The organism is uncultured Sphingomonas sp., from assembly GCF_964237155.1.
Classification (GTDB): Bacteria; Pseudomonadota; Alphaproteobacteria; order Sphingomonadales; family Sphingomonadaceae; genus Sphingomonas.
Genome location: NZ_CAXSHH010000023.1, coordinates 1 through 41,114, shown reverse-complemented (window position 1 = coordinate 41,114; position 41,114 = coordinate 1). Strand labels below are relative to the sequence as shown.

General features: G+C 68.2%; 38 protein-coding genes. 27 read left to right on the top strand and 11 right to left on the bottom strand.

Features of this window, described 5'->3' with window-relative positions; all coding sequences use genetic code 11:
- Positions 1–46 precede the first annotated feature (46 nt).
- From bioB to ACFE71_RS07385, 6 genes are all read left to right on the top strand, one after another.
- Positions 47–1,159, top strand: coding sequence for a biotin synthase BioB (bioB, locus tag ACFE71_RS07410; RefSeq protein WP_375428169.1), 1,113 nt, complete (start codon positions 47–49; stop codon positions 1,157–1,159).
- Positions 1,160–1,381: 222 nt separating this feature from the next.
- Positions 1,382–3,400 (top strand): biotin carboxylase N-terminal domain-containing protein, encoded by a 2,019-nt coding sequence (locus ACFE71_RS07405; protein WP_375428168.1) that lies wholly within the window; start codon positions 1,382–1,384, stop codon positions 3,398–3,400.
- Positions 3,401–3,457: 57 nt separating this feature from the next.
- Complete coding sequence (locus ACFE71_RS07400; protein ID WP_375428167.1) at positions 3,458–4,912, top strand: efflux transporter outer membrane subunit; 1,455 nt, start codon at positions 3,458–3,460, stop codon at positions 4,910–4,912.
- The gene (locus ACFE71_RS07395) at positions 4,912–6,306 is read left to right on the top strand and encodes an efflux RND transporter periplasmic adaptor subunit (RefSeq protein ID WP_375428166.1); all 1,395 of its coding nucleotides are present in this window, start codon (positions 4,912–4,914) and stop codon (positions 6,304–6,306) included. Before ACFE71_RS07400 ends, ACFE71_RS07395 begins: the two co-directional genes overlap by 1 nt.
- A gap of 13 nt (positions 6,307–6,319) precedes the next feature.
- Positions 6,320–7,027 (top strand): ABC transporter ATP-binding protein, encoded by a 708-nt coding sequence (locus tag ACFE71_RS07390; protein ID WP_375428171.1) that lies wholly within the window; start codon positions 6,320–6,322, stop codon positions 7,025–7,027.
- 113 nt (positions 7,028–7,140) lie between these two features.
- Positions 7,141–8,349: an ABC transporter permease gene (locus tag ACFE71_RS07385; RefSeq protein WP_375428165.1), complete on the top strand. Its 1,209-nt coding sequence runs from the start codon at positions 7,141–7,143 to the stop codon at positions 8,347–8,349.
- Here the strand turns inward: ACFE71_RS07385 and ACFE71_RS07380 are convergent.
- Both ACFE71_RS07380 and ACFE71_RS07375 read right to left on the bottom strand, forming a co-directional pair.
- Positions 8,318–8,941: an NTP transferase domain-containing protein gene (locus ACFE71_RS07380; RefSeq protein ID WP_375428164.1), complete on the bottom strand. Its 624-nt coding sequence runs from the start codon at positions 8,939–8,941 to the stop codon at positions 8,318–8,320. The genes ACFE71_RS07385 and ACFE71_RS07380 overlap by 32 nt on opposite strands.
- Positions 8,938–9,867, bottom strand: a complete 930-nt coding sequence (locus tag ACFE71_RS07375; RefSeq protein ID WP_375428163.1) for an XdhC family protein — start codon at positions 9,865–9,867, stop codon at positions 8,938–8,940. The genes ACFE71_RS07380 and ACFE71_RS07375 overlap by 4 nt, the downstream gene beginning before the upstream one ends.
- 65 nt (positions 9,868–9,932) lie before the next feature.
- On the opposite strand from ACFE71_RS07375, the gene ACFE71_RS07370 reads away from it, so the two are divergent.
- Together ACFE71_RS07370 and ACFE71_RS07365 are read left to right on the top strand one after the other, a co-directional pair.
- Positions 9,933–11,000 (top strand): glycerophosphodiester phosphodiesterase, encoded by a 1,068-nt coding sequence (locus tag ACFE71_RS07370; RefSeq protein WP_375428162.1) that lies wholly within the window; start codon positions 9,933–9,935, stop codon positions 10,998–11,000.
- Positions 11,001–11,276, top strand: coding sequence for a hypothetical protein (locus tag ACFE71_RS07365; protein ID WP_375428161.1), 276 nt, complete (start codon positions 11,001–11,003; stop codon positions 11,274–11,276).
- 108 nt (positions 11,277–11,384) lie between these two features.
- Here ACFE71_RS07365 and ACFE71_RS07360 read toward each other — a convergent pair whose 3' ends face one another.
- Positions 11,385–12,068 (bottom strand): TIGR02117 family protein, encoded by a 684-nt coding sequence (locus tag ACFE71_RS07360; protein WP_375428160.1) that lies wholly within the window; start codon positions 12,066–12,068, stop codon positions 11,385–11,387.
- Positions 12,069–12,090: 22 nt separating this feature from the next.
- Between ACFE71_RS07360 and phhA the strand changes: the two genes are divergently transcribed.
- Positions 12,091–12,960, top strand: coding sequence for a phenylalanine 4-monooxygenase (phhA, locus tag ACFE71_RS07355; RefSeq protein ID WP_375428159.1), 870 nt, complete (start codon positions 12,091–12,093; stop codon positions 12,958–12,960).
- Here the strand turns inward: phhA and ACFE71_RS07350 are convergent.
- From ACFE71_RS07350 to ACFE71_RS07335, 4 genes are read right to left on the bottom strand one after another with little or no spacing between them, the layout of a single operon-like run.
- A complete protein-coding gene (locus ACFE71_RS07350; RefSeq protein ID WP_375428158.1) occupies positions 12,957–13,823 on the bottom strand; it encodes a 50S ribosomal protein L11 methyltransferase in 867 nt (288 codons plus the stop codon). The genes phhA and ACFE71_RS07350 overlap by 4 nt on opposite strands.
- Complete coding sequence (locus tag ACFE71_RS07345; protein WP_375428157.1) at positions 13,813–14,502, bottom strand: SDR family NAD(P)-dependent oxidoreductase; 690 nt, start codon at positions 14,500–14,502, stop codon at positions 13,813–13,815. The genes ACFE71_RS07350 and ACFE71_RS07345 overlap by 11 nt, the downstream gene beginning before the upstream one ends.
- 37 nt (positions 14,503–14,539) lie before the next feature.
- Positions 14,540–15,904: a methyl-accepting chemotaxis protein gene (locus ACFE71_RS07340; protein ID WP_375428156.1), complete on the bottom strand. Its 1,365-nt coding sequence runs from the start codon at positions 15,902–15,904 to the stop codon at positions 14,540–14,542.
- Entirely contained in the window at positions 15,901–17,292 is a 1,392-nt protein-coding gene (locus tag ACFE71_RS07335; RefSeq protein WP_375428155.1) for a methyl-accepting chemotaxis protein, read from the bottom strand. The genes ACFE71_RS07340 and ACFE71_RS07335 overlap by 4 nt, the downstream gene beginning before the upstream one ends.
- A gap of 110 nt (positions 17,293–17,402) precedes the next feature.
- Here ACFE71_RS07335 and sdhC point away from each other — a divergent pair, with 110 nt between their 5' ends.
- From sdhC to ACFE71_RS07315, 4 genes are all read left to right on the top strand, one after another.
- Positions 17,403–17,813 (top strand): succinate dehydrogenase, cytochrome b556 subunit, encoded by a 411-nt coding sequence (gene sdhC / locus ACFE71_RS07330; RefSeq protein WP_375428154.1) that lies wholly within the window; start codon positions 17,403–17,405, stop codon positions 17,811–17,813.
- Positions 17,813–18,196 carry a succinate dehydrogenase, hydrophobic membrane anchor protein gene (gene sdhD / locus ACFE71_RS07325; RefSeq protein ID WP_375428153.1) on the top strand — a complete coding sequence of 128 codons (384 nt, stop codon included), beginning with the start codon at positions 17,813–17,815 and terminating at the stop codon, positions 18,194–18,196. The genes sdhC and sdhD overlap by 1 nt, the downstream gene beginning before the upstream one ends.
- Complete coding sequence (gene sdhA, locus ACFE71_RS07320) at positions 18,196–19,998, top strand: succinate dehydrogenase flavoprotein subunit (protein WP_375428152.1); 1,803 nt, start codon at positions 18,196–18,198, stop codon at positions 19,996–19,998. Before sdhD ends, sdhA begins: the two co-directional genes overlap by 1 nt.
- Before the next feature lie 381 nt (positions 19,999–20,379).
- Positions 20,380–20,559, top strand: a complete 180-nt coding sequence (locus ACFE71_RS07315) for a hypothetical protein (protein WP_375428170.1) — start codon at positions 20,380–20,382, stop codon at positions 20,557–20,559.
- Positions 20,560–20,769: 210 nt separating this feature from the next.
- Here the strand turns inward: ACFE71_RS07315 and ACFE71_RS07310 are convergent, their stop codons facing one another.
- Positions 20,770–21,774, bottom strand: coding sequence for an SDR family oxidoreductase (locus tag ACFE71_RS07310; RefSeq protein ID WP_375428151.1), 1,005 nt, complete (start codon positions 21,772–21,774; stop codon positions 20,770–20,772).
- A gap of 102 nt (positions 21,775–21,876) precedes the next feature.
- On the opposite strand from ACFE71_RS07310, the gene ACFE71_RS07305 reads away from it, so the two are divergent.
- Positions 21,877–22,839 carry a C13 family peptidase gene (locus tag ACFE71_RS07305; protein WP_375428150.1) on the top strand — a complete coding sequence of 321 codons (963 nt, stop codon included), beginning with the start codon at positions 21,877–21,879 and terminating at the stop codon, positions 22,837–22,839.
- A 31-nt stretch (positions 22,840–22,870) separates the two neighbouring features.
- On the opposite strand, the gene ACFE71_RS07300 is transcribed toward ACFE71_RS07305, so the two are convergent.
- Positions 22,871–23,623, bottom strand: a complete 753-nt coding sequence (locus ACFE71_RS07300) for an SDR family NAD(P)-dependent oxidoreductase (RefSeq protein ID WP_375428149.1) — start codon at positions 23,621–23,623, stop codon at positions 22,871–22,873.
- A gap of 305 nt (positions 23,624–23,928) precedes the next feature.
- On the opposite strand from ACFE71_RS07300, the gene ACFE71_RS07295 reads away from it, so the two are divergent.
- The 12 genes from ACFE71_RS07295 (at position 23,929) to ACFE71_RS07240 (ending at position 36,840) form a co-directional block, all read left to right on the top strand.
- Positions 23,929–24,708 carry a succinate dehydrogenase iron-sulfur subunit gene (locus ACFE71_RS07295; RefSeq protein WP_375428148.1) on the top strand — a complete coding sequence of 260 codons (780 nt, stop codon included), beginning with the start codon at positions 23,929–23,931 and terminating at the stop codon, positions 24,706–24,708.
- Positions 24,709–24,749: 41 nt separating this feature from the next.
- A complete protein-coding gene (gene zapE, locus ACFE71_RS07290; protein WP_375428147.1) occupies positions 24,750–25,853 on the top strand; it encodes a cell division protein ZapE in 1,104 nt (367 codons plus the stop codon).
- 129 nt (positions 25,854–25,982) lie between these two features.
- Positions 25,983–26,948 carry a malate dehydrogenase gene (gene mdh / locus ACFE71_RS07285; RefSeq protein WP_375428146.1) on the top strand — a complete coding sequence of 322 codons (966 nt, stop codon included), beginning with the start codon at positions 25,983–25,985 and terminating at the stop codon, positions 26,946–26,948.
- A 1-nt stretch (position 26,949) separates the two neighbouring features.
- Positions 26,950–27,480 (top strand): DUF29 domain-containing protein, encoded by a 531-nt coding sequence (locus ACFE71_RS07280; protein WP_375428145.1) that lies wholly within the window; start codon positions 26,950–26,952, stop codon positions 27,478–27,480.
- Between the two features lie 21 nt (positions 27,481–27,501).
- Complete coding sequence (gene sucD / locus ACFE71_RS07275; protein WP_375428144.1) at positions 27,502–28,386, top strand: succinate--CoA ligase subunit alpha; 885 nt, start codon at positions 27,502–27,504, stop codon at positions 28,384–28,386.
- 51 nt (positions 28,387–28,437) lie between these two features.
- Complete coding sequence (locus tag ACFE71_RS07270; RefSeq protein WP_375428143.1) at positions 28,438–31,419, top strand: 2-oxoglutarate dehydrogenase E1 component; 2,982 nt, start codon at positions 28,438–28,440, stop codon at positions 31,417–31,419.
- A 12-nt stretch (positions 31,420–31,431) separates the two neighbouring features.
- Positions 31,432–32,682: a 2-oxoglutarate dehydrogenase complex dihydrolipoyllysine-residue succinyltransferase gene (odhB, locus tag ACFE71_RS07265; protein ID WP_375428142.1), complete on the top strand. Its 1,251-nt coding sequence runs from the start codon at positions 31,432–31,434 to the stop codon at positions 32,680–32,682.
- Positions 32,683–32,753: 71 nt separating this feature from the next.
- Positions 32,754–33,014, top strand: coding sequence for a hypothetical protein (locus ACFE71_RS07260; RefSeq protein ID WP_375428141.1), 261 nt, complete (start codon positions 32,754–32,756; stop codon positions 33,012–33,014).
- A gap of 9 nt (positions 33,015–33,023) precedes the next feature.
- Positions 33,024–34,418, top strand: coding sequence for a dihydrolipoyl dehydrogenase (gene lpdA, locus ACFE71_RS07255; protein ID WP_375428140.1), 1,395 nt, complete (start codon positions 33,024–33,026; stop codon positions 34,416–34,418).
- A 166-nt stretch (positions 34,419–34,584) separates the two neighbouring features.
- On the top strand, positions 34,585–35,688 hold the full coding sequence (locus ACFE71_RS07250; protein WP_375428139.1) for a hypothetical protein: 1,104 nt from the start codon (positions 34,585–34,587) through the stop codon (positions 35,686–35,688).
- Between the two features lie 181 nt (positions 35,689–35,869).
- Positions 35,870–36,544 (top strand): PepSY domain-containing protein, encoded by a 675-nt coding sequence (locus tag ACFE71_RS07245; protein WP_375428138.1) that lies wholly within the window; start codon positions 35,870–35,872, stop codon positions 36,542–36,544.
- A complete protein-coding gene (locus ACFE71_RS07240) occupies positions 36,541–36,840 on the top strand; it encodes a GCN5-related N-acetyltransferase (RefSeq protein ID WP_375428137.1) in 300 nt (99 codons plus the stop codon). The genes ACFE71_RS07245 and ACFE71_RS07240 overlap by 4 nt, the downstream gene beginning before the upstream one ends.
- Here the strand turns inward: ACFE71_RS07240 and ACFE71_RS07235 are convergent.
- Positions 36,832–37,191 carry a TonB family protein gene (locus ACFE71_RS07235; protein ID WP_375428136.1) on the bottom strand — a complete coding sequence of 120 codons (360 nt, stop codon included), beginning with the start codon at positions 37,189–37,191 and terminating at the stop codon, positions 36,832–36,834. The two genes, ACFE71_RS07240 and ACFE71_RS07235, sit on opposite strands and share 9 nt — an antisense overlap.
- A gap of 112 nt (positions 37,192–37,303) precedes the next feature.
- Positions 37,304–37,636: a PilZ domain-containing protein gene (locus ACFE71_RS07230; protein ID WP_375428135.1), complete on the bottom strand. Its 333-nt coding sequence runs from the start codon at positions 37,634–37,636 to the stop codon at positions 37,304–37,306.
- 331 nt (positions 37,637–37,967) lie between these two features.
- On the opposite strand from ACFE71_RS07230, the gene uvrA reads away from it, so the two are divergent.
- Complete coding sequence (uvrA, locus tag ACFE71_RS07225; protein WP_375428134.1) at positions 37,968–40,901, top strand: excinuclease ABC subunit UvrA; 2,934 nt, start codon at positions 37,968–37,970, stop codon at positions 40,899–40,901.
- Positions 40,902–41,114: the final 213 nt, after the last annotated feature.

Here is a 41,114-nt window from a genome sequence, read left to right as displayed (position 1 = left end):
TCCGGTTGCTCGGGCACAATATGGGACCCGTGGAGGAAACGGCGGAATGAACATGATCACGGACCTGCTCCCCTCCCGCCTGCGGGAGGGGCTGGGGGAGGGCCCTTCCGGGCAAGCGCCGGCTCTCGCCGAGACGGCCCTCCCCCGACCCCTCCCGCGAGCGGGAGGGGAGAGTCGCACCGACTGGACGCGCGCGGAGGTCGCCGATTTGTTCGACCTGCCCTTCACCGAGCTCCTGTTCCGCGCCGCGACCGTCCACCGCGCGCATCACGCGCCGGACGAGGTGCAGTTATGCACGCTGCTATCGATCAAGACGGGCGGGTGTCCGGAGGATTGCGGGTATTGCTCGCAGTCCGCCTATGCCGACACCGATGTGGGCGCGAGCAAGCTGATGGACGTGGACGCCGTCCTCGCCAGCGCGGCGGAGGCCAAGGCGGCGGGGTCGCAGCGTTTCTGCATGGGCGCGGCGTGGCGCAACCCCAAAGACCGCGACATGGACGCGGTGGTCGCGATGGTGGCGGGCGTGCGCGCGATGGGGCTGGAGACGTGCATGACGCTGGGCATGCTGACCCCGATTCAGGCCGATCGCTTGGCCGAGGCGGGGCTCGATTATTACAACCACAACATCGACACCTCGCCGGAGCACTACGGTTCGGTCATCACCACAAGAACCTTCGCGGACCGACTGGAAACGCTGAAAAATGTTCGCCGCGCGGGGATCAGCGTGTGCTGCGGCGGGATCGTTGGCATAGGTGAGGATCGTCAGGATCGCGTCGGTTTCATCCACGCGCTCGCCACCTTGCCGCGTCATCCCGAAAGCGTGCCGGTCAACGCGCTGGTGCCCGTCCCCGGCACGCCGCTGGGCGACATGCTCGCGGGCACGCCGATGGCGAAGATCGACGATATCGAGTTCGTCCGCACCGTCGCGGTCGCGCGGGTGACGATGCCGCTGAGCATGGTCCGGCTGTCGGCAGGGCGCGAGTCGATGTCGGACGCGACCCAGGCGCTGTGCTTCCTGGCGGGCGCGAACTCGATCTTCACGGGCGACAAGCTGCTGACCGCGGGCAATGCGGGCGGCGGCGCGGACGCGGCGTTGTTCGCGAAGCTGGGGCTCACCCCGATGGCGGGCGGGGAGCCGATGCGGGCGATGGGGGAGTGAACTGGGCTCGAGTGTATCTGACGCTTTGGATCATTCTGTTTGGCATCATTCCAGCAGCGGTGGTCGCCTACTTCGCTCTGCTTCTAAACACCCCTTGTAGATTCAACGATGCACCGTTCTGTACGAACTCGGTCTGGCGAGAATGGGTGCTGGTTGTAGCGATCGTGAGTAGCACTTGCTTAGCACTCTGGGCGCTGCATCGGCAAAAGCGGTAGGGACAAGATGTTCAAGAAAATCCTGGTCGCTAATCGCGGCGAGATTGCCTGTCGGGTAATGCGGACGGCCAAGCGGATGGGGATCGCGACGGTGGCGGTCTATTCGGACGCCGACGCGCGCGGCCCCCACGTGCTGATGGCCGACGAGAGCGTGCGGCTGGGGCCGGCGGCGGCGTCGGAGAGCTATCTGCGGCCTGAGCTGATCCTGCTCGCGGCCAGGGAGACGGGGGCGGACTGCATCCATCCGGGCTACGGCTTCCTGTCGGAGCGCGAGAGCTTCGCGCGCGCCTGCGCCGAGGCGGGGATCGCGTTCGTCGGGCCGCCGCCCAACGCGATCGCGGCGATGGGGGACAAGATCGAGTCCAAGAAGCTCGCGCGGGCCGCGGGCGTCAACGTCGTGCCGGGGTTCCTGGGCGAGATCGACGACACCGACCACGCGGTGCGGATCGCGGGCGAGATCGGCTATCCGGTGATGATGAAGGCGTCGGCGGGCGGCGGCGGCAAGGGAATGCGGCTCGCCTGGAGCGAGCAGGACGTGCGCGAGGGGTTCGAGGCGACCAAGCGCGAGGGGCTGGCGAGCTTCGGCGACGACCGCGTGTTCATCGAGAAGTTCATCGAGAGCCCGCGGCATATCGAGATCCAGCTGCTGGGGGATCAACACGGCAATATCGTCTACTTGAACGAGCGCGAATGCTCGATCCAGCGGCGGCACCAGAAGGTGGTCGAGGAGGCGCCGTCGCCCTTCGTCACGCCCGAGATGCGCCGCGCGATGGGCGAGCAGGCGGTCGCGCTGGCGCGGGCGGTAGGATACTACAGCGCGGGCACGGTGGAGCTGATCGTGTCGGGCGCGGATACGACCGGACAGGGCTTCTACTTTCTCGAGATGAACACGCGGCTCCAGGTCGAGCATCCGGTGACGGAGGCGGTGACCGGGCTCGACCTGGTCGAGCAAATGATCCGGGTGGCGGCGGGGGAGCCGCTGGGGTTCGGGCAGGACGATGTGCGGCTGAACGGCTGGGCGGTCGAGAACCGGGTCTATGCGGAAGACCCGTATCGCGGGTTCCTGCCGAGCACCGGGCGGCTGGTGCGCTACAATCCGCCCGCTTCTTCTACTCCCCTCCCGCTCGCGGGAGGGGAGCAAAAGAGGTCCTACGTCCGCGTCGACGACGGCGTGGTCGAGGGGGGCGAGGTGTCGATGTTCTACGACCCGATGATCGCCAAGCTGATCACCTGGGCCCCGACGCGTGAGCAGGCGATCGACGCGCAGGTCCAGGCGCTCGACGCGTTCGAGATCGAGGGGCCGGGCAACAATCTCGATTTCCTGTCGGCGCTGATGCAGCATCCCCGCTTTCGATCGGGCCAGATCACGACGGGGTTCATCGCGGAGGAGTATCCCGACGGCTTCACCGGCGCGCCCGCGAGCGCCGCGCTGGTGCGGACGCTGGCGGCGGTCGCCGCGTTCGCCGCGACCGCCCATGCCGACCGCGCGCGGCGGGTGGACGGGCAGCTTGGGCGGCGGCTGCGCCCGCCCGCCGATTGGGTGGTGCGGATCGCGGGCGTCGACCATGCGGTGACGGTGTCGACCGACGGGCTGACGGTCGATGGCGACGCGCTCGATCTGGGCGTCGAATACACGCCGGGTGACCGGATAATCGAGGTCGAGCGCGACGACGAGACGCTCACCGTCCGCATCGCGCCGACGCGCGCCGGGTTCCGGCTGACCACGCGCGGGCGCTCGCATGTCGCGCGCGTGTTGCCTGCCCATGTCGCGCCCTATGCCAAGCACCTGCTCGAAAAGGTCCCGCCCGACCTGTCGCGGTACCTGCTCGCGCCGATGCCGGGGCTGCTCGTGCGGATCGACGTGGTCGTGGGCGACCGGGTGGAGGCGGGGCAGCCGCTGGCCGTCGTCGAGGCGATGAAGATGGAGAACATCCTGCGCGCCGGCAAAGCGGGCCGGGTCAAGACGGTCGAGGCGACGGCGGGCGAAAGCCTGGCCGTCGATGCCGTGATCCTGGAGCTGGAATAAAGCCCCACGCGTAAATCGCTGGACGCGCTCTCCCGCGTTCCCCATCTGCGGCGGCACATGCAGCGTATCCGCGTCGTCCTCCCGCTTCTCCTCCTGTCCGCCTGCACGGTCGGCCCCAACTATCGCCCGCGCGGGCCGGCCGAGCTGGGGGTGCCGGACGCCTACTCCGTACCCGCGTCGGCGGAGCGCGAGGATCTGACGCGCTGGTGGACTCGGTTCGACGATCCGGTGCTCGGGCGGTTGGTCGAGCAGGCGTCGATAGCCAACCTGGACATCGCGCAGGCGGTCGGGCGGCTGCGGCAGGCGCGCGAGGGGTTGCTCCAGTCACGCGCGGGGCTGCTCCCGACGCTGACCGGGTCGGCGGGGTACAACCGCTCGTTCAACCTGATCGGCGGGGGGACGGCGGTGACGTTGCCCGACGGGACGATCACGACCATCACGCGATCGGCGGGGGGCAACTTCTCCGTCGGGCTCGATGCGCGGTACCAGGTCGGGCTGTTTGGCGAAGTGCGCCGCACCGTCGAGTCGACGCGCGCGCAGTACGCGGCGGCGGGCTTCGATCAGGCGGCGGTACTGCTGACGGTGCAGAGCGAGGTGGCGCAGAATTACGTGATCGCGCGCGGGCTGCAGGCGCAGATCGCCAATGCGCGGTCCAGCCTGGCGCTCCAGGACGACAATCTGGAGATCGCCGGGTTCCGGGTGCAGGCGGGGCTCGCCACCTCGCTCGATGTCGAGCAGGCGCGCCAGCAACGCGCGCAGACCGCCGCGACGATCCCGCAGTTCGAGCAGCAGTTGAACGGCGCGCTGTCGCGGCTGGGCGTGCTGACGGGGCAGGCGCCCGGCGCGCTCAAGCCCGAGCTCGCCGCGCCGCGCCCGATCCCGACGGGGCCGCGCATCGTCGGGGCGGGGGTGCCGGCCGACACGCTCCGGCGGCGGCCCGACGTGCGCGCGGCCGAGCGCCAGCTCGCCGCCGCCACCGCCGAGATCGGGGTGGCGCAGGCGGCGCTTTATCCCGCGCTGGCGCTGTCGGGGAATGTCAACACCAACGCGGCCGGGCTGGGCGGGTTGGGCGATGCGATCACCGGCGCGCTGTTCGCGGGGGTGACGCAGGCGATCTTCAACGGCGGGCGGCTCCGCAGCCAGGTCCGCGGCGCGCGCGCGGGCGCGGACATAGCCTTCGCCGCCTACCGGGGCACGGTGCTGACCGCGTTGGAGGATGTGGAGAACGCGCTGGCCGCGCTCGCCTCGGCGCAGGCGCGCGAGCGGGAGTTCGGCGTCGCGCTCGACGCGGCGAATAACTTCGCGATCCTGAGCCGCAGCCAGTACCGGGCGGGCTTGAGCGATTTCACGACGCTGGCGCAGGCGGAGGCGGCGTTGTTCAACGCGCGGAACGGCGCGACGCAGGCGCGCGCGGACGCGGCGACGGCGACCGTGCAGCTCTTCTCGGCGCTGGGCGGCGGTTGGGATCCGGAGGTGACGCCGGTCGCGCCCGAACGGACAGGAGCCCGTTGATGCCTGATGAGAAGATCGACGATTTCCTGGGCGTGAAGCCCGCGCCCCGGTGGCGGCGCTGGGTAAAATGGGCGCTGATCGCGACCGGGTTCGCGCTCATCGCGTTGACGTTGGTGCGCTGCTTCGGCGGCGACGACGAGATCGAATACGCGACCGCGCCCGTTCGGCGCGGCGACCTGACGGTCAGCGTGTCGGCGACGGGCAAGCTCGCCCCGACTAACCAGGTCACCGTAGGCTCGCAGCTGTCCGGGCTGGTCACGCGCGTCGTCGCCGACGTCAACGACCGGGTGAGCGAGGGCCAGCCGCTGGCGCTGATCGATCCGGAACAGCTCGACGCGCAGATCCGGCAGGGCGAGGCCGCGCTCGCCGCCAACGTCGCGGGGGTGAACCAGGCGAGGGCGACGGTGGGCGAGGCGCAGGCGCAGCTCGCGCGGCTGGAGGAGGTCCGGCGGTTGTCGGGCGGGCGCGTGCCATCGGCCGCCGAGCTCCAGACGGGCCGCGCCAACGCGCAGCGCGCGGTGGCGTCGCTCGGCGTCGCGCAGGCGAACGTGACGGCGGCGAACGCACAGCTGGCGCAGAGCCGGACGCAGCGGGCGCGGGCGATCATCCGCTCGCCGGTCGCGGGCGTGGTGCTCGCGCGCGCGGTCGATCCCGGCCAGACGGTGGCGGCGTCGTTCAACACGCCCACCCTGTTCGTGATCGCGGAGGACTTGACCGCGATGAAGCTGGAGGTCGCGATCGACGAGGCCGACGTCGGCGCGGTGCAGGTCGGGCAGCGCGCCAGCTTCGTGGTCGACGCGTTCCCGGGGCGGACCTTTCCGGCGGCCATCACGCGAGTGGACCTGGGGTCGAACCTGACCGTCAGCAGCGCGGCGTCGTCGACCGCGACAACAGCCGCGACGGGGCAGGTGGTGAGCTACGCGGCCGACCTGTCGGTCGCCAACCGGGGCGGCGAGCTCAGGCCGGGCATGACCGCGACCGCCGACATCGTGACCAGCGAGAAGAAGGGCGTGCTGCTGGTCCCCAACGCCGCCTTCCGCTTCCGTCCGGGCGCGGGCGGGGCGCAGGGCGGCGGGATCGCCGGGGCGATCGTGCCGCGCGGGCGGCGGGGCGGCGGCGGGCAGGGACGGCCCGAGCGGACCGCGACCGTCGGGCGGGGCGGGACGCAGCGGATCTTCGTGCGTGGCGCGGACGGCCGACCGCAGCCGCGCCAGGTGACGACCGGCGACACCGACGGCACGGTGACGGAGGTGCTGTCCGGCCTACGCGCGGGCGAGCAGGTGATCACCGGCCAGCTGGCGGGCGAGAGCGACGCGGCCGGCGGGCGTGGTGGGCGCAGCGGCGGCGGTGGTGGTCGGCGCGGGGGCGGCGGTGGACCGGGCGCGGGTGGCTGATCCCCTCATTTCCATGCGCGGTGTCACGAAGGTTTACGGCGAGGGACCGACCGCGTTCTCGGCGTTGAAGGGCGTCGATCTCGATATCCAGGCGGGCGATTTCGTCGCGGTGATGGGCGCGTCGGGATCGGGCAAGTCGACGACCATGAACATCCTGGGCTGTCTCGACGTGCCGAGCGGGGGCAGGTTCCTGTTCCGGGGACATCCGGTCGAGCGGCTCGACCGCGACCAGCGCGCGCTGCTCCGGCGTCGCTATCTCGGTTTCGTCTTCCAGGGCTTTAATCTGCTCAGCCGCACCTCCGCGCTCGAGAATGTCGAGCTGCCGCTGCTCTATCGGGGCGAGGACAAGCGGCGGCGGCGTGAGCTGGGGATGGCGGCGCTCGACAAGGTGGGGCTGGCGAACTGGTCGAGGAACACGCCCGCCGAACTATCGGGCGGGCAGCAGCAGCGCGTCGCGATCGCACGGGCGATCGTGACCGAGCCCGACGTGCTCCTCGCCGACGAGCCGACGGGCAACCTCGACTCCGAACGCTCGGTGGAGATCATGGAGCTGCTCTCCGGCCTCAACCGCGACAACGGCATCACCGTGATCATGGTAACGCACGAGGCCGACATGGCCGCCTTCGCGCGGACGGTGGTGCATTTCCGCGACGGTCTGGTCGAGCGGATCGAGGCGCGGCATCGCCAAGTTTCGGGGCAGGGCGAGGCGGTGGAGGCGTGATTAATCCCTCTCCGTCATGCCGGACTTGTTCCGGCATCCATCGTTGCGCGAACCCGATAAGTCGGGTGTGCGCTCAACCATGGACCCCGGAACAAGTCCGGGGTGACGAATAGATGCTAGGCACCACCTTCATCCTCGCAATCCGGTCGATCCGGCGGCATATCCTGCGGTCGTTCCTGACGATCCTGGGTATCGTGATCGGTGTCGGCGCGGTCGTGACGATGGTGACGCTGGGCAAAGCGACGACCGCCGCCGTCCAGCAACAGATATCGGCGCTGGGCACCAACATCCTCCAGATCCGCCCGGGTCAGGGCTTCGGCCGCGGCGGGGGCGGGCCGCGACCGGCCGATTTCGAGCCGGAAGATGTGGAAGCGATCGCCAACCAGATCGCGGGCGTGACCGCCGTCGCGCCGCAGGCCTCCGCCCCCGCGACCGCCATCCACGAGGGCGCGAACTGGTCGACCACCGTCAACGGTACGACGAGCGCGATCTTCCGCGTCCAGCCCTGGCCGCTCACCGCCGGGCGCACCTGGACGCGCGCGGAGCAGGAGGCGGGCAAGGCGGTGTGCGTGATCGGCGGTACCGTCGAGCGCAACCTGTTCCCGGGCGGCGACGCGGTCGGCAAGCGGTTCCGCGTCGGGCCGATCAGTTGCGACGTGATCGGCACCCTGTCCACGCGGGGCCAGGCGGGGTTCGGCGGCGATCAGGACGATGTGATCGTGATGCCGATCAAGACGGTGCAGCGTCGCTTCACCGGCACGCGCGACATCCGGCTGATGCTGGTCGGCACCGATCCGGCCTATTCCACCGGGCAGATCCAGGCGGGTATCACCGAACTGCTCCGCGAACGCCGCAACATCGACGGCGGCAAGGAGGACGATTTCAACATCTTCGACACGCGCCAGATCTCCGACACGCTGACGGGCACGACCACGCTCCTCACGCGGATCGTGGCGGCGGTGGCTGCGATCAGCCTGGTGGTAGGCGGGATCGGCATCATGAACATCATGCTGGTATCGGTGACCGAGCGTACGCGCGAGATCGGCATCCGGCTGGCGATCGGCGCGGTCGCCAACGAGGTGCTGCTCCAGTTCCTGGTCGAGGCGGTGGCGCTGTCGTGCCTGGGCGGGGTGATCGGGCTCGTGCTGGCGCAGGGCGTGATCCTGGCGCTGGTGCCCCTGATGCAAGTGCCGTGGACGTTCGACCTTCAGATCAACATCGTCGCATTCGCGATCTCGGCGGTGATCGGGGTGGTGTTCGGCTATTTTCCCGCGCGGCGCGCGGCGGCGCTCAACCCGATCGACGCGCTACGGCACGAGTGATCGCGGCGGTGGAATGGATCAGCGCGCGCAGCTTTTCCAGCTCCTCGGGCGTGTCGACGTCGATCAACTCGGCGGGGGCGGTGACGACGTGACGACCGCCGCGAACCATCTCGCGCGGGCCCTGGTCGCCCTCGATCGTCAGGAGATAGTCGAAATGCTCGGAGCCGAACAGCGAAGGGGGTTTGGGCGTGATGCCGTCGGACGACGAGACGATCGAGTGCGTGTCGGTCGCGACATCGAACATGCGGTCGATATGCGCGGCGGTCACGCGCGGCATGTCCGCCAGCGCGAATAGCACCGCGTCCGCACCGCGGTCCTTGGCACACGCGACGCCGCGGCGGATCGAACTCGCCATGTCGCCGACAGGGTCGTCGTTATGAAGCACGGTGAAACGGTGGCGGGCGTAATCGATGCCGCAGGTCTTCACGATGGCGATGCGTTCGCGGAAGCGCGTGTCCTCCAACGCGACCGCGACATGGAGGCCCAGCGGCTTGCCCAGGAAATCCTCGTCGAGTTTGGAGCCGACACCGCCGAAGCGTTCGGACCTGCCCGCCGCGAGCAGCACCAGGACCGTGTTCTCGACCTCGATCATGATCCATCATCCTTATGGAACGCCTTCACCATCGCGGCCGCGATCGACAGCGCGATCTCCGATGGGCCGACCGCGCCGATATCGAGCCCGACAGGCCCGTCGATCCGATCCAGGTCCTCGGCCGCGACACCCAGCGCGGCCAGGCGTTCGCGCCGCGCGGCGTGGCTGCGCTTGGACCCCAGCGCGCCGACATAGGCCGTACGATGACGGAGCGCTTCCAGTAGCGCGGGGTCGTCGATCTTCGCGTCATGGCTTAGCGTCACCACCGCGGTCGCGGGACCTGGGCGGAGCGCGGTCACCGCCTCGTCGGGCCAGCGGTCGTCGAGCGTCGCGCCCGGAAAGCGCTCGGCGGTCAGGAAGCGCGCGCGCGGATCGATCACGACCGCGTCGATCCCGAGCGTCGCCGCGAGCGCGACCAGCGACTGCGCGATCTGCACCGCACCGACGACGAGCAGGCGGCGAGGCGGGTCGTAGCGGTTGACGAACAGCTCGCCGGTTTCTTGCGGGCGTTCGCTGGAATGGCCGCTGGCTAGGTCGGTCGTGACCACAAGCGATCGTCCGTCGGAACGGGCCCCCGCTATGCGGTCGAACAGTTCGGGGTCGAACCCTTCCGCCGACACCGGCTGGACCAGCACCGCGATCTCGCCGCCGCACGGCAGGCCGACTTCCCAGGCCGCAGCATCCGCGACGCCGTAGCGCTTGACCTGCGACGGCGCCCCCGCGATCACCTCGGCGGCGGTCTGGAGGATGTCGGTCTCGACGCAGCCGCCCGACACCGATCCCTCGAACCGGCCATCGAAATGGACGAGCATGTGGCTGCCGCGCGGCCTTGGCGCGGAGCCCCAGGTCGAGACCACGGTGGCGAGCGCGAGGGGCTCGCCCGCCCAGGCGCGGGCGGCGGCGATGACGCTGTCATTATCGGTCATGACGTCACGGTTCCGTATCGATGCCAGCGCATGGACCGGCCTTGACGGTAACATAGGTGATGGCGATGCGTCCGCAACGATCCGGCCCTGCGCTGCTGCTTTTCCTGGTGTCCTGCGCGACGGCGGGCCAGGATGCGGCGGTGGAACGACCGCTCTCCCCGCCCAGTCTTTCCACGCCCCTCGTGATCGCGCATCGGGGTGCCAGCGGCGAGCGGCCGGAGCATACGCTGGCCGCGTACGAGCTGGCGATCGCGCAAGGGGCCGATGCGATCGAGCCCGATCTGGTGCCGACGAGGGACGGCGTCCTCGTCGCGCGGCACGAGAACGAGATCGGCGACACGACCGACGTCGCGACGCATCCGGAGTTCGCCGCCCGGCGCGCGACCAAGGTCATCGACGGACGATCCGTGATGGGCTGGTTCACCGAGGATTTCACGCTGGCCGAGCTGAAGACGCTCCGCGCGCGCGAGCGTCTGCCCGAGCTACGTCCGGCGAACACCGCCTATGACGGGCGGGAGGCGATCCCGACGCTGGACGAGGTCATCGCGCTCGCCAAGCGGCGCTCGAAGGAGCTGGGGCGGACGATCGCGGTCTATCCGGAAACCAAGCACCCGACGTATTTTGCCGCCATCGGGCACCCGACCGACGCGCTCCTCGTCCGCGCGCTGGACGCGGCGGGATGGCGGACGGCGGACGCGCCGGTGTTCGTCCAATCGTTCGAGATCGCGAACCTGAAACGGCTGGCGGGGATGACGAGGGTGCGGCTTGTCCAACTGCTCGATGCGACCGGCGCGCCCGCCGATGGCGGGGCCCCGAGCTACGCGGCGATGACCACGCCGGGCGGCCTGCGCGCGGTCGCCCGCTATGCCTGGGGGATCGGGCCAAACAAGGCGATGCTGGGCGATGGCAAGCTCGTCCGCGACGCGCATGCGGCGGGGATGCGGGTGCATCCCTGGACTTTCCGGGCGGAGAACCGGTTCCTCGCGGCTCCCTTCCGACGTGAGGGCGCGGCGCGGGGCGACCTTCCCGGCGAGATCGCCGCCGCGCTCCGCCTTGGAATAGACGGATTCTTCACCGACTTTCCCGCTATCGGGGTCGCGGCGCGCGACGCCATGCGTGATGAGGACCAGTAAATGCGTAGATACCTGCTCGCCGCCCTGCTTCCGCTCCTGACTGGCGGGTGCGTCCGCACCGTCGGCGCCGTGGTCACCGCGCCATTCAAGGCGGCGGGCCAAGTCGTGGACTGGACGACGACCAGCCAGGACGAGGCCGACCGGAACTTCGGCCGCGAGATGCGCAAGAAGGAGGCGCGCGAGGGCCGTGAACGGCGCGAGTACGAAAAGCGCTGCCGCAGGGATCCGGAACGCTGCCGCGGGTATGACGGATATCAGGCGGGCACCGACAACTGATCCCCGGCTTGATCTGGACACCGCACGGTGCGGGCGACCGAGTCGCGAGCATCCGGGCGGCGCGTGGCGGCTCCGCGGCCTAGGGTAGCTTGGAGGGCGGGCGCATCGTCAGAACCACCACATGACCGTCACGGGAAAGGGTGTCCAGCGGCCCACCCGCACTCCGGCATGCGCGAGCGCCTCGCCCGTCCACGTGTTGCAGGTGCGCCGCGCTGAATAACGGCCGCGCGCCGTGTAGAAGGCGTCGTACGGGCCGTAACCCCGGTGGACCTGCGGCCGGTCGGCGACCGTGGCACGGATGAACGCGGCAAGCCGCCGATACTCCGCCGGGCCGAGCAGGATCGGGCGAGCGCCGTCGCCGGGTAGCGGTCGGGGCAGGTGGTCGACGTGGACCAGCGTATCGCCGCTCCCCGACGCCGCGGCGAGCACGGTGCGAAGCTTCACGTCGGCCCAGGTCGCGGTCTCGAGATAGAAGGCGCGCTCGCCCCAGCCGAACGACAGATAGGAATACGCGCCGTAGCGGGGGTCGGCGAGATGTTCGGGCCGCGCCAGGTCGCGCCAGTCGACGCCGGCCGCTACCTTCGGGACGATGATGCCGGTATGCAGGCCGTTGCTCTCGACGAAGACCAGCACGCCGCGCGCGGGTGGCCGCCGGTCGGCGTTGACGGGCAGCGCGCCGCCGATGAGCCCGGCGACGGCGTAGAGCGACAGGAGCGCCCCGACCCCGACGACGACGCGGCCGCCCCATCGTAAGGCAACCCATACTCGCCGTCGCACGTTTTCCCGTGACATCCCGGCATGCTAGGACGCATCGATGGCAGAAGAAACGCATGTGCTCGACCGACCCCCGCCCGGCGCGGCGGCGGACTGGACCGTCCCGCAGGATTGGGAGCGCTTCACGCCCGAGGAACATGCGACCTGGGACACCTTGTTCGCACGCCAGGCCAAGCTGCTCCCCGGCCGCGCTTCGAATGCGTGGCTGCGCGGGCTGGACGTGCTCCATCTCGATCGGCCGGGCATCCCGCGCTACGAGGAGCTGAACGAGCGGCTGATGAAGCTGACCGGGTGGCAGGTGATCGCCGTGCCGGGGCTGGTGCCCGACGACGTGTTCTTCGATCACATGGCGAACCGCCGCTTCGTCGCGGGCAACTTCATCCGGCGACCCGACCAGCTCGACTATCTGGAGGAGCCCGACGTCTTCCACGACGTGTTCGGGCATGTGCCGATGCTCGCCGATCCCGTGTTCGGGGATTATCTGGCGGCGTATGGACGTGGCGGGCAACGCGCGCTGGGGCTTGAGTCGCTGAAGTATCTGGGGCGGCTATATTGGTACACGGTCGAGTTCGGGCTGATCGCCGAGCCCGAGGGGATGCGGATCTACGGGTCGGGGATCGTGTCGTCTTTTTCCGAAAGCCGGTTCGCGCTCGACGATCCCAGCCCCAACCGCATCGCGTTCGACATCGCGCGGGTGATGAGGACCGAATACCGGATCGACGACTTCCAGCAGAATTACTTCGTGATCCCAAGCTTCGACGAGCTGCTGCGCCAGACGGTCGAGACCGATTTCGCGCCGCTCTACGAACAGCTGAAAGGACAGGACGACATCCCCGTCGCCGCGGTCGAGCCTGGTGACGCGGTGATCACCCGGGGCACGCAGGCCTATGCGCGTGGAAAGGCGGCTTAGCCCCGCGTCTCGGCCACGAGTCGCAGGATCGTCCAGTCCCCGCGCCGGTCCGCCCGCGCCAGGGAACAACCGACCGCGCGGTAGGCGTCGACCACCGCGTCGGCCTGCGTCGCGAGCAGGCCGGCGAGCACGATCGTCGCGCCCGGCGCGGCGATATCGGCGATGTCGGAACCCATCGCGATCAGCGGTCCGGCAAGGATGTTGGCGATGACAAGATCGAACCGTTCGACGGGTTCGATCCGCAGGTCCCGTGCGCCATCGGTCACCTTGAGATCGACATGCTCGATCCCGTTCGCCGCCATGTTCGCGCGCGTGACCTCGATGGCGACCGGATCGATGTCGGTGGCCAGCACGTACGCTTTCGGCCAAATCTCCCGTGCCGCGAAGGCGAGCAGTCCCGTTCCCGTGCCGAGGTCGACGACGTGGTCGTATTGTTTCCCTTCGGAGGCAAGACCGTCGAGCATGGCGAGACAGCCCGCCGTGGTCTCGTGGTGCCCCGTGCCGAACGCTCGGCCCGCCTCGATCAGGAACGCGCGACCACCAGGGGGCGGGCCGATGGGATGCGCGGCGGTGTGGACGACGAAGCGGCCTTCGCGGATCGGCTCCAGCCCCGCCTGGCTCAGCGTCACCCAATCCTGATCGGGCACCGGTTCGGGTATGCCCGCCGCGCCCGGCGCGAGCGCGCGGACGGCCGCGAGCGCGGCCGCATCGGGCTGGTCCTCGAAATAGGCGTCCAACCGCCAGCGGTCGGCCGCCTCGTCCTCCTCCGTCGCGACCAGCACCGCGCCTTCGACCTCCGCATCCGACGCGGCCTCTGCCTGACGTTTGGTGCAGGGAAGAACAAGCGTCCAGCTAGCGGACATAGCTGGCCCCGTTCACGTCCAGCACCGCGCCCGTCATCGAGGGGGGCGCGTCGAAGGCGAGGAAGCGCGCGACCTCGGCCACCTCCTCGGGCGTCGCGACGCGGCCGAGCGGGATGTCGGCGAGCAGCTTGTCGCCGCCGCGGCTCGACAGATAATCCTCCGCCATGCCGGTCATGGTGAAGCCAGGGCAGATCGCGAATGCCAGGACGCCCTCCGCCGCGTAGGCGCGCGCGATGGTCTTGGTCATCGCGACCATTCCGGCCTTGGACGCGGCGTAGTGCCAATGGTCAGGCGAGTCGCCGCGGTACGCCGCGCGGCTGGCGACGTTGACGATGCGCCCGCCGCTCCGCCGCTCGCGCCAATGGCTAACCGCCAAGCGGCAGAGCTCGGCCGACGCGGTCAGGTTGACGCGCATCGTGCGCTCCCATCCGGCGACCCAGTCGTCGTGCGGACGGTCGATCGGGTTGGCCTCGAACACGCCCGCATTGTTGACCAGCACGTCGATCCGGTGGTCGAAGATTTCGAGAGCGCGGTTCCAGATGGCGACGGGGGCGCCGGGATCGGCCAAGTCACCGTCCATGCTTCCCGTCGCCCAGAACGTGCAGGGCTCGATCGCGAAACGCTCGGCGAGCGCGGCGCCGATCCCCCGGGTTCCGCCGGTGAGCAATATCTTCGTCATGCCTCGCCTTAGCGTCCGACGAGGCGGCGCGTCGACCTCAACCCACCGACATCGAGAAAGCTTCCGCCTCGCCGCGCAGGGTGTCCAGCTGCTCGGACATCTCGCCGAAGCGCGCGTCCAGCGTATCGATCTCCGCCGCCATCGCCTGCGCATCGCCGCGTATCGCGCCGATCGCCCCGGACATCGCGTTCGCCGCGAGCGCCGTCTCGTCCACGGCGGCGGTGATCGCCGTGACCGTCTGCGCCTGCATGCCCATGGCCTGACGGATGCGTTCGGCCGACGCCTGCACCTCCGAAACGGTGGTCTTGATCGAGGCATTGGTCTCGACGGTCGACCTGGTGGCGGACTGGATGGCGGCGATCTTGGCGGCGATGTCGTCCGTCGCGCGCGCGGTCTGGTTGGCGAGCGACTTCACCTCTTGCGCGACGACCGCGAAGCCCCGGCCCGCATCGCCCGCGCGCGCCGCCTCGATCGTCGCGTTGAGCGCCAGAAGGTTGGTCTGGCCAGCGATCTGGCGAATCAGCCCCAAGATCGACTCGATCGACCGGGCGTGATCCGACAACGCCTCCGACATGCCGACCGCCCGGCCCGCCTGATCGCCCGCCCGCACGGCGATCTCGGCGGCGGCATCGACTTCGCCGCGCGCGTCCTCGATCGCGCGAATCAGCCCGGCGGCGGTTCCCGCCGCGTCGCGCATCGCCGTCGCCGACTGTTCGGCGGCGACGGAGACCTCGCCCGCCTTGCCGAGCATTCCCCTGGTCGCCGCCGACGCGCCGCGCGCCTGTTCACGCACCCGCTCCCCGAGCGTAGCCGCGCCGTCGATGGCGTCGGCGATGCCGCCCCGGAAATGTTCGGCGTTCTCGGCGCGGCGCATCCGCGCGGCGTTCGCGTCGCATGCGCCGAGCTGCGCCGCCATGAGTCCCGCCTCCGCCTGCGTCAGCCGGCTCAGCACATCGGCGAAGCGGGTCATGCGGGCGGCGTCGTCGCCGACCTTGGCGAGCAGCGTCTGAAGCAGGTGAGCGCGCGAATAGGACAAGGCGGCCAGCGTCGTGCGGAGCGGCACCCCGTTCACGTACGTCGTAACCGTGTTCTGCCGAGCCAGGCGCACCCACTCGTCGTCGACCGGATTATTGAGGACGATCATGCCGTACCGAATGCTCGATTCCACTTCGTGGGTGACCAGATCCGGCTGATCACGAAATCGTTTCGCGCTCGTAAATCCGAGGTGCCGTTCCCAGAACGCTTGTGCGAGCGCCCGGTAATCGTCGGGACCGAGCAACGCGCATATCTCCCGACAGGTCGGACCGATCGCTCCGTCCCAATCGTAATCGCGAATAAGATCGGCCGCGTCCGTGATGTCTTCGCACCAGGCGCCGACGGCGGGTGTGGCGGCGGCGTTCATGCCGCCACCTTCGCGGCGAACTCGCCCGCGCTCTGTTTCAGGGTGGTAAGCCGCCCGTCGAGCAGGTCGAACCCGCGGCCGACCCCGTCGATCTCGGTGGCCACCGTCTCCGTGTCCTCGCGGATCGCCGCGATCGTATCGGACATGCAGTCGGCCGCCAACGCCGTCTCGTCGACGGCCGCGGTGATCGCGGTCACGGTTTGGGCCTGCGCCTCCATCGCATGACGGATGCGCTCGGCCGATTCTTGGACCTCGGCCACGGTCGCCTTGATGGACGCGTTGGTCTCGACCGTCGAACGCGTGGCGGACTGGATGGCGGCGATCTTGGCGGCGATGTCGTCCGTCGCGCGCGCGGTCTGGTTTGCCAGGCTCTTCACCTCTTGCGCGACGACCGCGAAGCCACGTCCGGCGTCTCCGGCGCGTGCGGCCTCGATCGTCGCGTTGAGCGCCAGAAGGTTGGTCTGGCCGGCGATGTCGCGGATCAATCCCAGGATCGATTCGATCGACCGGGCATGATCCGACAACGCTTCCGACATCCCGACCGCCTGGCCCGCCTGCCTGCTGGCGCGGGTGGCGATCTCGGCGGCGGCCTCGACCTCGACGCGCGCGTCCTCGATCGCGCGGATAAGCCCGGCGGCGGTCTGCGCCGCCTCGCGCATCGCGACGGCCGATTGTTCTGCGGCGGCGGCGACCTCGCTGGTCTTGCCCAACATCCCGCGCGCCGCGCCCGATGCGCGTAGGCCCTGGGTGCGCAGGATCTGGCCCTCCTCGTTGCTGGCGTTGGCGAGGACGGCGATGCCGTCGCGGAATTCGGCCGCGAGCCGGTCGCGCTCGCCACGCGCCTGTTGCTCCACATAGGCCGAGTACAACGCCGTATAGATCTCGCATTCCAGCGACCGGAGGCGGAATAGCAGGTCGGTCATGCGCGAACGGCGATCGTCCGCGATATCGACCCGCTTGGACAGCACGTCCAACGTCGCGCGGCCGCCCGCGTCGGTCATGGACAGGATCGCCGTCAGCGAGACGCCGGCCGCATAGGCGCCCGCCACCGTGCGTTCGGCCGACTGGACCCACTCCGGTTCGCTCGGGCGCGTGAAGCGGTTGCTAAGGTAGGTCACGCCCAACTCGATCATCCGATCCTGATCGTGGCTCGCCCAATCCTGCTTGCCGGCATAGTGGCGACGCCACTGCGCCCAATGCGCCTTGGATATCGTGCGCGCGTCCGGCTCGATCACGTCCCAGAGCTCGCGGGCGAGCGTCAGGTCGGTCGCGCCGAGGTCCAGCAGGCGCAGCCGGTCGGCCAAGTCCAAGGTGGAGCTCACGCCGCGGGTGGAAGGTGTCGTGGTCACAGGGCGGATGCTCCGGCAGGGATTCGATCCGGTCGGCATAGGAGATCACAGGTTAAGGCGTGGTTAGGGATGGTCGGCCCGGCGCTTGCATCCGGGGTCGCCCGGCCTAATAGAAACGCGATCGTCCCCCTTTCGTCAGGACCCCCGCCTTGGCCAGTCGCCCGCAAGCACGACCCCTATCGCCGCATCTCGGCATCTGGCGCTGGGGCCCGCACATGCTCGTCTCCATCCTGCACCGCGCGACCGGCGTCGGCATGGCCATGGTCGGCGTGCCGCTATTCACCTGGTGGTTGGCCGCGACGGCCGCAGGCGGGGAGGCTTACGCGACCTTCCGCGACGTGTTCACGACAGACGAGGGGAACCTGAACATCATCGGCTGGGTGGTCGGGGTCGGGCTGTCGCTCGCCTTCTTCGAGCATATGACGACGGGCGTTCGCCACCTCGTGCTCGATATGGGCGCGGGATACGAGCTGAAACGCAACAAGCTGGGCGCGCTGGCGTGCATGGGTGTAGCGGTCGCGCTGACCGCGCTGTTCTGGCTCGCGATGGTGTTGCGCTGATGGGTACGGGCACCAGCATCGGCCGCGTCCGCGGCTTGGGCGCGGCCAAGGAGGGTACGCATCATTGGTGGCGTCAGCGGCTGACCGCGGGCTCCAATTTCCTGCTGATGGCGTGGTTCATCTTCTCGCTGACCAGGTTGCCGGGCTTCGACCATGCGAGCGCGCGGGCCTGGATGTCCTCGGCCTGGGTGGCGGTGCCGCTGCTGCTGCTTGTCACGTCGGTGGTGTACCATTTCCGGCTCGGGCTGCAGGTGGTGATCGAGGATTATCAACATAACGAGAGCCGGGTCGTGTTTATGGTTCTGCTCAACCTATATGCCTTGACGGTATACGCGATCGCCGTTTTCTCCATCCTGAAGATCGCTTTTGGAGCCGCAAGCTAATGCCTGCCGCATACAAGATTATCGATCACACCTACGACGCGGTCGTCGTCGGCGCGGGCGGTTCGGGCCTGCGCGCGGCGATGGGCATCGCGGAGGGCGGGCTCAAGACCGCCTGCATCACCAAGGTGTTCCCGACGCGCAGCCACACGGTCGCCGCGCAGGGCGGGATCGCCGCGTCGCTCGGCAACATGGGTCCGGACCATTGGACCTGGCATATGTACGACACCGTCAAGGGCTCCGACTGGCTCGGCGACCAGGACGCGATTGAGTATATGGTCCGCGAGGCCCCGCAGGCGGTCTATGAGCTTGAGCATGCGGGCGTGCCGTTCAGCCGCACGGACGAGGGTCGCATCTATCAGCGCCCGTTCGGCGGCATGATGCAGAATATGGGCGAGGGTCCACCCGCGCAACGCACCTGCGCCGCCGCCGACCGCACCGGCCATGCGATGCTGCACTCGCTCTACCAGCAGAGCCTGAAGTACGACACCGACTTCTTCATCGAGTATTTTGCGCTCGATCTGATCATGGAGAACGGTCAGTGCCGGGGCGTCGTCGCGCTGTGCATGGAGGACGGGTCGATCCACCGCTTTCGCAGCCACACGACCGTGCTGGCGACGGGCGGCTACGGCCGCTGCTATTTCTCCGCGACTTCCGCGCACACCTGCACCGGCGACGGCAACGCGATGGCGCTGCGGGCAGGGCTGCCGCTCCAGGACATGGAGTTCGTCCAGTTCCACCCGACCGGCATCTACGGCGCGGGCGTATTGATCACCGAAGGCGCGCGCGGCGAGGGCGGCTATCTGACCAACTCGGAGGGCGAGCGCTTCATGGAGCGCTACGCCCCGTCCGCCAAGGACCTGGCGTCGCGCGACGTCGTCTCGCGGTCGATGGCGATGGAGATGCGCGAGGGCCGCGGCGTCGGCAAAGAGAAGGACCACATCAACCTTCACCTCGACCATATCGACCCCAAGGTGCTTCATGAGCGCCTGCCGGGCATCACCGAGACGGGCAAGATCTTCGCCGGCGTCGACCTGACGCGCCAACCGCTGCCGGTCACGCCGACGGTACATTACAATATGGGGGGCATCCCGACCAACTATCACGGAGAGGTCGTGCGGCTGAAGGACGGCGATCCCGACAGCGTCGTCCCCGGCCTGTTCGCGGTCGGCGAGGCGGCATGCGTGTCCGTCCACGGCGCGAACCGGCTGGGCTCGAACAGCCTGATCGACCTGGTCGTGTTCGGTCGCGCCACGGGTCTGCGCATCCGCGACATCCTGAAGCCCTCGACCGGACACAACCCGCTGCCCAAGAGCTCGGAGGAACTGTCGCTCGGCCGGCTAGACCGTTTTCGTCATGCTAACGGCGGGTCGCGGACGTCGGAGATCCGCAACGAGATGCAGCGCACGATGCAGCGCCACTGCGCTGTGTTCCGCGACAACGAGCTGTTGTCCGAGGGGCAGGCCAAGATCGCGAGCACCTATCGCCGCTTGGCCGACATTGCGGTCAGCGACCGCTCGCTGATCTGGAACACCGACCTGATCGAGGCGATGGAGCTCGACAATCTCGTCGCACAATCGGTCGTGACGATGGAGTCCGCCGCCAACCGCCAGGAGTCGCGCGGCGCGCACGTCAACGAGGACTATCCCGACCGCGACGACGGCGAGTGGATGAAGCACACCATCGCGACGTTCGAGGGCTGGGGCGGCGAGGGCGGCGGCGTCGCAATCGACTACCGCCCGGTGCACGAATATACGCTGACCGACGACGTGGAGTACATCAAGCCGAAGAAGCGGGTGTATTGAACGAAGGATTGATCTGGCTCTGCTATGGAAGTTCAGCCGTGCCAGCCTTCATCTTGCGGAAGTTCTGGCGTGTCCGGGCTAGGTTGGCTCTGGTTATTGGAGCTCTATTGGGTACGATGGCTTGGGCTGTATCGGCTTACGTTGCCGGTGATGACCCGTCGGACGCTTGGTTCGGCATAGGGCTTTTTATCGCCTTCGCGTTTAGTGGTATTGCTGCTGGCGCTGGTGCGGCTGTGTCGTTCGTATCAGAGTAGCTGTCGAGATTGCCATGATGACCAAGACGGGCATTTTGCGGACGTGAGGAGATTTGAAGTGGCTCTCTGGACCATCCGTGCGCAGTATGATGACGAGGCACATGTCTGATATTCGACCGAGGGCGACATACCAGGGCTTAATATTGATGCCGACTCGATCGACGGGTTAATGGAGAGGGCGGGTGCGATGCTGACAGACCTCCTCGAAATCCATGCTGACGATTTCATAGATAAAAAGCGGCTGGATGGTCCGCACCGCATCCGCATCCTCGCCTTTCATGAGCGCGAGTACGACGTGGCGGCCTAACGATGGTTCAGGGCTATACTGCATTGGTAAAAGCGATCTTGCGCGAGCATGGATGCGTGTTGGTGCGGAGTGGGAAGGGCGATCACGAGGTCTGGTCTTCCCCGAACGCAGTTTGACCAGTGATCGTGGACGGCAAGATCATGTCGCGGCATTCAGCCAATGGAGTTCTCAAGGAGGCTGGAGTCCGGACCAAGATCTAGTCCGCTAATCTCAACCAGCCCGCTCCCGCCGCGAATCCCACAGCGCGAACGCCGCGCCGCCGATCGCCGCGAAGCCGAGCGCGGCGACGGCCGGGTGCTCGGCGGCCTTGGTGTAAATACTAAAAGATTTCGCCGCGTGCTCGCCCGAGCGTTCGGCGCCGCCACGGCCTTCCCACAGGTTCGTCGGCGGCTGGGTGCGGTCGGGGTCGCTCAGCAGCGCGTCGGTCGCCTTGGGGGCGAGCAGTTCGTACGCCCAGGGGAAATGCAGCCCGAGCAGCACCTGGAGTCGCCCGAAGCCGCCGACCGTGATCTCGCGCCGGGGGCGCGTCGCGGCGCTCAGGATCGCGTCGGCGACGAGTTCGGGAGCGTAGATCACCGGGGGGATCTGCGCCTCGCCCGGCAGGTAGTTGCGGGTATGCTGGCCGATCGGCGTGTCGATCCCCGACGGCTTGATCAGCGTGATCGAGATGGGCAGCCCCGCATTGCCCAGCTCCATGCGGAGCACCTCGACATAGGCCTTGAGCGCCTGCTTGGTCGCCGAGTACGCGCCCATCACCGGCGCGGGCAGGTCCGACGCGATCGACCCTACCGTGATCAACGCGCCGCCGCGGTCGCGCAGGAACGGGACGGCCGCGCGGCAGCCATGGACCGTGCCGAAATAGTTGGTCCGCATCATCTGTTCGTGCTCGTCGTTGGGGATGTCGAGCAGGTGGCCGAAGATGGAGGTGCCCGCGTCGTTGACCCAGGTGTCGATGCGCCCGAACCGCTCGACCGCGAACGCCGCCGCGGCGTCGACCGCCGCCTGGTCGCCGACGTCGGCGAACTTGTAGGCCGCGGTGCCGCCCGCTTCCTCGATCTCGCGCACGACCTCCGCGAGCATCACCTCGTCGCGCGCGACCAGCACGACCGTCGCGCCCTTCGCCGCCGCCAGCCTCGCGGTGACGCGCCCGATCCCCGAACTCGCGCCCGTGATCACGATCACCTGTTCGGCTAGGGGCTTGAGCTTTAGCTTCATGGCGCGGGTTCCTGTGAATGGATGCGTGCCGAACGGAGCGGGGGAGTCGCAAGTTCCCCATTCGCTTGACTTGCCCCGCCCCGCGCCCAAGCTGCCGTCCCGATGAACCCGCTCCTCAGGCTGCTCGCCGCGTCGCTCCTCCTTACGCCCGCCTCCGCGCAGCGGCCGGCCTACACGCCGCCGCAGCATAATTTGCCACCGCCGCTGATCGCGGGCGCGAGCGGCGCCGACGTCGCCGCCTATGCCGAGCTCGGCATCCAGATCGAGCGGGATCGCCCCGCGCGCGACGCGCTGGCCGAGCATCGGCGCCTGTCCGCCGCCTTGGCCGCGCTCGGGCCGCAGCGGCGCGGCGTGGTGGACGCCTATGTCGTCGCGGTCGCGCTCGACAGCGATCCCGTGTTCGGGCGCGAGGCGCGCGAGGCCGGCCGCGTGCTCGCGCGCCGATACGACGCGGCCGGGCGCACGATCGTGCTCGCGGGCACCGAGGGCGCGGCCCCGAGCGCGCTGCCGATGGGATCGCCCGCCAGCCTGTCCGCCGCGCTCGCCCGGGTGGCCGAACTGATGGACACGCGCGAGGACGTGCTCGTCCTCTACCTCACCAGCCACGGCGCGCCCGTCGGCATCGTCTATAACGACGGCGACCAGGGCTATGGCGCGATCGCGCCAACCCGGTTGTGGCGGTTGCTGGGCGAGGTCGGGATCGCCAACCGGCTGCTGTTCGTCTCCGCCTGCTATTCGGGGACATTCGTGCCGATGCTGATGAGCGGCGGCACCGCGATCGTCACCGCCAGCGCCGCCGACCGCACTTCGTTCGGCTGCCGCGCCGACAACGACTGGACCTATTTCGGCGACGCGCTGATCAACCGCGCGCTTCGAAAGCCCCAGCCGCTCGCCCGCGCCGCCGCCGAGGCGCGGGCGTCGGTCGCGGAGTGGGAGCGGCGGGACGAGCTCGAACCGTCCGATCCGCAGGTCAGCATCGGCCGAGGCGCGGAGGGTTGGCTCGCGGCGCTAGAGCGCAAGCTCCCGTCCGCGACGCAGCCGGTCGGGCGTCCGGCGGTCGAGTGAGCCAAGCGCGGCCCGCTCGACCGTCGCCGCGCTAGAGCGAGAAGCCGCCGTCGATGTCGATCGCGGCGCCGGTGATGTAGCTCGCCTCGTCGCTCGCCAGGAAGGCCGCGAGCGCCGCCACCTCGTCGGGCCGGCCGTAGCGCCCCAGCGCGACCCGCGCCGCCAGCGCCTCCGCATACTGGCCGTCGGCCGGGTTGAGGTCGGTGTCGATCGGCCCGGGCTGGATCACGTTCACCAGGATGCCTCGCGACCCTAGGTCGCGCGCCCAGCCGCTCGCCATCTGCGCGATCGCCGCCTTGGTCGCGCCGTAGATGGCGCCGCCCGCTATCGGCATCGAATGCGCGTTGACGCTGCCGATCAGGATGATGCGGCCCCCGTCCGACAGGAGCGGCGCCGCCGCCGCCGTGCCCGCGAACACGCCCTCGACATTGACGCCGAACTGGCGGTGGTACGCATCGAGCGATGCTTCCGTGTCGCCGCCGTCGATGCTGACGAAGTCGGCGATCCCGGCATTGTGGACGAGGATGTCCAGCCCGCCCAGCGCCGCCGCCGCGTCGGCGATCGCCTGACGTTGCGCGGGGGCGTGCGCGGCGTCCGCCTGGAACGCATGGCCGCGCGCGCCGCTCGCCTCGATCGCGCCGACCATTTCCTTCGCTGCGGCTTCGTTACCGGCGTAGGTGATCGCCACGTCCGCGCCCTCCGCCGCCAGCCGCCGCGCGATCGCCGCGCCAATACCGCGCGATCCGCCGGTCACCAGCGCGCGCTTGCCGTTCAACTTCGCCATGATCAGCTCCTTTGTGCGTCGGCTACAATCGCCGACACGCCCGCAAATGGGACGCGACGGTCCGGCCGCAATTCGGTCGTCACTCGCTCCGAAGAGCTCCCATTCGCCGCAGGCCGCGTGATCAACGACTTAGCCGCGCCCCACCAAACGTCCCTGTCGCCCCGCAAAGAAAAAGCTGGCGGCGGCAACACCGATCATCGCCCGGAAACTCGTATTTGCGGGGTCGGAGCGTTATATGTATTCGACTAGCCGAGATGTCCGCGACGGCTGCCCGCCGCGCCCACCACCAACCGATGGATCGCCCCATGGCCGAGTTCACGCTTCCCAAGAACAGCGTCGTCAAGAAGGGCACGACGCACAAGGCGACGAGCGGGGGCCGGATCAAGCGGTTCAAGGTATACCGCTATGATCCTGACACCGGCGACAACCCGCGTTACGACACGTTCGAGGTCGATCTGGACAGCTGCGGCCCGATGGTGCTCGACGCGCTCATCAAGATGAAGGCGGAGCAGGACTCGACGCTCACCTTCCGCCGGTCGTGCCGCGAGGGCATCTGCGGTTCGTGTTCGATGAACATCGACGGGCGCAACGGCCTTGCCTGCACCAGCGCGATCGAGGACGTGAAGGGGGAGATCAGGATCACGCCGCTGCCGCATATGGACGTCGTGAAGGACCTCGTTCCCGACTTCACGCACTTCTACGCGCAATATGCGTCGATCAAGCCGTGGCTCCAGACCGTCACGCCGCCCCCGTCGGGCAAGGAGCGGCTGCAGAGTCCCGAGGATCGTGCCAAGATCGACGGGCTGTATGAGTGCATCATGTGCGCATGCTGCTCGACCTCATGCCCCAGCTATTGGTGGAACTCCGACAAGTTCCTGGGGCCCGCGATCCTGCTCCAGGCCTATCGCTGGCTCGCCGACAGCCGCGACGAGATGACGGGCGAGCGGCTCGACGAGCTGGAGGATCCGTTCCGCCTTTATCGCTGCCACACCATCATGAACTGCGCCAACGTGTGCCCCAAGGGGCTGAACCCGGCCAAGGCGATCGCCGAGATCAAGAAGATGGAGATGGAAAGGGCGCTCTGATCCCCCTCTCCGCCGCTCGCGGGGAGAAGGAGAAGAAGAGCATGACGACCGTTTTTTCCGCGTATCAGTTCCTCGTCTCCGCCGGCGAACTCCGGCCCGATCCCGAACAGGTCGCCGCCGCCCGATGCCTCGACCGGCTCGCCGCCGAGTTGGAGGCGGCGAGAGCGCCCGGTCTCCTGAAGCGCCTCCTCCGTCGCAAGCCCAAACCGATCTGCGGCGTGTACCTTTGGGGCGGCGTCGGGCGCGGCAAGTCGATGTTGATGGACCTGTTCTTCGCGAACACCCGCATCGACGCCAAGCGTCGCGTCCATTTCGCCGAGTTCATGCTCGAAATCCATGCCCGCATCCATGCCGAGCGGGCGCGCGAGACGGGCGACCCGATCGCGCCCGTCGCCGAGGCCATGGCGGATGAGGTACGCCTGCTCGCCTTCGACGAGATGATGGTGACGAACTCGCCCGATGCGATGATCCTGTCGCGGTTGTTCATCGCGCTCCTTGAACGCGGGGTGACGATCGTCGCCACCTCCAACCGGGCGCCCGCCGATCTGTACCTTCACGGCCTCAATCGCGAGCATTTCCTGCCCTTCATCGCGCTCGTCCGGGAGCGGCTGGCCGTGCTCGCGCTCAACGGCCCCGTCGATTATCGCCGCGAGCGGCTGGGCCGCGTCGAGACCTGGCTCGTCCCCAACGGACCGGAGGCGACCGCGGAACTGTCGGCCGACTTTTTCCGCCTGACCGACTACCCGCCGGAGGATTCCGAGCACGTGCCGGTCGAGGAGTTGGCGGTGCAGGGCCGGACCCTGCGCGTGCCCAAGTCGCTGAAGGGCGTCGCCGTCTTCGCGTTCAAGAAGCTATGCGGCGAGGCGAGGGGGGCGGCCGATTATCTGGCGGTCGCGCGCCGGTACCACACCGTGATCCTCGTCGGCATTCCCAAGCTTGGTCCCGAGAATCGCAACGAGGCCGCGCGCTTCGTCCAGCTGATCGACGCGCTCTACGAACGAAGGGTCAAGCTCCTCGCGGCCGCCGATGCGCAGCCGGATGCCCTGTACGAGGTGGGCGACGGCCGTTTCGAGTTCGCGCGCACCGTGAGCCGCCTGGAGGAGATGCGGTCGGAGGAGTATCTCGCTTTGGGTCACGGTTGCTAAAAACCAGCATGATGGATAATCGCTATTGCGACGCGTCCTCAATAAGCGTTTTTGCCGGTTGCCCGCTGCGGGTGAAAGGCGTAGGCGGCTGGACCATCGCGCCACGGCGCCGACGGAGAAGGACAGGGGATGGCCCGCAAGAAGATCGCGCTAATCGGCGCCGGCAACATCGGTGGCACGCTCGCGCATCTCGCCGCGCTGAAGGGTCTGGGCGATATTGTCCTGTTCGACGTGGTCGAGGGTGTGCCGCAGGGCAAGGCGCTCGATCTCGCGCAATGCGGGCCCGTCGAGGGCTTCGACGCGTCGATTGTCGGCACCAACGATTATGCCGACATCGCCGGCGCGGACGTGGTGATCGTCACCGCGGGCGTCGCGCGCAAGCCCGGCATGAGCCGCGACGACCTGCTGGGCATCAACCTGAAGGTCATGAAAGCGGTGGGCGAGGGCATCGCCGCCAACGCGCCCGATGCGTTCGTCATCTGCATCACCAATCCGCTCGACGCGATGGTATGGGCGCTGCGCGAGTTCTCGGGCCTGCCCGCGCACAAGGTCGTCGGCATGGCGGGCGTGCTCGACAGCGCGCGCTTCCGCACCTTCCTCGCATGGGAGTTCGGGGTTTCGGTGAGGGACGTCAATGCTTTCGTGCTCGGCGGGCATGGCGATACGATGGTGCCCGTGCTCGAATATTCCACCGTGTCGGGCGTCCCGGTTGCCGACCTCATCAAGATGGGGATGAGCACGCAGGAAAAGATCGACGCGATCGTCCAGCGTACCCGTTCGGGCGGCGGCGAGATCGTCGCGCTCCTGAAGACCGGTTCCGCCTATTACGCGCCCGCGACGAGCGGCATCGAGATGGCCGAGGCGTATTTGTACGACAAGAAGCGCGTTCTCCCCGCCGCCGCCGAGCTGAACGGCGAATATGGCGTGAGCGGCCTGTATGTCGGCGTGCCGATCGTGATCGGGGCGGGCGGCGTCGAGAAGATCATCGAAGTCGAGCTGACCGAGACCGCCAAGGCGAACCTTGCCGTGTCGGTCGATGCGGTCAAGGAGCTGCTGGTCGCCTGTAAGGGCATCGACCCGAGCTTGGAGGGATAAGGTGGCCGACCGCGATCCTCAGATCGGGACGCGTAATCGCCACACGGCGGACAGCGACTTCGCGGCTTGGATTTACGACCAGGTTGCGGCTTTGCGAGAAGGGCGTTTTTCGGATCTCGATATCGACGACTTGACCGACGAGGTGGAGAGCTTGGCGAAGCGCGATTTCAAGAAGCTCCGAAGCTATATTCAAGTCATTCTGACCCATATGCTCAAGTGGGATTGGCAACCGGAGCGACGTGACGTCTCCTGGCGCAAGTCGATCAACGCGAGCCGGGAAAGGGTTTGGGGGGAACTGGCGTCGAGCCCGAGCTTCCGCCCCCGCATCGCCGAAGCCGTCGAGCAAGCGTATCCGTCTGCTCGATTGAAAGCTTGGGACGAGACGGGTGTATTCAAGCTCGAACGCGAACCTGTAATTTGTCCGTATAGCTGGGACGAAATCATGTCGCGTCCCCACGAGCTCGATCCCGATGACGTTCCGCAAGATGAAAACGATCCACTCCAAGGCGACATCTCCTTTGAAGATGATTGAGCCGAGTTACGAAGGGCAAGCATGAGCATCCTCGTCGATCGCAACACCAAGGTTATCACCCAGGGCATGACCGGCGAGACCGGCAGCTTCCACACTAAGGCGGCGCTGGAATACGGCACGCGGATGGTCGGCGGCGTGACGCCGGGTAAGGGTGGGACCACCCACCTCGACCTGCCGGTGTACGACACCGTCGTCGAGGCGGTCGCGAAGACTGGCGCGACTGCGTCGGTCATCTACGTGCCGCCGCCCTTCGCCGCGGACTCGATCCTGGAGGCGATCGACGCCAAGGTGCCGCTGATCGTGACGATCACCGAGGGCATTCCCGTCCTCGACATGGTCAAGGTCAAGCGCGCGTTGTCGGGTAGCAAGTCACGGCTGATTGGGCCGAACTGCCCGGGCGTTCTGACGCCCGAACAGTGCAAGATCGGGATCATGCCCGGCTCGATCTTCAAGACGGGATCGGTCGGGGTCGTGTCGCGCTCGGGCACGCTGACTTACGAAGCTGTGTTCCAGACGTCGAACGCCGGGCTCGGCCAGACCACCGCGGTCGGGATCGGCGGCGATCCGGTCAACGGCACGAACTTCATCGACGTGCTCGAGCTGTTCTTGGCCGACGACGCGACGGAGTCGATCATCATGATCGGCGAGATCGGCGGCTCGGCGGAGGAGGAAGCGGCGCAGTTCTTGCGCGACGAGGCCAAGCGCGGCCGCTCCAAGCCGATGGCGGGCTTCATCGCCGGCCGCACCGCGCCCCCGGGCCGCCGCATGGGCCATGCGGGCGCGATCGTGTCGGGCGGCCAGGGCGGCGCCGAAGATAAGATCGCGGCTATGGAGGCGGCCGGCATCAAGGTCGCGGCCTCGCCCTCGGAGCTTGGGTCGACGCTGCTCGAAGTGTTGAACGGCTGACCGGACAATTCGTGCGCTTGGCCGTAACCGGCGCATCTGAGGACGCGTATTATGGGCTACGAAGGCCAGGATTTCTCGGACATCGCGGCAGGCGTTAGCCCGGCGTTCGTCGACATGCTCTACGTCAAGTTTCGGAGCAGCCCGGACAGCGTCGAGCCGGCATGGCGGACGTTCTTCGCCGGGCTGGAAGGCGCGGTCGCCGGGCCGAGCTGGGGCAACCCGACCTGGCCTCCGACGGTCACCGATGACCTGACGGCGGCGCTCGACCCGACTCAAATGGAGCCCGCGCCCAAGCCGTCGAAGGCCAAGGCGCCGGCCGGGCTTAGCACGCCGGCCGCGCCTGCGCCGTCCGACACCGAGATCGTCCGCGCCGCTGGCGACGCGATCCGCGCGCAGATCCTGATCCGCACCTACCGCGTGCGCGGCCATCTCGCCGCCAACCTTGACCCGCTCGGCCTCGTCCAGCGCGACATGCCGCTGGAACTTCAGACCGCCTATCACGGCTTCTGCGACGCCGACCTCGACCGTCGCGTCTATCTGGGCGGCACGATGGGCTTTGAATGGGCGACCGTGCGCGAGCTCGTCGACACGCTGCGCGCCAATTATTGCGGCAATGTCGGCCTCGAATACATGCACATCGCCGACCTCGAGGAGCGCGCCTTCCTCCAGGCCCGCATGGAGGGCCAGGGCAAGGCGATTGACTTCACCCCCGAGGGCAAGAAGGCGATCCTGAACAAGGTGATCGAGGCCGAGCAGTGGGAGCGGTTCCTCGGCCGCAAATATGTCGGCACCAAGCGGTTCGGCCTCGACGGCGGCGAGTCGATGATCCCCGCGCTCGAGTCCGTGATCAAATACGGCGGCCAGATGGGCGTCAGCGAGATCGTGTTCGGCATGGCTCACCGCGGCCGCTTGAACGTCCTCGCCAACGTCATGTCCAAGCCGCTGCGCGTTATCTTCCACGAGTTCGCGGGCGGGTCGGCGAACCCCGAGCAGGTCGGCGGATCGGGTGACGTGAAATACCATCTCGGCACCAGCACCGACCGCGAGTTCGATGGGCATAAGGTCCACCTCTCGCTCGTCGCCAACCCGTCGCACCTCGAGGCCGCCGACCCCGTCGTGCTCGGCAAATGCCGGGCGATCCAGACGATCGCGAACGACCTGACCGATCACTCCCGCTCGCTTCCCGTCCTGATCCACGGCGACGCGGCATTCGCGGGGCAGGGGATCGTGTGGGAGTGCTTCGGCTTTTCCGGCATTCGCGGCTACAACACCGGCGGCTGCGTCCATTTCGTGATCAACAATCAGATCGGCTTCACGACCTCACCCCAATTCGCGCGGTCCTCGCCCTATTCGTCCGACGTGGCCAAGGGCGTCCAGGCGCCGATTTTCCACGTCAACGGCGACGATCCCGAGGCCGTCACTTTCGCCACCAAGATGGCGATGGAGTTCCGTCAGCGCTTCCACCGCGACATCGTCATCGACATGTGGTGCTACCGCCGCTTTGGCCACAATGAGGGCGACGAACCGAGCTTCACCCAGCCGCTCATGTACAAGGCGATCAAGGACCACCCGCCCGTCAGCGAGGTGTACGGCCGCCGCCTCACGTCTGAAGGCGTGGTCGACCAGGCGTGGATCGACGAGAATATCCGCCAGTTCACCGTACGCGCGGAGGGCGAGTTCGAGGCGGGCGCGGCATACAAGCCCAATCGCGCCGACTGGTTCGCGGGCCGCTGGTCGGGCCTGGGCGCGCCCGGTGACGCGGAAGGGTCGCGCCGCACGCCCGAGACCGGGCTCGAGCCCAAGCTGTTCGACGCGCTCGGCCGCACGCTGACGGCGGTCCCCGACCATCTGACCGTCCACAAGACGCTCGCCCGCGTGCTCGACGCCAAGCGGCAGATGTTCACGAGCGGGCAGGGCTTCGACTGGGCGACCGGCGAGGCGCTGGCATTCGGCGCGCTGCTGGCGGAGGGCTACGGCGTCCGCCTGTCCGGCCAGGATTCGGGGCGCGGCACCTTCAGCCAGCGTCACGCGGTCTGGGTCGACCAGGCCGACGAGCATAAATACGTGCCGCTCTCGACGATCGAGCATGGCCGGTTCGAGGTGCTCGACAGTCCTCTGTCCGAATATGGCGTGCTCGGCTTTGAATACGGCTACGCGCTCGCCGACCCCAAGACGCTGGTGCTTTGGGAGGCGCAGTTCGGCGATTTCGTCAACGGCGCGCAGATCATGATCGACCAGTTCATCGCGGCAGGCGAGGCCAAGTGGCTCCGCGCCAACGGCCTAGTGATGCTGCTGCCGCACGGTTACGAGGGGCAGGGGCCCGAGCACTCCTCCGCCCGTCCCGAGCGGTTCCTGCAGATGTGCGCGCAGGACAATATGCAGGTCGCGAACGTCACCACGCCCGCCAATTACTTCCACCTGCTCCGCCGCCAGATGCATCGAAGCTTCAGGAAGCCGCTGGTGCTGATGACGCCCAAGTCGCTGCTTCGCCACAAGCTCGCGGTGTCGCGGACCGAGGATTTCGTCGGGACGACGCACTTCAAGCGCATCCTGTCCGACCCGAACGGCGCGCCCGACGCGGATACGCGCCGACTCGTCCTCTGCTCGGGCAAGCTGTTCTACGATTTGTTCGAAGCGCGCGAGGCGGCGGGCGACGCCACGACGCAGATCGTCCGGCTGGAGCAGCTTTACCCGTTCCCGACCGACGCGCTCGCCGCCCGGATCGCGCGCATGACGGCGCTCGAAGAGGTGATCTGGGCGCAGGAGGAGCCGCGCAATAACGGCTATTGGACCTTCGTCGAGCCGTTGGTGGAGGAGGCGCTCGCCCAGGCGAAAGCCCCTGTCAAGCGCGCCCGCTATGCCGGCCGCGCCTCCGCCGCGTCGCCCGCGACCGGCCTCATGAAGCGCCATCAGACCGAGCAGGGCGCGCTGGTCGCCGACGCGCTCGGCCACAACGTTCGCGAGGAGATCCGCCGCACCCGCGCGGGCGAAATCGCGACCACCACAGGGAAGGCCGGCGAAGCCGCCGGTTGAGGAAAGCAGATCATGGCAACCGAAGTCCTCGTTCCCACGCTCGGCGAGTCCATCACCGAAGCCACGCTCGGCGAATGGCTCAAGAACCCCGGCGACGCCGTGCGCGCCGACGAGCCGATCGCGAGCCTCGAGACCGACAAGGTGTCGGTCGAGGTGCCCTCGCCCGTCGCGGGCGTCATGGGCGCGCATGCGGTCGCGGTCGGCGCCACGGTGCAGGTCGGCGCGATGATCGCGACGGTGGATGCAGGCGGGGCGGCTCCGGCGCAGGCCGCCGCGCCGCAGCCGGCGGTGACGCAGGCGCCCCAGGCCGCTCCGACGCCCGAGCCGACCGGCGACGGTCCGGCCGCGCTCTCGCCGTCGGTACGCCGCGCGGTGCTGGAGCACGGCGTCGATCCGGCCGGAGTCAAAGGGACCGGCAGGGACGGGCGGATCACCAAGGAGGACGTAGAGGCGGCGGCTCAGGCCAAACCGGCTCCGGTCGCGCCCGTTCAGCCCGCCGCGTCCGCCGTCGCGAACGCGTCGTCGGACGGGGGCGCGGCCCCCGCCGGCCGGGCCGCCGTAGGGCGTCGGGAGGAGCGCGTCCGCATGACGCGTCTTCGCCAAACGATAGCTAAGCGCCTGAAGCACGCCCAAGATACGGCGGCCATGCTCACGACGTTCAACGACGTCGACATGACCGCCGTCATGGAGGCCCGCACCCGCTACAAGGACCTGTTCGAGAAGAAGCACGGCGTCCGCCTCGGCTTCATGGGCTTCTTCGTGAAGGCCGCGTGCATGGCGCTCAAGGACGTGCCGAGCGTCAACGCCTCGATCGACGGCGACGACATCGTCTATCACGATTACGCCGACATTTCCGTGGCGGTGTCCTCGCCCGGCGGCCTCGTCGTCCCCGTGATCCGCGACGCCGACCGCATGAGCGTCGCGCAGGTCGAAAAGGCGATCGGCGATTACGGCCGCCGCGCCAAGGACGGCACCCTCAAGATGGACGAGATGCGCGGCGGCACCTTCACCATCTCGAACGGCGGCGTGTTCGGGTCGCTCATGTCCACCCCGATCATCAACCCGCCCCAGTCGGCGGTGCTCGGCCTCCACCGCATCGACGAGCGCCCTGTCGTACTGAACGGCCAGATCGTGGCGCGTCCGATGATGTACCTCGCGCTCTCCTATGACCACCGCCTGATCGACGGCCGCGAGGCGGTGACGTTCCTCGTCGCGCTGAAGAATGCTATCGAGGACCCGACGCGTATATTAATTGATCTTTAGCCTGCATATAACGATTAATTAGATTACAATTAATGCGGTATTAGCCTCCACCTTATTGGAGGGAAGCTGTCATGCAGGCTCTAACGCTTGAGCAAAAAATATTCGAGCTTGAGGGTGTTCGCGTCATCGTGCGTGCGTCGGGTGATGAGAAAGTGGGTAAGTACGATTATCAGCGCTGTGCCACCGGTACGATGACCTTAGCGGATTGGCTGAAGAAGCGGGTCTACCCACTCACGGGCGATCTTGATGTCGTTGTGGTGAACGGTCGTGGTGAAATGCCGCACGGCAAGACCCACATGAACACTCTGCGTGATAGCTACGCTGGCGACTGAAGGACAAACATGCCTGAATACGACTACGATGTCCTCGTTATCGGTGCCGGTCCGGGCGGCTACGTCGCCGCGATCCGCGCGGCGCAGCTGGGGCTGCGCACCGCTTGCGCCGAGAGTCGCGAGACGCTCGGGGGCACCTGCCTCAACGTGGGCTGCATCCCGTCCAAGGCGCTGCTCCACGCGTCCGAGCTGTATCAGGAGGCCGCGTCCGGGCACCTGACCAAGTTCGGCGTCGAGTTCTCAGGGGTGACGCTAAACCTCGACCAGATGCATGCGGAGAAGGCCAAGGCGGTAAAGGAGCTGACCGGCGGGATCGAGTTCCTGTTCAAGAAGAACAAGGTGACCTGGCTCAAAGGCCGCGCCGCTTTCCAGGGCGCGAACACCGTCCAGGTCGGCGAGCAGCGCGTCACCGCGAAGAACGTCGTGATCGCCACCGGCTCGTCCGTCACGTCGCTCAAGGGGCTTGAGATCGACCAGAAGGTCGTGGTCGACTCCACCGGCGCGCTCGCCTTGCCCAAGGTGCCCGAGCATCTGGTCGTGATCGGCGGCGGCGTGATCGGGATGGAGCTGGGCTCCGTCTGGCGTCGCCTCGGTGCCAAGGTCACGGTGGTCGAGTATCTCGACCAGATCCTTCCCGGCTTCGACGAGGAGGTGCGCCGCGAGTCGGCCAAGATCTTCAAGAAGCAGGGCTTCGAGCTCCGCACCTCGACCAAGGTGACCAGCGTCACCGTCGAGGGCGACCGCGCCTCCGTCCGGCTCGAACCCGCGGCGGGCGGGGAGGGCGAGACGCTCCAGGCGGATGCCGTCCTCGTCGCGATCGGCCGTCGCCCCAACCTCGACGGGCTCGATTTGGAAGCCGCCGGCGTCCAGCTCAACGAGCGCGGGCAAGTGGGGATCGATCATGATTTCCGCACCAACGTCCCCGGTATCTGGGCGATCGGCGACGTCGCGCCCGGGCTGATGCTGGCGCACAAGGCGGAGGACGAGGGGGTCGCGGTGGCGGAAAACATCGCCGGGCATACCGGCATCGTCAATCACGACGTGATCCCGTCGGTTGTCTACACCAACCCCGAGATCGCGGGCGTCGGCCTGAGCGAGGAAGCGGCCGCAAAGAAGACCGAGATCAAGGTCGGCAAATTCCCCTTTTCCGCCAACAGCCGAGCCAAGACCAACCGCGACACCGACGGTTTCGTGAAGATCATCGCCGACGCCAAGTCGGACCGGGTGCTCGGCGTCTGGATCGTCTCGTCGCTCGCGGGCACGATGATCGCGCAGGCGGCGCAGGCAATGGAGTTCGGCGCGACGTCGGAGGACATCGCCCTCACCTGCCACGCGCACCCGACGCATTCGGAGGCGATCAAGGAAGCGGCGATGGCCGTGACGGGAAAGCCCATTCACGTCTAGCCGCGCGAGGCCGCGGCGCGGCTAACCCCAGTCACTAGCGGCTGGATCGACCGGCGCGGCCGGCAGTCGTGTTCGATGAATGACGGGCCCGGTCCGTAACTGTCCCGATCCGGGACTATCCACGCCGCATCCGATTTGCCCTTTGCCGTGGAATGCGTACGTTTTCGTGCGTTCGATCATCCCTGGCACGGAGGAGGCGCGATTGCTCGACCCGACCTCGCTTCATGGCGGCACCCGGTCGCCGGGCGTTCCGCGATCGGTGTTCGCGATGCCCGGCGGCTCGATCATCCGCTATGACCGGCCTGCCGCCGCCATCGCCGATCACATTACCGGCTACCATCTCTACGCCGCGCACGGCCCCGACTGCCTGGACAAGGTCGATTGGTTCCTGCCCGGTACCGCCAACGTCCGGATCGCGATGAACGCGGGCCCGGTAGCCGTCACGATCGGCCGCCGCAGTTTCGATCCGGTTCCGACCGTCGCGCTCTACGGCCCGACCAGCCACGCGATGCGCGCGGTGACCAACGGCGGCGTCATGATCGGTTTCGGCGTCAGCGCGCTCGGCTGGGCCAGGCTGTTCGGTCGTCCCGCGATCGCGCATCGCGACCAGATCGAACCACTCGCTCGGGTCGTCGGCCCTGAACTGCCCCGGCTGCTGCTGGAACGATTATCCGACATAGCCGACGAGGACGCGGTCGCGCCCGCGCTCGACGCGCTTCTCGAACCTTTCCTCGCCGTGCCCGATCCCGACGAACCGATCATCCGCGACCTGATGCTCCTGCTCGTCGATCCGAGCATCGTGAAGGTCAAGCAGTTGGTGGAGCGGCTCGGCCTCGAGCAATCGGTGCTCCGCCGCATCGGCACCTGCCATTTCGGCATGTGTCCCAAGCTGTTGCTCCGCCGCGCTCGCTTCCTACGCTCGTTCATGGCGATGTTCCGCAATGCGGAGGCGAGGGGGTATTCCGGCATCGATCCCAGCTATCACGACGCGTCGCATTTCCTACGCGATGCCGAACGGTTCCTAGGCATGACTCCGCGCCGGTTCATGGCGCTGTCGACGCCGTTCCTCGACGCCAGCGTCCGCGCCCGCGCCGCCGTGCTGGGCAGTCCCACCCAGGCGCTCCACGACATCGCCGTCGCACACCCCGCGTCGCTCCCCTTCCCCGTGGACGAACCGCGGAGCGGGAGCGCGCCGCCTGTCGCCGCGACGGTCGCGCGCCTCCCCCTCTCGCGAAACGCTGAGAGCCGACCGGTGGATGCCGGTGGGTGAGGTCGCAACGGTGCGATCGGCGACGCGGCGTGATCGCGAGCGAAAATCGGGCTAGGATGCGTTCGACCAAGCGCCTCCGCCGGCACGGTCGGGGTGGCGCACCCGCCGAGCGTGAGCAGCGCGGGGTACATGGATCGTCCGCACATCGCCGCCATGTTGCCCACGCGCACGATCGGAGGCAATGCGCCCCATGCGCCTACGCCGTCCACTCGCCCGCGCGCACGTCTGGCTTGCCTGGCTCGTCGGCGTACCGATCCTGATCTGGACCGCGACCGGCCTGTGGATGGTCGCCCGCCCGATCGAGGAGGTGAGGGGCACCGCCCTGCGCGCGCCAACGCCCAGGCTGCCGAAGCTGGAGTTGCTCGTTCCGCCGCCCGGCCGCGCGCTCAAATCGCTTTCGCTCGAGACGCAGGCTGGTCGAGCCGTTTGGGTCGCCGGTTTATCCGACGGTGGCGCGGGGCGTGCGGACCCTGCGACCGGCCGTTGGCTGCCCGGCCTGGGCGAGGCGGAGGCACGTGGGCTGGCCCGTGCGAGCCTCTTGCGCCCGGCGGCCATACGATCGGCCACATATACCCCCGCCGACCGTCCCCCTCTCGACTTGCGCCGCGCCCGCCCCGCCTGGGGCGTGACGTTCGCGGACGGCGCGCGCGTCTATCTCGACGCGGACACCGGCGCGGTGCTGGCGCTTCGCACCGACCAGTGGCGGCTGTTCGACTGGATGTGGGGCCTGCATATCATGGACCTGAACGGGCGCGAGGACACCAGCCATCCGGTCCTGATCGCGTCCGCCGCGCTGGCGCTGATCGCCACGCTGCTCGGCCTCATATTGCTCCCGTTCGCCGCGCGCCGCCGGTGACCGGGCGCGACGCGCTGGAGGCCCGCTGGCTCCACCTCACCCGCATCGCGCTCCCCGCCGTCGCCGTCGCGCGGGGCTGGCCAGTCCGCCTCGACCACTGCTTCCAGCGCATCCTGCTCGACGCGGCGTGCGGTGGCCGTTGGTACGACCACATCGCGGACCGCCCGGCCTACCGCCGCTGCGACCCCGCCATCCTCGACCGCGCCGTCGCGCTCGGCGAGGCCGTGCTGGCGGGCGAGGACGACCTCCCCGCGCTCAACCGCCGCTCGCTCGGATGGCGGGGCAAGTCACGGTAGCGCCCAGCGTACCGGCAGGGCGGCGAACCGGCGCTCCGCCTCCGTGGCCGACGGGGGCTCGGAGTGGGCGTTGCCCATCAGGATCAGGCATGTCGTCTTGTCGAGCGTCGCCGATCCCGTGCTCCGCATGGTGCGGCAGGTCGATGGCTTTCCCATCCGGTCGACCGTCACGAGCGCGACCGTTCGGCCCTGCTCGCGCGCGCGGATCGCGGCTTCGGGATAGGAATTGTAGGTTAAATACCGCGCCGGACCGGTTCCGGCCCTGAACCGCGCCACCGCGCCCGGCTCCGCGCCCCAGCTGCGCAGCAGCTCGTCGCTGCAGGTCTTGGCGGCGGCGAGCGGCTTGCCCATCGCCCTCAGCGCGATCGAGAAAGGCGGCCGGCATGACCCTCAAAGCGCCTGGATGGACGTTACCACTTCCGACGGCGGCTCCTCAAGCCCGATGTCGCTGATCCGACGCCGTTCAGCGAACGCCCAGCGTCAACGCCCGGATCACCTCGCGCGCCAGTCCCTGGTCGAACCGGCAACCGGTCAACCCGTCCGCGCTCCACACCACCGTCGCCGCGATCGGCAAGCCCCCGGCCAGCCGCACCCAAACCCGGTCGCCCGCAGCATGGTCTCCCATGGACGCGATCCGGCAGCCATAGGCCGACAGGTCGCTCAAGCTCGCCGCGACCGGGGCCGCCGCGTGCGGGCGGACGGTTGCGTCGGCGATCGATACCGCCATGCGCGGCGTCGTGCGCTGCTCGAGGCTCGCGGGCTCGGCGGCCACGTATCGGCTAGCTCTGGACGCCATCAACCCGTTCCTCCCCGACCATCCCTAGCGCGCCTTGCGTTAACGCCTTGTTCCGCCCGCCGAACCGATCATGACGGTTTCGCGGCCGCGCGCAACAGCACGGCGCCTTTCTCTTGATCGACGAGGACGGACCGCCCCGGATCCATCCCGCGCGCGACCGCCAGGCGGTGCATCCCGCACCGACGGCCACCTGTTTAGGCAAAGGCCAAAACAGGGCCGCAAGCTCCTTCGCTCGCTCAAGGCTAGCTTGCCGCTCAACCGGACCGTCCCCATTTCCCGGCTCGCCGTCGACCCTTGCCGCGCGCGAACAAATCTGGAACAGAACCGCCCCATGCTGACCACCATCTCCGTCCGCGGCGCGCGCGAGCACAATCTTAAAGACGTCGATGTCGATATCCCCCGCGACACACTGACGGTGATCACCGGGCTGTCGGGGTCCGGCAAGTCCTCGCTCGCCTTCGACACCATCTACGCCGAGGGCCAGCGCCGCTACGTCGAGAGCCTGTCCGCCTACGCCCGCCAGTTCCTGGAGCTGATGCAGAAGCCCGACGTCGATCATATCGAGGGCCTCAGCCCTGCCATCTCGATCGAGCAGAAGACCACCAGCCGCAACCCGCGCTCGACGGTCGCGACCGTGACCGAGATCTACGACTACATGCGCCTGCTCTGGGCGCGCGTCGGCGTCCCCTACAGCCCCGCGACCGGCCTCCCCATCGCCGCGCAGACCGTCAGCCAGATGGTCGACCGCGTCCTGACCCTGCCGGAGGGAACGCGCCTCCTGCTCCTCGCCCCCGTGGTGCGCGGCCGCAAGGGCGAGTTTCGCAAGGAGTTCGCCGAGTGGCAGCGCCAGGGCTTCACCCGCGTTCGCGTCAATGGCGACATGCACGACATCGAGGACGCCCCCGCGCTCGACAAGAAATACAAGCACGACATCGAGATCGTCGTCGACCGCCTGATCATGCGCCCCGAGACCGACGAGGGGAACCCGGTCGCCACCCGCCTGGCGGACAGCTTCGAGACCGCGCTGAAACTCGCCGACGGCCTCGCCTATATCGACCCCGCCGACACGGTCGAGCCGCACACCCCCACATCCGTCATCCTCGGCGACCACGCCCCCCCGGGCCGGATCGTCTTCTCCGAGAAGTTCGCCTGCCCCGTCTCGGGCTTCACCATCGCCGAGATCGAGCCGCGCCTCTTCTCCTTCAACGCGCCCCAGGGTGCCTGCCCCGCCTGCGACGGCCTGGGCGAGAAGATGCTGTTCGACGAGGACCTGGTCGTCCCCAACCACGACCTGACGATCAAGAAGGGCGCGGTCGCCCCTTGGGCCAAGTCCAACCCGCCCTCGCCCTATTACATGCAGGTGCTGGGCTCGCTCGCGAAGGCCTATAACTTCACGCTCGACACCCCCTGGAAGGACCTGGCGCTCGAGGACCAGCAGGTCATCCTCCACGGCACCAAGGGCAAGCCTGTCACCCTGACCTTCATCGACGGCCGCAGGTCCTACGACGTCAAGAAACCCTTCGAGGGCGTGATCGGCAACCTCAACCGCCGCCTGGGCCAGACCGAGTCCACCTGGATGCGCGAGGAGCTGACCAAGTACCAGTCCGCCGCCCCCTGCGAGACGTGCCGCGGCGCCCGCCTCAAGCCCGAGGCGCTGGCCGTCAAGATCGCCGGCCAGGACATCAGCCACGCCACCCACCTGTCCGTCGTCGACGCGCTCGCCTTTTTCACCGACATGCCGAACCACCTCGGCGACCAGCAACGCGCCATCGCCGAGCGCATCCTGAAGGAGATCGTCGAGCGGATCGGCTTCCTCAACAATGTCGGCCTCGACTATCTCAACCTCAACCGCACCAGCGGCACGCTGTCGGGCGGCGAGAGCCAGCGCATCCGCTTGGCGAGCCAGATCGGCTCGGGGCTGTCGGGCGTCCTCTACGTCCTCGACGAGCCGTCGATCGGCCTCCACCAGCGCGACAACGACATGCTCCTCGTCACGCTCCGCCGCCTCCGCGATCTCGGCAACACCGTCCTCGTGGTCGAGCATGACGAGGACGCGATCCGCGCCGCCGACTACGTCATCGACATGGGACCGGGGGCGGGGGTCCATGGCGGCCAGGTCGTCGCCAAGGGCACGCTAAAGCAGGTCCTGAAAACGAAGGGGAGCCTCACCGCCGACTATCTCAACGGCACCCGCGAGGTGCCATTGCCCGCGAAGCGCCGCAAGGGCACCGGCAAGAAGATCACCGTCCACAACGCCGTCGCGAACAACCTGACCGGCGTCACCGCCTCGATCCCGCTCGGCACCTTCACCTGCGTCACCGGCGTGTCGGGCTCGGGCAAGTCGAGCTTCACCATCGACACGCTCTTCGCCGCCGCCGCGCGCGAGCTGAACGGCGCGCGCATCCTGGCGGGCAAGCACGACAAGATCAACGGCCTCCAGCATCTCGACAAGGTCATCGACATCGACCAGTCGCCGATCGGCCGCACCCCGCGCTCCAACCCCGCCACCTACACCGGCGCCTTCACCCAGATCCGCGACTGGTACGCCGGCCTGCCGGAAGCGCTGGCCCGCGGCTACAAGCCCGGCCGCTTCTCCTTCAACGTCAAGGGCGGGCGGTGCGAGGCCTGCACCGGCGACGGCCTGCTCAAGATCGAGATGCACTTCCTCCCCGACGTGTACGTCCAGTGCGACGTCTGCCACGGCGCGCGCTACAACCGCGAGACGCTGGAGGTGAAGCACAAGGGCAAGTCGATCGCCGACGTGCTCGACATGACCGTCGAGGACGCCGCCGCCTTCTTCGCCGCCGTCCCCCCCATCCGCGACAAGATGGCGATGCTGGTCGAGGTGGGGCTGGGCTACGTCAAGGTCGGCCAGCAGGCGACCACCCTGTCCGGCGGCGAGGCGCAACGCGTCAAGCTCGCCAAGGAACTCGCGCGCCGCGCCACCGGCCAGACGCTCTACATCCTGGACGAACCTACCACCGGCTTGCATTTCGAGGACGTGCGCAAGCTGCTCGAAGTCCTCCACGCCCTGGTCGAGCAGGGCAACACCGTGGTCGTGATCGAGCACAACCTCGACGTCATCAAGACCGCCGACTGGGTGCTGGACCTTGGGCCGGAAGGCGGCGTGAAGGGCGGCGAGATCGTCGCCGAAGGCACGCCCGAACAGGTGGCGAGGGAGCCGCGCAGCTTTACCGGGCGGTACCTCGCGCCGTTGTTGGAGAAGGGCAGGGCGGGAGAGCGTATCGTGGAGGCGGCGGAGTAGCACAATAATGAATACGATTGTTCAGCAGCTTGGCCTAGTCCACATCAACACAGGGACGTCCTCAGTACCGGTTCCTATCACATCTGGCCGTGCTGTGTATGTCCTCGGCAGAAACGGGACGGGCAAGTCAGCCCTTGTCCACAATCTTGTAGGTCAGCTTCCTAGGGCTCAAACCCAATCAGCGGGTTGAGCTGAGCGCCGTTCGCTGATTCA

Excerpts from the sequence above, each read along its gene's own strand:
- bioB (WP_375428169.1), top strand. The coding sequence starts at position 47 with ATGAACATGATCACGGACCTGCTCCCCTCCCGCCTGCGGGAGGGGCTG.
- ACFE71_RS07405 (WP_375428168.1), top strand. The coding sequence starts at position 1,382 with ATGTTCAAGAAAATCCTGGTCGCTAATCGCGGCGAGATTGCCTGTCGG.
- ACFE71_RS07400 (WP_375428167.1), top strand. The coding sequence starts at position 3,458 with ATGCAGCGTATCCGCGTCGTCCTCCCGCTTCTCCTCCTGTCCGCCTGC.
- ACFE71_RS07395 (WP_375428166.1), top strand. The coding sequence starts at position 4,912 with ATGCCTGATGAGAAGATCGACGATTTCCTGGGCGTGAAGCCCGCGCCC.
- ACFE71_RS07390 (WP_375428171.1), top strand. The coding sequence starts at position 6,320 with ATGCGCGGTGTCACGAAGGTTTACGGCGAGGGACCGACCGCGTTCTCG.
- ACFE71_RS07385 (WP_375428165.1), top strand. The coding sequence starts at position 7,141 with ATGCTAGGCACCACCTTCATCCTCGCAATCCGGTCGATCCGGCGGCAT.
- ACFE71_RS07380 (WP_375428164.1), bottom strand. The coding sequence starts at position 8,941 with ATGATCGAGGTCGAGAACACGGTCCTGGTGCTGCTCGCGGCGGGCAGG.
- ACFE71_RS07375 (WP_375428163.1), bottom strand. The coding sequence starts at position 9,867 with ATGACCGATAATGACAGCGTCATCGCCGCCGCCCGCGCCTGGGCGGGC.
- ACFE71_RS07370 (WP_375428162.1), top strand. The coding sequence starts at position 9,933 with ATGCGTCCGCAACGATCCGGCCCTGCGCTGCTGCTTTTCCTGGTGTCC.
- ACFE71_RS07365 (WP_375428161.1), top strand. The coding sequence starts at position 11,001 with ATGCGTAGATACCTGCTCGCCGCCCTGCTTCCGCTCCTGACTGGCGGG.
- ACFE71_RS07360 (WP_375428160.1), bottom strand. The coding sequence starts at position 12,068 with ATGTCACGGGAAAACGTGCGACGGCGAGTATGGGTTGCCTTACGATGG.
- phhA (WP_375428159.1), top strand. The coding sequence starts at position 12,091 with ATGGCAGAAGAAACGCATGTGCTCGACCGACCCCCGCCCGGCGCGGCG.
- ACFE71_RS07350 (WP_375428158.1), bottom strand. The coding sequence starts at position 13,823 with ATGTCCGCTAGCTGGACGCTTGTTCTTCCCTGCACCAAACGTCAGGCA.
- ACFE71_RS07345 (WP_375428157.1), bottom strand. The coding sequence starts at position 14,502 with ATGACGAAGATATTGCTCACCGGCGGAACCCGGGGGATCGGCGCCGCG.
- ACFE71_RS07340 (WP_375428156.1), bottom strand. The coding sequence starts at position 15,904 with ATGAACGCCGCCGCCACACCCGCCGTCGGCGCCTGGTGCGAAGACATC.
- ACFE71_RS07335 (WP_375428155.1), bottom strand. The coding sequence starts at position 17,292 with ATGCCGACCGGATCGAATCCCTGCCGGAGCATCCGCCCTGTGACCACG.
- sdhD (WP_375428153.1), top strand. The coding sequence starts at position 17,813 with ATGGGTACGGGCACCAGCATCGGCCGCGTCCGCGGCTTGGGCGCGGCC.
- sdhA (WP_375428152.1), top strand. The coding sequence starts at position 18,196 with ATGCCTGCCGCATACAAGATTATCGATCACACCTACGACGCGGTCGTC.
- ACFE71_RS07310 (WP_375428151.1), bottom strand. The coding sequence starts at position 21,774 with ATGAAGCTAAAGCTCAAGCCCCTAGCCGAACAGGTGATCGTGATCACG.
- ACFE71_RS07305 (WP_375428150.1), top strand. The coding sequence starts at position 21,877 with ATGAACCCGCTCCTCAGGCTGCTCGCCGCGTCGCTCCTCCTTACGCCC.
- ACFE71_RS07300 (WP_375428149.1), bottom strand. The coding sequence starts at position 23,623 with ATGGCGAAGTTGAACGGCAAGCGCGCGCTGGTGACCGGCGGATCGCGC.
- ACFE71_RS07295 (WP_375428148.1), top strand. The coding sequence starts at position 23,929 with ATGGCCGAGTTCACGCTTCCCAAGAACAGCGTCGTCAAGAAGGGCACG.
- zapE (WP_375428147.1), top strand. The coding sequence starts at position 24,750 with ATGACGACCGTTTTTTCCGCGTATCAGTTCCTCGTCTCCGCCGGCGAA.
- mdh (WP_375428146.1), top strand. The coding sequence starts at position 25,983 with ATGGCCCGCAAGAAGATCGCGCTAATCGGCGCCGGCAACATCGGTGGC.
- sucD (WP_375428144.1), top strand. The coding sequence starts at position 27,502 with ATGAGCATCCTCGTCGATCGCAACACCAAGGTTATCACCCAGGGCATG.
- ACFE71_RS07270 (WP_375428143.1), top strand. The coding sequence starts at position 28,438 with ATGGGCTACGAAGGCCAGGATTTCTCGGACATCGCGGCAGGCGTTAGC.
- odhB (WP_375428142.1), top strand. The coding sequence starts at position 31,432 with ATGGCAACCGAAGTCCTCGTTCCCACGCTCGGCGAGTCCATCACCGAA.
- ACFE71_RS07260 (WP_375428141.1), top strand. The coding sequence starts at position 32,754 with ATGCAGGCTCTAACGCTTGAGCAAAAAATATTCGAGCTTGAGGGTGTT.
- lpdA (WP_375428140.1), top strand. The coding sequence starts at position 33,024 with ATGCCTGAATACGACTACGATGTCCTCGTTATCGGTGCCGGTCCGGGC.
- ACFE71_RS07245 (WP_375428138.1), top strand. The coding sequence starts at position 35,870 with ATGCGCCCCATGCGCCTACGCCGTCCACTCGCCCGCGCGCACGTCTGG.
- ACFE71_RS07235 (WP_375428136.1), bottom strand. The coding sequence starts at position 37,191 with ATGGGCAAGCCGCTCGCCGCCGCCAAGACCTGCAGCGACGAGCTGCTG.
- ACFE71_RS07230 (WP_375428135.1), bottom strand. The coding sequence starts at position 37,636 with ATGGCGTCCAGAGCTAGCCGATACGTGGCCGCCGAGCCCGCGAGCCTC.
- uvrA (WP_375428134.1), top strand. The coding sequence starts at position 37,968 with ATGCTGACCACCATCTCCGTCCGCGGCGCGCGCGAGCACAATCTTAAA.